This window comes from Rhodococcus sp. UFZ-B548 (genome assembly GCF_903819475.1).
Lineage (GTDB): Bacteria > Actinomycetota > Actinomycetes > Mycobacteriales > Mycobacteriaceae > Rhodococcus_F > Rhodococcus_F erythropolis.
The window spans coordinates 1-52,739 of sequence record NZ_CAIJDS010000054.1 but is presented as its reverse complement, the minus strand read 5'-3'; the positions used below and the strand labels follow the sequence as shown (position 1 = coordinate 52,739).

At 61.3% G+C, this 52,739-nt stretch carries 48 protein-coding genes and 5 pseudogenes; 25 read left to right on the top strand and 28 right to left on the bottom strand.

Features of this window, described 5'->3' with window-relative positions:
- Positions 1-210: 210 nt before the first annotated feature.
- Positions 211-612 carry a VOC family protein gene (locus H7C86_RS30790; protein ID WP_182262886.1) on the bottom strand — a complete coding sequence of 134 codons (402 nt, stop codon included), beginning with the start codon at positions 610-612 and terminating at the stop codon, positions 211-213.
- Between the two features lie 24 nt (positions 613-636).
- On the opposite strand from H7C86_RS30790, the gene H7C86_RS30785 reads away from it, so the two are divergent.
- From H7C86_RS30785 to H7C86_RS30770, 3 genes and pseudogenes are all read left to right on the top strand, one after another.
- Positions 637-1,017 carry a helix-turn-helix domain-containing protein gene (locus tag H7C86_RS30785; RefSeq protein ID WP_182262885.1) on the top strand — a complete coding sequence of 127 codons (381 nt, stop codon included), beginning with the start codon at positions 637-639 and terminating at the stop codon, positions 1,015-1,017.
- 34 nt (positions 1,018-1,051) lie between these two features.
- Positions 1,052-1,862, top strand: a pseudogene (locus H7C86_RS30780) (IS256 family transposase); the annotation flags it as partial.
- A gap of 39 nt (positions 1,863-1,901) precedes the next feature.
- Positions 1,902-2,588: pseudogene (locus tag H7C86_RS30770) on the top strand (IS6 family transposase).
- Between the two features lie 342 nt (positions 2,589-2,930).
- On the opposite strand, the gene H7C86_RS30765 reads toward H7C86_RS30770, so the two are convergent.
- A complete protein-coding gene (locus tag H7C86_RS30765; protein ID WP_182262884.1) occupies positions 2,931-3,902 on the bottom strand; it encodes an MBL fold metallo-hydrolase in 972 nt (323 codons plus the stop codon).
- Between the two features lie 543 nt (positions 3,903-4,445).
- On the opposite strand from H7C86_RS30765, the gene H7C86_RS30760 reads away from it, so the two are divergent.
- Complete coding sequence (locus H7C86_RS30760) at positions 4,446-4,967, top strand: GNAT family N-acetyltransferase (RefSeq protein ID WP_182262883.1); 522 nt, start codon at positions 4,446-4,448, stop codon at positions 4,965-4,967.
- Between the two features lie 92 nt (positions 4,968-5,059).
- A complete protein-coding gene (locus H7C86_RS30755) occupies positions 5,060-5,845 on the top strand; it encodes an IclR family transcriptional regulator (protein ID WP_182262882.1) in 786 nt (261 codons plus the stop codon).
- 4 nt (positions 5,846-5,849) lie between these two features.
- Here H7C86_RS30755 and H7C86_RS30750 read toward each other — a convergent pair whose 3' ends face one another.
- The 12 genes and pseudogenes from H7C86_RS30750 to H7C86_RS30695 all read right to left on the bottom strand — a co-directional run.
- Positions 5,850-6,632 carry an SDR family oxidoreductase gene (locus H7C86_RS30750; protein WP_182262881.1) on the bottom strand — a complete coding sequence of 261 codons (783 nt, stop codon included), beginning with the start codon at positions 6,630-6,632 and terminating at the stop codon, positions 5,850-5,852.
- Positions 6,616-8,331: an IlvD/Edd family dehydratase gene (locus H7C86_RS30745; protein ID WP_182262880.1), complete on the bottom strand. Its 1,716-nt coding sequence runs from the start codon at positions 8,329-8,331 to the stop codon at positions 6,616-6,618. The genes H7C86_RS30750 and H7C86_RS30745 overlap by 17 nt, the downstream gene beginning before the upstream one ends.
- Positions 8,324-9,244: a 3-keto-5-aminohexanoate cleavage protein gene (locus H7C86_RS30740; RefSeq protein ID WP_259349344.1), complete on the bottom strand. Its 921-nt coding sequence runs from the start codon at positions 9,242-9,244 to the stop codon at positions 8,324-8,326. The genes H7C86_RS30745 and H7C86_RS30740 overlap by 8 nt, the downstream gene beginning before the upstream one ends.
- Positions 9,241-9,873, bottom strand: coding sequence for a dihydroxyacetone kinase subunit DhaL (dhaL, locus tag H7C86_RS37530; RefSeq protein WP_259349343.1), 633 nt, complete (start codon positions 9,871-9,873; stop codon positions 9,241-9,243). Before dhaL ends, H7C86_RS30740 begins: the two co-directional genes overlap by 4 nt.
- Positions 9,874-9,902: 29 nt before the next feature.
- Positions 9,903-10,898, bottom strand: a complete 996-nt coding sequence (locus H7C86_RS37525) for a dihydroxyacetone kinase subunit DhaK (protein WP_182262879.1) — start codon at positions 10,896-10,898, stop codon at positions 9,903-9,905.
- Positions 10,895-11,329, bottom strand: coding sequence for a hypothetical protein (locus H7C86_RS30725; protein WP_182262878.1), 435 nt, complete (start codon positions 11,327-11,329; stop codon positions 10,895-10,897). Before H7C86_RS30725 ends, H7C86_RS37525 begins: the two co-directional genes overlap by 4 nt.
- Positions 11,329-11,757, bottom strand: coding sequence for a hypothetical protein (locus H7C86_RS30720; RefSeq protein ID WP_182262877.1), 429 nt, complete (start codon positions 11,755-11,757; stop codon positions 11,329-11,331). The genes H7C86_RS30725 and H7C86_RS30720 overlap by 1 nt, the downstream gene beginning before the upstream one ends.
- Positions 11,744-12,664 (bottom strand): 3-keto-5-aminohexanoate cleavage protein, encoded by a 921-nt coding sequence (locus tag H7C86_RS30715; protein WP_182262876.1) that lies wholly within the window; start codon positions 12,662-12,664, stop codon positions 11,744-11,746. The genes H7C86_RS30720 and H7C86_RS30715 overlap by 14 nt, the downstream gene beginning before the upstream one ends.
- Positions 12,654-13,418 carry an SDR family NAD(P)-dependent oxidoreductase gene (locus H7C86_RS30710; protein ID WP_182262875.1) on the bottom strand — a complete coding sequence of 255 codons (765 nt, stop codon included), beginning with the start codon at positions 13,416-13,418 and terminating at the stop codon, positions 12,654-12,656. Before H7C86_RS30710 ends, H7C86_RS30715 begins: the two co-directional genes overlap by 11 nt.
- Positions 13,419-13,420: 2 nt before the next feature.
- Entirely contained in the window at positions 13,421-13,963 is a 543-nt protein-coding gene (locus tag H7C86_RS30705) for a VOC family protein (protein ID WP_259349342.1), read from the bottom strand.
- Positions 13,964-14,105: 142 nt separating this feature from the next.
- Positions 14,106-15,485 (bottom strand): MFS transporter, encoded by a 1,380-nt coding sequence (locus H7C86_RS30700; RefSeq protein ID WP_182262873.1) that lies wholly within the window; start codon positions 15,483-15,485, stop codon positions 14,106-14,108.
- A gap of 596 nt (positions 15,486-16,081) precedes the next feature.
- Positions 16,082-16,234 (bottom strand): annotated as a pseudogene (locus H7C86_RS30695) (ATP-binding protein); the annotation flags it as partial.
- 145 nt (positions 16,235-16,379) lie between these two features.
- Between H7C86_RS30695 and H7C86_RS30690 the strand changes: the two are divergent.
- Both H7C86_RS30690 and H7C86_RS30685 read left to right on the top strand, forming a co-directional pair.
- Entirely contained in the window at positions 16,380-17,441 is a 1,062-nt protein-coding gene (locus H7C86_RS30690; protein ID WP_064445106.1) for a site-specific integrase, read from the top strand.
- Positions 17,438-17,755: a helix-turn-helix transcriptional regulator gene (locus tag H7C86_RS30685; RefSeq protein WP_064445096.1), complete on the top strand. Its 318-nt coding sequence runs from the start codon at positions 17,438-17,440 to the stop codon at positions 17,753-17,755. Before H7C86_RS30690 ends, H7C86_RS30685 begins: the two co-directional genes overlap by 4 nt.
- Positions 17,756-17,771: 16 nt before the next feature.
- On the opposite strand, the gene H7C86_RS37520 is transcribed toward H7C86_RS30685, so the two are convergent.
- Positions 17,772-18,116 (bottom strand): hypothetical protein, encoded by a 345-nt coding sequence (locus H7C86_RS37520; protein ID WP_073513720.1) that lies wholly within the window; start codon positions 18,114-18,116, stop codon positions 17,772-17,774.
- A gap of 123 nt (positions 18,117-18,239) precedes the next feature.
- On the opposite strand from H7C86_RS37520, the gene H7C86_RS30680 reads away from it, so the two are divergent.
- Entirely contained in the window at positions 18,240-19,406 is a 1,167-nt protein-coding gene (locus H7C86_RS30680) for a site-specific integrase (protein ID WP_003943392.1), read from the top strand.
- Between the two features lie 13 nt (positions 19,407-19,419).
- Here the strand turns inward: H7C86_RS30680 and istB are convergent, their stop codons facing one another.
- The 3 genes and pseudogenes from istB to H7C86_RS37900 form a co-directional block, all read right to left on the bottom strand.
- Positions 19,420-20,133 (bottom strand): IS21-like element helper ATPase IstB, encoded by a 714-nt coding sequence (gene istB / locus H7C86_RS30675; protein WP_182262871.1) that lies wholly within the window; start codon positions 20,131-20,133, stop codon positions 19,420-19,422.
- A complete protein-coding gene (gene istA / locus H7C86_RS30670) occupies positions 20,130-21,395 on the bottom strand; it encodes an IS21 family transposase (RefSeq protein WP_182262870.1) in 1,266 nt (421 codons plus the stop codon). Before istA ends, istB begins: the two co-directional genes overlap by 4 nt.
- A gap of 369 nt (positions 21,396-21,764) precedes the next feature.
- Positions 21,765-22,254, bottom strand: a pseudogene (locus H7C86_RS37900) (SDR family NAD(P)-dependent oxidoreductase); the annotation flags it as partial.
- Positions 22,255-22,810: 556 nt separating this feature from the next.
- On the opposite strand from H7C86_RS37900, the gene H7C86_RS30665 reads away from it, so the two are divergent.
- From H7C86_RS30665 to H7C86_RS30645, 5 genes are all read left to right on the top strand, one after another.
- Entirely contained in the window at positions 22,811-23,113 is a 303-nt protein-coding gene (locus H7C86_RS30665) for a hypothetical protein (protein ID WP_182262869.1), read from the top strand.
- A gap of 254 nt (positions 23,114-23,367) precedes the next feature.
- Positions 23,368-24,842, top strand: a protein-coding gene (locus tag H7C86_RS30660) for an IS3 family transposase (RefSeq protein WP_259349345.1) whose coding sequence is annotated in 2 segments (ribosomal slippage) — positions 23,368-23,746 and positions 23,746-24,842 — 1,476 coding nt in all. Because the reading frame shifts where the segments join, the coding sequence is not laid out codon by codon here.
- Between the two features lie 477 nt (positions 24,843-25,319).
- Positions 25,320-25,640, top strand: a complete 321-nt coding sequence (locus H7C86_RS30655; RefSeq protein WP_397517281.1) for a transposase — start codon at positions 25,320-25,322, stop codon at positions 25,638-25,640.
- 231 nt (positions 25,641-25,871) lie between these two features.
- Complete coding sequence (locus tag H7C86_RS30650; protein ID WP_182262868.1) at positions 25,872-26,714, top strand: helix-turn-helix domain-containing protein; 843 nt, start codon at positions 25,872-25,874, stop codon at positions 26,712-26,714.
- A 45-nt stretch (positions 26,715-26,759) separates the two neighbouring features.
- Positions 26,760-28,370 carry an amidase gene (locus H7C86_RS30645; protein WP_182262867.1) on the top strand — a complete coding sequence of 537 codons (1,611 nt, stop codon included), beginning with the start codon at positions 26,760-26,762 and terminating at the stop codon, positions 28,368-28,370.
- A 480-nt stretch (positions 28,371-28,850) separates the two neighbouring features.
- Here the strand turns inward: H7C86_RS30645 and H7C86_RS30640 are convergent, their stop codons facing one another.
- The 4 genes from H7C86_RS30640 to H7C86_RS30625 are packed head-to-tail and all read right to left on the bottom strand — an operon-like array spanning position 28,851 to position 31,710.
- Positions 28,851-29,051 carry a hypothetical protein gene (locus H7C86_RS30640; RefSeq protein ID WP_182262866.1) on the bottom strand — a complete coding sequence of 67 codons (201 nt, stop codon included), beginning with the start codon at positions 29,049-29,051 and terminating at the stop codon, positions 28,851-28,853.
- Positions 29,052-29,072: 21 nt separating this feature from the next.
- The gene (locus H7C86_RS30635) at positions 29,073-30,140 is read right to left on the bottom strand and encodes a maleylacetate reductase (protein WP_259349341.1); all 1,068 of its coding nucleotides are present in this window, start codon (positions 30,138-30,140) and stop codon (positions 29,073-29,075) included.
- On the bottom strand, positions 30,137-31,024 hold the full coding sequence (locus tag H7C86_RS30630) for a dioxygenase (RefSeq protein WP_182262865.1): 888 nt from the start codon (positions 31,022-31,024) through the stop codon (positions 30,137-30,139). Before H7C86_RS30630 ends, H7C86_RS30635 begins: the two co-directional genes overlap by 4 nt.
- 26 nt (positions 31,025-31,050) lie before the next feature.
- Positions 31,051-31,710: a nuclear transport factor 2 family protein gene (locus H7C86_RS30625; RefSeq protein WP_259349340.1), complete on the bottom strand. Its 660-nt coding sequence runs from the start codon at positions 31,708-31,710 to the stop codon at positions 31,051-31,053.
- Between the two features lie 205 nt (positions 31,711-31,915).
- Here H7C86_RS30625 and H7C86_RS30620 point away from each other — a divergent pair, with 205 nt between their 5' ends.
- The gene (locus H7C86_RS30620; RefSeq protein ID WP_182262864.1) at positions 31,916-32,689 is read left to right on the top strand and encodes an IclR family transcriptional regulator; all 774 of its coding nucleotides are present in this window, start codon (positions 31,916-31,918) and stop codon (positions 32,687-32,689) included.
- Here the strand turns inward: H7C86_RS30620 and H7C86_RS30615 are convergent.
- The 5 genes from H7C86_RS30615 to H7C86_RS30595 all read right to left on the bottom strand — a co-directional run bounded on the left by H7C86_RS30615 (position 32,668) and on the right by H7C86_RS30595 (position 38,830).
- Complete coding sequence (locus H7C86_RS30615; protein ID WP_182262863.1) at positions 32,668-33,543, bottom strand: sugar phosphate isomerase/epimerase; 876 nt, start codon at positions 33,541-33,543, stop codon at positions 32,668-32,670. The two genes, H7C86_RS30620 and H7C86_RS30615, sit on opposite strands and share 22 nt — an antisense overlap.
- Positions 33,540-34,820 (bottom strand): amidase, encoded by a 1,281-nt coding sequence (locus H7C86_RS30610; RefSeq protein ID WP_182262862.1) that lies wholly within the window; start codon positions 34,818-34,820, stop codon positions 33,540-33,542. Before H7C86_RS30610 ends, H7C86_RS30615 begins: the two co-directional genes overlap by 4 nt.
- A gap of 51 nt (positions 34,821-34,871) precedes the next feature.
- Positions 34,872-36,500 carry an FAD-dependent oxidoreductase gene (locus H7C86_RS30605; protein ID WP_182262861.1) on the bottom strand — a complete coding sequence of 543 codons (1,629 nt, stop codon included), beginning with the start codon at positions 36,498-36,500 and terminating at the stop codon, positions 34,872-34,874.
- Complete coding sequence (locus tag H7C86_RS30600) at positions 36,497-37,855, bottom strand: MFS transporter (protein ID WP_259349339.1); 1,359 nt, start codon at positions 37,853-37,855, stop codon at positions 36,497-36,499. The genes H7C86_RS30605 and H7C86_RS30600 overlap by 4 nt, the downstream gene beginning before the upstream one ends.
- A gap of 123 nt (positions 37,856-37,978) precedes the next feature.
- Positions 37,979-38,830: a shikimate dehydrogenase gene (locus H7C86_RS30595; protein WP_182262859.1), complete on the bottom strand. Its 852-nt coding sequence runs from the start codon at positions 38,828-38,830 to the stop codon at positions 37,979-37,981.
- Positions 38,831-38,981: 151 nt separating this feature from the next.
- Between H7C86_RS30595 and H7C86_RS38000 the strand changes: the two genes are divergently transcribed.
- The 9 genes from H7C86_RS38000 (at position 38,982) to H7C86_RS30550 (ending at position 48,554) form a co-directional block, all read left to right on the top strand.
- A complete protein-coding gene (locus H7C86_RS38000; RefSeq protein ID WP_397517282.1) occupies positions 38,982-39,194 on the top strand; it encodes an IS3 family transposase in 213 nt (70 codons plus the stop codon).
- 433 nt (positions 39,195-39,627) lie between these two features.
- Complete coding sequence (locus H7C86_RS30585) at positions 39,628-40,527, top strand: helix-turn-helix domain-containing protein (RefSeq protein WP_182262857.1); 900 nt, start codon at positions 39,628-39,630, stop codon at positions 40,525-40,527.
- An 18-nt stretch (positions 40,528-40,545) separates the two neighbouring features.
- Positions 40,546-42,219, top strand: a complete 1,674-nt coding sequence (locus H7C86_RS30580) for an ABC transporter substrate-binding protein (RefSeq protein ID WP_182262856.1) — start codon at positions 40,546-40,548, stop codon at positions 42,217-42,219.
- Positions 42,219-43,163 carry an ABC transporter permease gene (locus H7C86_RS30575; protein ID WP_182262855.1) on the top strand — a complete coding sequence of 315 codons (945 nt, stop codon included), beginning with the start codon at positions 42,219-42,221 and terminating at the stop codon, positions 43,161-43,163. The genes H7C86_RS30580 and H7C86_RS30575 overlap by 1 nt, the downstream gene beginning before the upstream one ends.
- Positions 43,160-43,990, top strand: coding sequence for an ABC transporter permease (locus H7C86_RS30570; RefSeq protein ID WP_182262854.1), 831 nt, complete (start codon positions 43,160-43,162; stop codon positions 43,988-43,990). The genes H7C86_RS30575 and H7C86_RS30570 overlap by 4 nt, the downstream gene beginning before the upstream one ends.
- Entirely contained in the window at positions 43,987-45,597 is a 1,611-nt protein-coding gene (locus tag H7C86_RS30565) for an ABC transporter ATP-binding protein (RefSeq protein WP_182262853.1), read from the top strand. Before H7C86_RS30570 ends, H7C86_RS30565 begins: the two co-directional genes overlap by 4 nt.
- Entirely contained in the window at positions 45,594-46,679 is a 1,086-nt protein-coding gene (locus H7C86_RS30560) for an LLM class flavin-dependent oxidoreductase (protein ID WP_182262852.1), read from the top strand. The genes H7C86_RS30565 and H7C86_RS30560 overlap by 4 nt, the downstream gene beginning before the upstream one ends.
- Positions 46,680-46,707: 28 nt before the next feature.
- Positions 46,708-47,139 carry a VOC family protein gene (locus H7C86_RS30555; RefSeq protein WP_220463485.1) on the top strand — a complete coding sequence of 144 codons (432 nt, stop codon included), beginning with the start codon at positions 46,708-46,710 and terminating at the stop codon, positions 47,137-47,139.
- A 1,229-nt stretch (positions 47,140-48,368) separates the two neighbouring features.
- The gene (locus tag H7C86_RS30550) at positions 48,369-48,554 is read left to right on the top strand and encodes a hypothetical protein (protein ID WP_182262851.1); all 186 of its coding nucleotides are present in this window, start codon (positions 48,369-48,371) and stop codon (positions 48,552-48,554) included.
- Positions 48,555-49,841: 1,287 nt separating this feature from the next.
- Here the strand turns inward: H7C86_RS30550 and H7C86_RS30545 are convergent.
- Complete coding sequence (locus H7C86_RS30545) at positions 49,842-50,759, bottom strand: NmrA/HSCARG family protein (protein ID WP_182262850.1); 918 nt, start codon at positions 50,757-50,759, stop codon at positions 49,842-49,844.
- A 106-nt stretch (positions 50,760-50,865) separates the two neighbouring features.
- Here H7C86_RS30545 and H7C86_RS30540 point away from each other — a divergent pair, with 106 nt between their 5' ends.
- Positions 50,866-51,426 carry a TetR/AcrR family transcriptional regulator gene (locus H7C86_RS30540; protein WP_182262849.1) on the top strand — a complete coding sequence of 187 codons (561 nt, stop codon included), beginning with the start codon at positions 50,866-50,868 and terminating at the stop codon, positions 51,424-51,426.
- A 279-nt stretch (positions 51,427-51,705) separates the two neighbouring features.
- Positions 51,706-52,334: pseudogene (locus H7C86_RS30535) on the top strand (hypothetical protein).
- Positions 52,335-52,739 lie beyond the last annotated feature (405 nt).

Below are 52,739 nucleotides of genomic sequence, written 5' to 3'. Positions count from 1 at the left end.
GCCAGCCCGTCTACTTCAATCCAGCGTCAGCAACGTCCATACCCACAACAACTAGCAGCGAACATTGTTCTCGAGCACGACACGAGAGGTCTCCAGCAAGCTGCGGATGTGGCACGCAACAATGCACACGACGCCGCCCATCACGCCTGGGACATCAAACGAATCCTCACCCATGGTGCGAGATCGACTGAAACCAATCAAACCGCTGCTCTAAAGCGCGGTGGTCCGACTATCGGGGACCTGCCAGACTCTCTGAGCGATCGCCGGAGCCCACTGCACGTATTCGACGGTGACACCGTCAGCATGAGTGAGGTAGAAGAATTTTCCCGTCGCACTCTCGAGTGGGCCGGCTTCGACACGAGCTCCGGATCGAACCAGCTCGGCAACCACGACATCTAGGTCGTCCACAATCACGGGCCCGACCGTCCCTCGGTACTTCGCAGTTTCCGCTGCGGGCCCTCCAATAATCAGAAAGTCACCAACAGCCGCGATGTCTGCTTTTTCGAACTGAAACCGGAGGTCTGCCGGTCGGCCGACAAGAGTTTCGTAGAGAGGTAATGCGGTCTCGGTATCGTCGACGAAGAGTCGGGCGTAGGTCTTCAAGATCGTCATAGCTCGAGCATAGGAAGGAATTCGATGGTGCAGAAGTACGCACTTACAAGTGAGAACCCCGGCCGGGAGATCGACGACCGCGAGCAGCAAGCTCGCGCTGCCGCTCGTGCGGTGTTCGAAACCCTGACAAACAAATGGACCCTTCCGGTTCTGGAAGCCTGTGGCGACGGCTGCCTCAGATTCACCGCCCTGCATCGCGCACTCGACGGAGTCAGCCACAAGATGCTCACTCAGACGTTGCGTTCGATGGAACGCGACGGATTGGTTGATCGACACGATTACCGGACTGCGAACCCTCGCGTGGAATACAGTCTCTCCACCGCCGGCCGCGATCTGCTGAGAACGGTGTACTCACTGTGCGGGTGGTCACGTCGACATCTCGACGAACTCATGGAGGGCACGTAGCCCACCTTCACGGTGCGTCTTCGCAAGGCCCCGATACACATTCGTCGCGGCCGACGCACTGGTACTGAAGGCGCGTGATGAACGTGCACGCCTTGTTGGCGGTCGGCATCAATCGCGACGGACACCGAGAAATACTGGGTCTCGACGTCTCCTCCGGGGAAGACAAGGCCGGCTGGTTGACATCTCTTTTCTTTCGCGGGCTCGTTGCCCGCGGATTGAGCGGGGTGAAACTTGTGACCTCCGATGCCCACGCTGGCTTCGTGGCGGCGATCGGAGCGATCGCTACCTGGTGTGTCGTGGCAACGCTGCCGAACGCACTACGCGGTGAACTTGATGTCGATCACTCCGAAAACGCAATGGCCTGGGGGGTGCCCCCTGGATGGAGTCCTTGAGGGAGGGTGAAGACGATGCTGCATTCGATCTACGACCAACCAGACTCGAAAGGCATTGCGGAACAATATGATCGAATGCTCGATGCGTTGTCGGACAAGCTTCCGAAGGTAGCGGCACATCTCGACGACGCCCGGGCGGAGTTGCTCGCGTTTACCGTATTTCCGAAGGAGATTTGGCGTCAGATCTGGTCCAACAATCCACAGTAACGACTGAACAAGGAGATCCGCCGTCGGACCGATGTCGTCGGCATTTTCCCCGACCGGACCTCGTTGATCCGGCTCGTCGGGGCGGTTCTCGCCGAGCAACATGACGAGTGGACTGAAGGCCGTCGATATCTCGGTCTCGATGTTCGGGCCCGCTCCCGAGTAAGTCTCGTTACCCCGGAAACCGTTGACGACAACACAATCGACGAGGAGGTGAACTCGACTATCCGAACAGCGCTGACAGCCTGAACGAGGAAATCACGCAGTGCCCGTCCTCACACACCACGCATTTGGACTTGCCCCTCGGTCGAGATCATCAGCCACTGCGTGTGGTTGCACTTTCGGTTCCAGCTCAGCTTCCGCGAGGACGAGGAACTCATGCTCGAGCACGGTGTCGTGGTCAGTTACGAGACGATCCGGCGGTGGTGCGCCAAGTTCGGGAAGGCCTACGCCAACCAGCTGCGCCGACGGCGGGCCCGGCTCGGTGACAAGTGGCACCTCGACGAAGTCTTCATCAAAATCAACGGCACCCTGCATTACCTGTGGCGGGCGGTCGACCAGGACGGCAACGTGCTCGATGTGCTGGTTCAGTTGTGCCGAAACGCGTTGGCGACCAGACGATTATTCCGCCGACTACTCAAGGAAGTGCAGTATGTTCCGCGGGTGATCGTCACCGACAAGCTGACCAGTTACAGCGTCGCTCACCGTGAGATGCTGGCCTCGGTCGAGCATCGCCAGTCGAAGTATGTGAACAATCGAGCCGAGAACTCGCATCAACCCACCAGGCAGCGATAACGGGCGATGAAACTCTTCACATCACCTGGGCACGCGCAACGATTCCTGTCCGCTTTCTCGGGTATTTCACCGCATTTCCGGCCCAACCGGCACAGACCCTCTGCGCCCGAATGGCGTACCGAGATGGCCGACTGCTTCACGGTCCGGCAGGAAGTCAGCACGACCGGGATTGCATCCTGAACCGTGAACCACCCAACGAGGGATACATCGCTTCGTGCGCCAAAGCAACTGCGCTGCTATTTCTTTCAACTAACGTGACAGTGTCGGCTGAAGCGCACAACAGCCAGCTACTCTCCAGAGCGATCAATGAGACGTCTCATCGATGCAGGCAGAACACCATGCCGACCTGGTTGTCAAGGCGAACGGTGCAACATTCGGGCAGTCGTCGGTCGCGCAATCCTGCACTGAAATTCTCAATTCTTCGCCGCTTCAGCGAGCTCGGCGCCGTTGCTGAACACCTTGCTGCAATCTACACCGGAGCCTGGAGACTAGATGGTCGAAACTCGACACCTTGACCCGGCCCTACTGAGTTGGCTGCATGCCGGGCCTTTGAGCCCTCCTGAGGTCAACGGCAGGCTCCCGGGCAGCAAGGAAGAATGCCGCCTCGGGAAAGCCGATTGCATTGAATCCGACCGGGATCGGCTCATCGACCGGAAAGTGCGCTGGTAACAGAAGCAGACCTTCACGCGCGCACCGATCAAGCAACGCTGTGCGGGTTCGCAACGAAACAGCGGGGTCAGCATCCCCGCCTTGGCAGAGGTCCGGAAACAGAAACTGGATGGGATGGTGAATGACGTCACCGGAGATGACCGCGCCGCCGTCGGGAGTCTGGATCTCCACCGTGAGATGCCCACCCGTGTGCCCAGGCGCAACACGCACCACTACAGCGGTCCCTTCGTGCTCCGCCAGGACATAACCGTCGTCGACAGCCACCCACGCCGCCTCGTCGAGTACCGGACGAACGCTGTCCTCAAAGGTTTTCACGAGATCGGAAACCACACCTTCGCCAGCACCAGCTGCGGCCAACCGCTCGAGACCTTCGAGTTCAATACGCCCGAAAATGTATGTGGCACCGGGGAATGTCGGCTTCCAAACCCCTGCGTCGAGCTTGGTGTTCCAACCGCAATGATCAGGATGCAGGTGAGTGCTGATAACGGCATCGACATTATCGATGCCGATGCCGGTGGCCGCAAAACGTGTGAGGTAATCGGTGTCGAACATGTGATGCGGCAGTAGGTTCGGGCGATTCTTGTCATTGCCGTTTCCCGTGTCCACCACGATCGTCTTACCACCGATCTCGACGACGTAAGTATGGATCGCAAGCACCAAATCGCCACTCGGTCTGTCCACGAATGGCTCTGCCAACAGACGAGATGCGGCCTCGACTTCAGCGTCGCTGATCAAGGGGAACAGATCGCGCGCAGCAAACGGCCAGTGCGCCATTTCTGTAAGTTGTGTGACGCGCGCCGATCCGATGTCGATGCCGAAACTCATCCGCCTTGAACCTCCGTTCAGCCAGGCACATCTTTGTGATGCGCAATGACACATACTGACCCCACGCTGTTCCGATCCCAACCAGCGAGTCCCGATCATCGGACCTATCCTCCACCGCAACAGTGCCACCTTCTCGTGACCCTCGCTCCACGCTTGTCGGAGACAATTTGAAATCACTCGGATCGAAACGGATCCATTCCGATCCATGTGCCGTGGTTCGACCATCATCGGGCGGTCCCTGTCATCGATCCCGCCTTCCACTACGGTGCGCGGCGACGGCCGTTCACCGAGCGCACATGAAATCGAATCCAACACTGCCACAATATATTCAATCGATATTTGCCGAATTGACGAGTCTGGTCCCGTAAGCCAGTGCCTCGCGGCGTCCGATGCGGGAGACTACTCCAACGCCCTTCATACGAAACTTGGGGCGAACTCCGAATCCTGACTTCCTGTGGTGGCACTCGAGACCCCGCGGCGCACGCTTACCGATACTATTCGTGTCGAATTGGTCTCATCGTCTGCGTCAGAAGGACACTACACATGGCACACGACATCAAGATTTCATCGCTTCATATTCGTGAGGTGTCGTGGACCCATCCTGATGCCGAGGCTTTACGCGGCGAGATGGCTGCCGAGGTGGGGCCACGCTACTCCGACCGCGTATCCACTGCCGACCGAGCGGCCGCAAATTCGGTTGACCCGCAATCGGTGCACCTGACAGTGGTGGTGTACGCCAACGACAGTGGGCGCGAGGGTGAAGAACCACACGCGGTGGGCCATGCGACGCTTCGTTGGAACGGCGCCGATCTGGAGTTGAAGCGGATGTACGTCAGCCCGTCGCATCGCGGAGGTGGCGTGTCCACACTCATCTTGGATACGGTCGAAGATGCTGCCCGGAAGGCTGGACGGCCACGGCTGATTCTCCAGACCGGGGACCGTCAACCCGACGCAGTCAGATTGTATGAAAAGAGTGGATACTCGCGAATCCCGATCTTCTCCCCCTATGAAGTTATGCCGTTTTCGAACTGTTTCGAGAAGGTGTTCACACAACCCCACGGCTGAGTTCGGGTCGAAACCACCATGCAGGCGTCAATCCTCCTGAGTGCCGCCACAACCGCTCGACAATCCTTCGCCGGGCAGACAGAATGCTTAGTGTGAGTCCCATTCATCGGACCGATGGCGAGATTTCAGCGATTGGTCGATCCACCGAGATTTTGAAGACATTCCGTGACAGCTCAGGCGTTCTCAGCGCTGCAGAGCTGGTCCGCCGAACCGGTATGGCAAAAACAACCGTGTATCGAATGGTCGACGATCTTGTCCGCGTCGGATTGCTCGAACGTCAAGGAACTAACTACCGGCTCGGCCTGCTGTTGTTCGAGATCGGCGAATCTGTTCCACGCCAGCGCAACCTCCGCGAGGCGGCGCGGCGGCACCTCTCGGCGCTTCGTGAAGCCACCGGGCACAATGTCGGTCTCGCGGTCCTGGATGGTTTCGACGTGGTGTACCTGGACGTCTTTCGCGGCGACGACGGTCCACGCCTTCCACAACAGATCGGGGGTCGATGGCCGGCACATGCAAGTTGTTCCGGCAAAGCAGTATTGGCGTTCACCGACCTAGCCGACGTCGCGATTCCCGGCGTCCTGAAAGCACACACCGAGAACACCATCACAGACCCTGAACTCTTCCACAGCGAACTGGATCGGGTCCGCAGAAGAGGCGTTGCCTTCGATCGTCAAGAAGCCCTCCCTCGGATTGTCGGCGCAGCTGCACCCATCTTCGGTCCCGACGAGGACGTTCTCGGGGCGATCTCTATCTCGGGCATGTCCGGTCGCATCAATCTGACTCGAATCGATGCCGCAGTGAGAACTACCGCAATCGCTATCTCACGTGACCTGTCGAACGCTCAGTCCGTTGTCCGGCCGGTGCTGCAGCGACGCTGAAGTCTCAGCCACGTCCGACATAGGGCATGCGGTTGGCCATGATGGTCAACGTCGGAATGTTGACATCCAATGGCAGATCTATCAGCTGCACAACGGTATCGGCCACATGACGCGGATCGAAAGTCGGTTCGGGCTTCGTTGTACCGTCAGCCTGCCGGGCCGAGTGGCTGACACCCGCAGTCATATCTGTTGCGGCGTTACCGATATCGATTTGGCTGCAACAGATATCGAACTCGCGGCCGTCGAGGGATATCGACTTCGTCAATCCGGAAACGCCGTGTTTGGTTGCCGTGTAAGCAGCGCTTGCCGGTCTCGGTGTGTGGGCGGACAGCGAACCGTTGTTGATGATGCGGCCACCTCGAGGATCTTGAGTCTTCATGATCCGAACTGCTTCCCGGGCACAGAGAAACACGCCGGTGAGGTTGGCCGCGACGGTATCGTTCCAGGCAGCCGGATCGATCTCGTCCACGCTTCCCGAGGGCCCGAAAGTCCCCGCGTTGTTGATCAGCACATCGAGTCTGCCGAATCTTGCCGACACCGCAGCGAAGAGTTCGCGAACCGAGTCGGCCGACGAGACGTCCGAGGAATGCACATTCGCACGCTCGTACCCTTCGGCTACCGCTTCGAGCTTCCCACTGTTCCGGCCAACCAACACGACATGGTGTCCGGCATCGAGTAGGCCCGTGGCCATGGCGCGGCCGAGCCCGGATCCCGCACCCGTCACCACTACTACCCGACCAGCCCGCTCAGTTACAACGCGAGCGGCCCGCTCAGTGATTGTCACCATGGACCTCCGTTCCTCGTTTCCCCACGAGGAAGTCGAAATCTACTCCCCGGTCAGCCTGCATCACATGATCGACGAACAGTCGCTGATACCCGCTCGTGAACTTCGCCGCGGGCAGCGGCAACGCCAGAAGTCGCTGCGCTAACTCCTCGTCGTCGACGAGAAGGCGCAGCACGCCACGCTGAACGTCCAGTTCGATCATGTCACCGTCTCGGACGGCGGCAAGCGGTCCACCCGCGGCCGCCTCCGGCGCAACGTGCAACACCACGGCACCGAATGCAGTTCCGCTCATTCGCGCGTCGGAGATCCTCACCATGTCTCGTACGCCCTGCTCCAGCAGTTTCCGTGGAAGCGGCAGGTTACCCACCTCGGGCATCCCGGGGAATCCCTTCGGTCCCGCACCCGTGAGAACGATGACGTCATCGGCTTCGATGTCGAGATCCGGTGAGTCGATACGTGCAGTGAAGTCGTCCATTCCGTGAAAGACGACTGCACGCCCCACATGACTCAGCAACTCGGGTGACGCGGCGGACGGCTTGATCACGGCACCGTTCGGTGCGAGATTCCCCGTCAACACTGCGATTCCCGCCTGCTCACGCAGCGGAGTTTCCGTGCTGCGGATGACGTCAGAGTCCCACACGACTTCACCGGAATTGTTCTCGCCCAGCGTTTTACCGGTGACGGTCAGTGCATCCCGGTGAAGTGCGTCGCCGAGTTCGGCGATCACTGCAGGCAGGCCGCCGGCGTAGAAGAAGTCTTCCATCAGGAATGTGCCGGAAGGCATGAGGTTGACCAGTAGCGGAACGTCTCGGCTCTGCTCACCGAAGTCAGCGAGTTCCAGTGGTACTTCCAGCCTTCCCGCGATGGCAAGTAAGTGGACCACAGCGTTGGTGGAACCGCCGATGGCCGTGTTGACTCTGATCGCGTTCTCCAGCGACCGTCGGTCCACCACCGCGGACATCGTAAGATTCTCGGCCACCATCTCCACGATCCGAACCCCGCTGTCTCGCGCCAGGACTCGCCGCCGTGAATCCACCGCGGGAATCGCCGCATTTCCCGGAAGAGTGAGACCCAGCGCCTCCACGATCGATGCCATCGTCGAGGCGGTACCCATCGTGTTGCAATGGCCCGGCGACCGTGACATCGCCGATTCTGCTGTCCTGAACTCACATTCGCTCATACAACCGGCTCGAACGGCTTCACTCATCTCGAATACCGACGTCCCCGATCCCACAGTTTTACCCTGATGACGGCCGTTGAGCATGGGCCCGCCGGAGACGACAATGGTCGGAAGGTCGCAACTCGCCGCGCCCATCACCAGCGCCGGAGTGGTCTTGTCACAGCCGCAGAGTAATACGACGCCGTCGATAGGGTTTGCCCGAATCGACTCCTCCACATCCATGCTCACGAGGTTGCGGTACAGCATCGTCGTCGGTCGAATGATTGTCTCTCCCAGCGACATCACCGGAAACTCGACGGGGAATCCTCCAGCTTCGATGATTCCCAGACGAACTTGCTCGGCCAAGTCCCGGAAATGGGCGTTGCACGGAGTGAGTTCTGAATAGGTGTTGCAGATTCCGATAACCGGACGTCCGTCGAACATTCGGTCGGGGATGCCCTGGTTCTTCATCCACGATCTGTGGATGAAGGCATTGAGATCGTTGCCACCGAACCAATCCTGTGATCGTAGTGTTCTATCCATCAGTGCGGTCCAATCCGAGTATGGCTCTGGCTTCGTCCGGGGTCGCCGGTTGCAATCCGAGACTCTCGACGATCCCGACGATGTTTTCCACCAACCGGACGTTCTCGGCCGGCTCGCCGGTCTCGAGAAATGGATAGTCCTCGATCCCTACCCGTACGTGTCCGCCGAGCACGAGCGCATGGGTGAGTCCACGTATTTGATCGCTACCACTGATGCTCACCGAGAAGACGGAATTCTCCGGCAAGTACTCCACCATCTCCTGCAAGTTCTTCGGGGAGTACGGCATCGCATTCTGAAAGGTGTGATCGAGACCGAGAACCAGGTTGACGAGGTGGGGCCCCGGATATCCCGCAGTGAGGTCCCGGATTTCCTGAAGCAGATGGGTGGGACTGAACGCTTCCCACTCCGGGGTGATTCCCAGCGCGCGCATGGCGGACGCGAGTTCGGCTGCGCGACTCGGCGGCGTATCCATCAGCACCTCACCAACCGGAGAGGTCACATACGCGGTGATCGCATCCAGCGTGCACGTGTCGGCGCCGCCGTACAGGCCCTGCAGCCTCGCGTCCCAGTCGACGACGCGACTTCCGTCGCTGCGGGTACGCACCATGTCACCGTTGACGCCACCACCGGTCGAGTTGTTCAGCACGATGTCGCAACGTTCACGGACCAGCGTGTTCATGTGGCGATAGATGGCAGCGTCGCACGTCGCTTGATCGTCCGGTCTGCGTGCGTGCAGCGCCGCCACGCTCGCGCCGGCGCTGTGACATCTCGCAACGTCCGCGGCAATCTGCTGGGGCTGTGTCGGGATATGCGGGTTGTCCGCCGCTGTGAGAAAGCCGCCTGTGGGAGCAACCGTCACAATCACCTTGTCCCTGAGATCGTTCACGATCACCTTGTCCCTGAGATCGTTCACGCCGGATCACCTTCCCGCTGCGCCGCAGAAAAGAACATCGCGATCGCAGCTGCACCCGGATCTTCGACACCACGGGCATGTTCACCCACGTACGTAGCGCGTCCACGCCGCGCGAGCATCGAGCGTGTCGACTTTGCCCCGCGCTGCGCCGCACCGGCGGCAGCGTCCAGCGCAGCAAAGACGGTCGATCCGGAGGTTGCGGCATCCGACAACGCGTCAGCGGCTGGAACCATGGCATCGACCATTGTCTTGTGACCCACCTGCGCATTGCCCAAGCGCTGAACCGCCGAGGTCGCCGCCGTCAGGGCAGACGCAAAATCTTCTGCGGTGACGGCATCTCCGGTTATCGCTCCGATCCTGCCGAACCACAGCCCGAGCAGTGGTCCGCTCGTACCGCCGGTGTCGAGAAAAGCGTCGGACACGCGAGCGAATATCCCACCGGGGTCAGACGGCGGATCCAGGTCGATCCGGCGCACCGCGCCGCGGAGACCGGAGCGCAGATTCATACCGAAGTCCCCGTCACCGACGAGCCGGTCGAGGTCAGTGAGGGCATCGAACTGGTCTTCGGCCTGGGCGGCAAATCGATTGATCCAAGCATGCGTGTCGCCGACGTTCAGCGTTGTCATCATGAAGCTCTTTTCGGTAGTGCAGATGTGAATTACCACGACAGCGCGGCGGTTCGAACCGGCGCATCCCACAGATCCAGAAACTCGTCGGTCGAACGAACCAGAGTGATCGAGAGTCCGTGCATATCCAGGGCTGTGACAAACGACCCGGCAATGACGCGGTCCAGAGCAATACCGGCCCCGTCCAGAAATGATTTCAATTCGGCAGTGGCGATAGCTAATTCGAGGTCGTGGGTGGCTCCCAGACCGTTGACTATCGCAATGACTCCGCCGCCGCGCTCGGCGCTGATCGCCTCGACGATCGGCGCTGCCAGTTGTTCCACCAGTTCCGCTGCGGTCACAGCCGGCCGAGTCTCCCGGCCACGCTCGCCGTGGATACCGACTCCGAATTCCATCTCGCCTGGTGCCAGTTCGAACGAAGGGCGGGTCTGTCCCGGAGGTGTACATGAGCGGAAGGCAGCACTGAGCGTCGCCGAGGCCGAGACCACCCGACGGCCCAGTTCGGCTACCTCGGCAAGCGCGAACCCTCGCTCCGCTGCAGCGCCGCATATCTTCTCCACGGCAATGACTGCCGCAGTGCCTCGCCTTCCAGGGCCGTCGTTGTCTGTCGACACTGTCGCGAGGTCGTCGTCGACCACCACGATCTCCAGTTGCCGTTCGGTGCCCAGGAGCTCTGCAGCGATCGAGAAATTCAGCTTGTCGCCGGTGTAGTTCTTCACGATCAGCAATGCGCCTAGGCCATTCTCGACTGCCTCGACCGCTGCGCGAATCTGGAATGCCGTGGGACTTGCAAAGACCGCTCCGGGAACGGCCGCGTCGAGCATGCCCAGCCCCACAAATCCCGAATGCAGCGGTTCGTGTCCGGCACCGCCGCCGGACACGAGGGCAACTTTGCCTCGACTGCCCTGCGCCCGCGTCACGAAAGTCGGGTCTCGGTGATACGAGATCGTGGTCGGATAAAGAATCTGAAGACCTTCCAGTGCTTCTCGCACAACATTTTCGGGCCGGTTGACAACGTGGCTGCTCATGACGGACTCTCGGATCCGATGGTGGTGCCGAGGGGAAAGCGCAGAGCAAATCCGGCCACGCTCGTACGGACGTTGTCGCCCACCCTCATCCCCGCGGAGGCAGCGGGACCGTTGACGTACGAGATTGTTCCGTTGTGCCACATATCCATTCCATTGCTGATCTCGGCGGAGTCGTGACTGACCGCGACGCCGGCAAGACCTGCCTCCCCCATGTGAATAATTCCGACGATCCCTGCCTGGTCCTTGCCAACGCCCGCGTCGTTCATGACGGCCAATGCACAACCGGTTGCAATCGCCATCCGTCCGGATTCCTGGCCGCCGTTGGAGGCCGCGACAACAATGCGGTCTCGATCCCCCTGTTCGATCTGCGACATGCTGTCCATGACAACGATCACTCTGCCGTTCTCCTCACCGACTATGCCCCGAAACATCAACCGACGCCTCTCTGGACCAGCGCCAGAATTTCTTCCGACAGGCGCGCTCCCAGACGCACTCCTGCTCGAGCAGCAGTCGGATTGACGTAAGTGACGATGCCGCTTTCCCACACGTCCTTGCCGTCGCCGATGCGCGAACTGTTGTGTCCGACTGCAATACCCGCAATGTCTTGTGCGTCGACCGCCGCCAAGCCTGCGATACCCGCTCGGTTCTTTCCGACGCCGGCGTCGTTGCACACCACTACGCGCACGCCGTACTCCACTGCGTATTCCCCGGCACTCGTTCCGCCGTGTGAACCGGTCACGATCACGTCACCACTCTGCGCACGCGACGCGAACGCTATGGAGTCCATGATCCAGACACGCTGCCCGTTCGCGGTGTGCACCAAAGTGGGTTCGGCGCCTTCTGTTTCAACGACTCGCATGAACATTCACCCCTAGAATCCGACGCGCCTGTTCCGGAGTTGCGGGTTCGCGTCCGTACCGGCGAGCGATAGCCGCGACTTCCTTCACCAAGTCAGGTGACGACGGATGTCCCAGTTCCGCGTAGTGATAGTCACCCGCACCGATCGCCACATGGCCGCCGCGCCTGATCGATTCCTCCGCTGCTGCAAGGACATTGCCGCGATAGGCGGACACGATCCACTCCATCGTCAGATCTGGTGGCAGTAGGTCCAATTGTGCACGCAACCCGGCGACAGTAGCGGGATGCGCCGCCGGGAACTCGTCGCCGCCGAGGATGAACGCAACGGCCAACGGCAATGCCAGACTCTGCGATCTGGCATGTGCAACGATGGCGCGCGTCCAACTGACGTTGAACGACGTCAGGTACGGCGCCATTCCCAGTTCGGCCGCGCGGGAGAGAAGCTCGATCTGCGTTCGGGTGTCGTTGACGAAGACAGCGGAGTCGGTGACGTAGTGACCGGTTTTCGAGTCGATCAGGTCCATCGCCGCGCAACCCATGTCGATGACCAAGAAGTCGGAACGAGTATTCGGATTCGCCTGATTCGGAGCAAGATTCGCCAGTCGCTCGTCGACTGTACGCCCGGGGACGTTTGCCATGGACGGTGCGAGCAGAAGATTCGACACCGCGCGAACTCGCTCGATGATTGCACCGTATGTCGCCGCCGAGTGATCGGCGCCGCCGTCCACCGTTCGCCCGTGAAAGTGCATCACCGATGCTCCCGCGTCCTCGCACGCTCGCGCGGTCTGCGCAATTTCGTCAGGTGTCCACGGTATGTGGGGATTTGGTTCGCGCATGGTGTTTTCGTTGACGTGAACACCGATGACCACCGGTTTGTCTGTCGTAGCGGTCCATTGATCAGTTGTCATGACGATCCTTCGGTAGATTCCAGCCGGCGCCCATCGACTGACCACCGTCAACCGTCCAGGTCTGGCCGGTCACGAAACCGGCAGCGGGACCGGCGACAAACGTCACGACTTCGGCGATCTCGTTCGGGTCGGCATAGCGTTGCAGCGGAATGGATTCCAGGATCGCGCGCTGCATGTCAGGACTCTGTGCACGCCGCGCCAATGGTGTCAGTGTGGATCCGGGGGCCACACAATTCACGCGGATGCCCTCACCTGCCAGCTCTATCGCGAGCTGAGTGGTCAGGGCGATCACTCCGCCCTTCGACGCCGAATACGACGCCCGGTCGACACTGCCGCGCAGACCCGATACCGAGGCGATCGTGACTACCGACCCGCCGCCGTCGGCAGCGAGTAGGTCCACGAACTCACGTACAACGGCGAACGTGGAGACCAGATTCAGTTCGAGTGTTCGTCTGAATCGTTCGGGTGTCGTCTGGCGAACCGGAGCGTTGTCCGCAGTTCCGGCGGAGGTCACGACGGCGTCGACGCGGCCGAACGCTCCTTCGGCGACGTCACACAGTCGGCGGAGATCACCCTCATCGGTGACGTCCGTCCGAACCTCGATCGACCGATTGTCCGCTGACGCAACACTGTCGCCAGGTGCGTGTGACAGATCTGCGGACACGACGTTCCAGTCCTGGGCGACAAAGCGCCTGCATGTTGCCAGCCCGATACCGGAAGCGCCGCCCGTCACGATTGCTACCTTTCGGCTCACGGCTACAGCACCTTCCGCATGTCGCGAATGGGGTCAGACCCATCCCATCCCTGCGATGCCGCCTCGATGGCGCGAAACAGATTCCCCTTGCGCCCACTGACCTCGGAGAGTTCGACGACGGTTCCCGGGTACGCGCTTTCCTCGAAGTAGACGAAGCGTTCGTCTGGAGCACCACTGCCGGAGCGACCGCTCTGCAGTTCGACGAGTCCGCGCTGCTTGGATTCCGTCAGATGGCGATCGAAATCCGTAGTCCAGTAGGCGACATGCTGAAGTCCTTCGAGACCGCGATCGGTGAACTCGCGGAATGCCGACGGTTCGTTGTTGTGCTGCTGAATCAGTTCGATCTGTGCGCTACCGCTGTGCGCGAGTGCAACACTGAATCGCGGTGCACTCGGTTCGCCGCGAAAGACGAAGTCGTTCAGGGGCTGGTCTTCCACGAAGAAGAACGGTCCGACGCCAACCACGTCGATCCAGTATTTCAATGCACTGTCGATGTCGCGCACGACGTAGCCCAATTGGCGCAATGGCCCAAAATATTTACTCACGAAGGTCCTCGTTTGTCGTTGGCCGCCGGCCCCGACCGTCGACGGCCGTGACCCGGATGCTCTGATGATGTCCCGCGACAGAGCGCACGGAGAATGCATAGTTCCCGTTGATCGGGACTTATTGCTGCTCGAACGTCTGCGCTCAACCCTGCTCGGGCGTGACGAGAGTGCCTGCGTCCCGTTCCGACCGGTAGTCCAGCGTCAGTTGAGCATTCACCTTGTCGGCTTTCCTCGTGAGTAGCTTGAGGATCAGCACGATCAGTGCCGCCGTTGCGAGCACCGCGGAGTACACACCGATGGCCGGCGTGAAACTGTTGGTCGCATCCTTGATCCAGCCGGTCACCTGAGGGCCGAAATAGCCACCGAGGTTACCCATTCCGTTGATCACTCCGAATCCGGCAGCAAGAGCGGCGCCGGTAAGGAAGCTGGACGGCATGGTGATGAAAATGCTCATCGAACTATAGAGACCGATACCAGCGATGCAGAATCCGAAGATCGCGACGACGGGAGTGGTGAAAAACAGTGCGGCAATGGCAAATCCGAGCGCGGCCACCGACGCCGCTATGGCAAAGTGCACGGGACGTTCACCGGCGCGGTCCGAATGCCGCGTCCACCAGATCATCGGCCCGATCGCGATCAGAGCAGGTAACGCGGCAACCCAGCCGATCTGCGTGGTGGTCATCCCGAGCTGCGCATAGATCTGCGGCATCCAGATCTGGAACCCGTTGAGACTGAATGTGAAACAGATAAAGACGGCGATCAGAACAAGGACACGTGGATGCACCAGACCCTGCAGGAAACTGTGCTTACCGACTACCGCTTCACGCTCCTGCGCCTCGGCTTCGAGAGTGTCGGTGAGCCAACCACGTTCCTCTTCGGTGAGAAACTCGGCCTCGGAAGGCTTGTCACGCAGAACCTTGTAGATCACGAAGGCCATCACGACAGCCGGGACGCCCGTGAGAATGAAGACCCACCGCCAACCCGAAAGCCCGAGAAATCCGTCGATAGCCATCAGATGCGTAGTGATCGGCGTACCCAGCCCCGAAAAACAGATGAACGTGACGATCCACGCCATCGCCTTACCTCGATCGCGATTGGGGAACCATCTGGAGACGAAGAACAGCATTCCCGGAGAGAATCCAGCCTCGGCGATACCGAGAAGGAATCGAGCTGCGACCAGGCCTGAGGCACCCTGCACGAAGGCCGTCCCGATCGTGACGATCCCCCACGTGATCATGATCCGGGTAATCCAACGGCGCGCCCCGACCTTTGTCAGAATGTAATTGCTCGGCGGTTCGCAGATCGTGTAGCTCCAGAAATAGATACCGGCAGCGAACCCGAACATCGACGCAGAAATGCCTAGTTCCTTGTTCATCGTCAATGCTGCGACACCGATGTTCAGGCGGTCCAGATACAGGACGATGTAGGCCAATCCGATGACCGGCATGAAGCGGAGCATGACTTTCCGGACTGTCCTGTCCGGAAGTGCAAGCTGCTCGGGGGTAGTTCCTTCGTGACGCATGATTCACCTCGTAGTCATTCGAACACATCATTGTGATGGCTGACACAGAGACGATGCGGCTCGACGACCGAAGTTCACATACACAATTCCCGATCATCGGTACTTCATCTAATCGCCGCCCGTCCCCTGGAAGCGACAGTCAGCCGGCGGGTATACGAATCATCCCGTCGACGATCACGATATTGGGCCCGCGCCCAACTAACAAGAAGGCATCCTCCCCGCGAGACCAGGTCTATCACATCCTAAGCACGGTCCCGCGAAACCTTGCCGCCCTCGAATCACGCTGAATAACAGTGCTTCTCCTCGTACCTATAACTGCAGCATCCACCTACAGCCAGTAGCCGAACACTGAGGCAGATCAACTCTTCATGATTTGCTAACCTGACGAATATTGTTTTCTTCAAACATAATTGATTTCCATTGCGGGCGTGGCCGAGATGCAAGGCAGCAGTCTGCAGAACCGTCCACGCGGATTCGAATCCTGCCACCCGCTCCATCATCATGGCCACCGAAATCCAAGCAGGTACCCATCGGTGTCAACGGTCTCTGAACTCTGACCCTTTACGGGTCCCGCAAAGTTGACCCACTTGCGGTCATTAGTCGTTGTTGGATCGGTTCTTGGTGAGCAGTTCTCGACTGGATCGGGTGCGGTAGGAGTCGCCGGTGAGGGTGAGTACTTCGGCGTGGTGGACGAGTCGGTCGATCATCGCTGCGGCGACGACGTCGTCGGAAAAGGTTTCGCCCCATCGATCTGGGGTTGGCACTTGTTCGTCTCCGTGGAAACCCGCAGCTCGCTGGGACTTCAGCATGTTTTCGCGTTCTAGCCTTCTTCAAGCTGTGAGCGGTCTATATTAGGTGCTACCTTAATCGTTCAGGTGTGAAGAAGGTGTGCTGATGACCGAAGGTCTGCGGCTGATCCCGGGCAACGTCGTTCCGATAGAGTCGATCGAGTCAGATCCTGTTGTGTTCCAACGCAACTGCGTGGACGCCTTCGTCGCGTCCTGGCGAGCTCGGGGCTTCAGCCCAGTCACTATCGACAACGACATCGGGCTACTCGAGCGGACGCTGACGGCACTGGGCCGGCCGGCGTGGGAAGTCACCGCCGAGGACATCGACCGAGTCGTCGGCAGCCTCGCAGTCGCGGGCCGTGCTCCGTCGACTCGGCGGGAGTATGTGCAGATCTTCAAGGGATTCCACTGGTTCCTCCAGGTTCGCAAGGCAGCCGAGATCGAGGCCGTGTTCGGGGTGAAGCTGGTCTGTCCGGTGGATGAGTTCAACGCCTCCCGCCATGTCGGCGACGATTCGCCGGCGCTGGTGCCGCCTCCGACTCCGGAGCGCGTGCGGGAGTTCTTCGAGTTCATGAAGGCGCGCATCATCACCGCCCGAAAATATGGGCCGGCAGCTCGGGACTACGCGCTGTTCCGGACGCTCTATCATGCCGGACTGCGCTCGGAAGAGGCTGCGCTGCTCGACCTTCCGGATGTGCATTTCGATCGTGGTCCGTTCGGCAAACTTCATGTCCGCTTCGGTAAGGGCGCCAGGATGTCCGGTCCTCGGCCGCGATGGGTTCCGATGCTCGACGGTCTGGACCTGGTGCTGCGCTGGTTCCTGACCGACGTGCGGCCCAAGTTCCCGGACTCGCCGGTGTTGTTCGCCGACGAGTCCGGCGGGCCGCTGCATCGTGGAACGATCCGCAACCGGCTGCGATATCTGATGGAGCTCGAAGGGCGCCCGCGTTCGGAGCGGTTCAGCCCGCATGCGCTGCGACGTGCGTGCGCGACCCACAACTATGAGCGTGGCGTGGATCTGGTTGCGATCCAACAGCTTCTGGGTCACTGGACCGTCGGATCGACGATGCGGTATGTCCGGCCATCGGCGACCTTCATCGAGGACGCGTATCGGCGCGCGGTGACCACCACCCTGGCCGAGCTCAGCGGAGAGGACGAGCGAGCGTGAGGATCAAGTGGCGACTGCGGATGGCCGCGGCCCAACGCGAAGTGTGGACCGGGACCGAGCTGCGCAGGCTGCTGGCAGACAAAGCCGGGCTGGAGATGTCGGCGGCGTCGGTGTCGGCGCTGTTCACCAAGGAACCCACCCAGATCAAGATGACGACGCTGATCGCGTTGTGCACTGCCTTGCAATGCACTCCGGACGACTTGTTCGAGATCGACGCCACTCCCGTCGAGCGTCCTGCCGATCCGCCAATTCGACCGGCGCCGACGCAGCGCCAAGCCGTCAACGCCCGCGGCCGCTCGCTTCCGCCGATGTGACGCTTCGACCTGGAAGTCATTGCAGAACATGCGTAAACGCCAGCGTGACTGTGCCGAGTGCGGCGGACCGGTGGGCATCATCGGCCGCGACCTGTGCTGCCGGTGCACCGCCCGCGCCAAGGACGCGGCCGCCAAGCAGCCGTGCCCTGACTGCAGCCGCAGTAGGGTGCTGGTCGTCGAGACAGGTCGTTGCGTGATTTGTTCCCGCCGGTGCGCGCAGTGCGGTCACAAGGTCCGCTTCGCGGAGGCCGTGTTGTGCCGGGGCTGCCAACGCAAAGCCGACCTGCAAGCTCGGCAACAGGACTGTCCGCGGTGCGGCAAACCCGGGTATCTGCGCGTGGACACCGGCTGGTGCGGTCACTGTTCGAGGCCGCGCCCTTCGAAGAAGCCCCCGCGCGTCTGCGTCGCCTGTGGCGTGTTGCGTCGCCATGCCGGCCGCGGCATGTGCTCGCGATGCTGGCAGCGCCATCCGGATCGGCCGCATGTGGCCGGCGAACATCTCCTAGCACGTCTTGCCGACCCGCCGGATTGGCTGCCCGGCCTGATCACCTGTCTCGCCGACGGCTATTCGCCAGGCCGTGCGTGTGTGGCGGTCACCGAGCTGGGGCGACTGCTCGACGACGAGCACTCCAATCATCCGCCGTCCCTGCTCGACAGGGCACGCCGCTCAGGCCGTTCCATGGGTCCGCTGGCCAGATCGATGCAAGATTTCTTCACCGAACACGGGCTGGCGATGCCGACCGACCACAACGAGCGACTCGCCGCCGGCCGCCGGCAACGGCGGATCGAAGCGGCCCCTGAACCGCTGCGACCGGCAATCGCAGGATTCGCCGAGTTCATGCTTACCGCCAAGGCCCGTGCTCGCCGGGCCGGAACACTGCCCCGCAGCGATTCGACCATAGAGGCCGCACTGGCGGCCGTTCGAGATTTCGCTTCGTTCTTGAACAGTGAACGCGGGAAACAAGATTGGGCGACCGTCGAGCTCGGCGACGTCGAGGCGTTCCTAGTTTCCCTGCCGAAGTCGCGCCAGCGAAGACTCACCGTGCTGCGCCAGTTTTTCCGATTCGCGCGCAGTCACCGTCTGGTCCTTGTCGATCCGACGAAGAGCCTGGACAGGAAAGAGGCCAAGGGTTTTCGTGGCCGGACGCTCACTCTCGAGCAACAACGCCGGTTGTTCCAGCGGTGGACCACCGACCTGCTGGTGCATCCGCATGAATCCCTGGTCGGCATCCTCGCCTTGCTGCATGGCGCTTCCAGTCGCGAAGTCCGGCTGCTGACCTGCGACGATGTCGATCCGCTTCGACAGACCGTCAGGCTTGGCGAGCGACCGCATCCGGTCCCGATGGACCCGGCGAGCTGGACGATCGTGCAGCGCTGTTTGGCCCAGCGCGCCTCCTGGCGCACCGCCAATCCGCACGTCATCGTCACCAAAGGGACCAAGGCCGGACGGTCACCCGCATCGGTCGCCTATCTGAGTCATGTGCTCGACGATTGCGGGTTCGGCCCGCGGATGATCCGCTGCACTCGCCTTATCGATCTGGTCAACACCATGGATCCGAAGCTCGTCGCCGCGGCATTCGGCATGACCGCCGAGGCCGCCATGATCTACCTGGCAGACTTCGTCGACCCGACCCGACTGCCGAACCCGTGAAACTTCGGCGCGACTACGCACAGATTCGCGCGAACATGTGCGCTTTCCCGAACGGCAGATTCGAGGTGACCATGATCGAACCCAACTCGTACCGGGATGCGATCAGCTGGAAGAACACGTTGGCTGCGTCCTGATCGAAGGGGATGTATCCGACTTCGTCGATGATGATCAGTTTGTAGCGGCGGATCTTCTTGAGTTCGGTGTCGAGTTGCCCGGCATGGTGCGCGGTGGTCAACCGGGAAATCCAGTTCGACGCGGTGTCGAACAGGACGGAGTATCCGGCGTAGGCGGCTTTGACTCCGAGTCCGATCGCGAGATGCGTTTTGCCGATTCCAGGAGGGCCGAGCAGGATGACGTTTTCCGCTTTGGCGACGAACATTCCAGTCACCAAGTGTGCCAACACATCACGTCTCAGACTTGGTAGGTGGTCGAGGTTGAAGTCTTCCAAGGTTTTCACTGCCGGGAAGTGCGCGGTGCGGATCCGCATGGTGGTGCCGGCGGATTCACGATCGGCGAGTTGGCGTTGCAGCACCGTGGCGAGGTATTCCTCGTGTGACCCGTTCTCGTCGCGGGCGTGATCGGCGAGCTCTTCCCAGACCCGTCCGATGGTCGGTGTTTTCAACACCCTCGTCAGGTATGCCATCTGCGATGGCAGTCCGTCGGCGGGCAAGGCCGCTGCTGCGGTTGCCTGGTCCTCCGCTTTCGTCTTCGCCGCTGTGGTTGTCATGATGTGGTCCTCACTGTTGTTGGGGTGGAGTCGAAGTCGACGCCGAACAAGGCGTCGTAGTCCGGTAACGCACGTAGTGCGACGGTATGGCCGTCGGTGTGCTGACGGGTGGCCGCGGCAGTGCGGCGTGCCCGCTCGGTCGCGAATCCGCAGCGCAGTTGCGCCGCGGTATCGACGTGATCGGGATCGGTGACGACCACATGTTTCTCCCACGAGCGGTCGTGGCGAGCAACGATCTGTCCGTCACAGCGAGCTGTCACCGTCGTCGGGCTGGCGCTGACGTCGACGAATCGGCCGATCACCCGCGGATCGATCGAGTAGTCGGCGGCGTCGATACGGACGTAGTAGTCCCGAGCCAACCGGATCCGGTGACTGAGTCCGACCGACGGAATGACCGGTGGCAGTTCGATCATTGCTTGAATATCGGTGGTGAGTAGATCGACAGGGCGGCCACCGATCGCCCTCACCGTGCGAGTATTCGCGCGAGTGAGCCAGTCCTGGAGCTGAATGTTGAAATCAGTCGGTGAGGTGAATCGCCGGCAGGGCAGAAACGATGTTTCCAGGTAGCCGTTGGCGCGTTCGACCACACCTTTGTATTCCTGGTCCCTCGGTGGCGCCAATTGGATCCGAGTGGCCAGCGTCCCGGCGAACGCCGCTGCTACGGTCGTGACCTTTCCAGTGCCACCGATCGCTGATTCCCGGTCCCATACCAGCGTTTTCGGTACACGTCCGAGTTGTGAGATCAGCTCCCACATCCCCGAGAGGATGTCGCCGCCTTGCCTGGATGGGATCATCAACGCGGTGATGAAGCGTGAGTACCCCAACACCATGACCAATACCGGCAGGACCCGTTCCTGGCCGCCACCGACAGGTATCGGTGTTGCGGGAAAACACAAGTCGCACTGTGCGATTGCACCTGGCCGATAGGTCGTCCGATCGACTGGATCGACTCCGACGTACTCGGGCCGGATCAGCTGCAGGCGTTTCTTCAGCGGCGACAACGAGTGCGGCCACCCGATTCGTTCCGCGATGACCGGTGCCAGCATCTTCGGCCAGTCCACCAGCAATGCTCGGATCTGCGGCTCGAACACATCGGCCACCGACCCTCGTCGCGGTCGTTCGTATCGAGGTGGTCGATCCGAGGCCAACGCCGACCGAACCGTATTCCGGGAAATCCCCAAGCGGCGGGCGATCTCCCTGATCGGCAGACGCTCACTGCGATGCAACCGGCGGATCTCCGCCCAATCCTCCAATGAAATCACCCTCCCAGCGTTGCCGCAGGTGGGTCAATTTTGCGGGACCCAAGGTGGTCCAGTGTTCAGGAACCGTCGACAATCGGGATAGGATCTGCACGATAGCAACAGAGGAACTGTCACGCTAGCCGAAAAGGCTGGTAGCGAAGCCTGTTTGGGACAGGCCGTTACGGGACACAGCCGGGCCACTCACTTTCAGGCGGCGGCATCTGTCGCGATGACTTCCTGCCAGAGCGCGAAGCGGGCGGCCATCTCGGCACGCCATTCGGGAGCGGTCAGCCGACTCCGCCGGCGCGGCTGGACCCAAACATTGAGCAAGCTCCACGGCGTGACAGCGCCGCCCGAACCGACGACCCATACCTTACCTTGATCGTCGTTCTACCTTGCTCTGAGAATGGACTTCATCCGAATGTCTCCGAGTAGACGACCGGTGACCGCTGCGCCCAGTCTACGCGTGGCGAATCGCGTGCTGATCGAGAACACCCAGTTGGGCAGGCCAGAGACGACGCACGGTGGTGCGCTGCGACGGTCCAATGCACAGAAATCCCTGTCTACCAACTGAGTTGAGGTTTGCATACGGCCGACCGCTGCTTCCTCTGATCCGACGACATCGAAGAACTCGGCCTTTGTCGGGCCGGGTCAGACAGCCAGCACGGTCAGGCAGGTTCCTCGCGCTTCGGCCCACAGCGCTTCCGCGAAATTGAGAACATACGCTTTGGACGCACCGTAGACGGTCCATGCCGGGAGTGGGCTGAAATGATGCAGTGCCCGCGATGTTGACGAGTGCGCCGCGTCGGGAAAGTAGGTCCGGAAGGAAAGCGTGTGTCAGTTCGACCAGCGTCGTGATGTTCAGCTGAACGCTCGAGGTTCTCTTCGTTTAGCCTTAGGCTAGACACGAGCCCCTGGACCCGAAAAAGTCGGCTCCCGCCACTGAAACCGTTGGGCGGCAGGAATTCAACCTCGCTCTATTTGTTGGACACTCGCAGCTGTCGACGGAGCTGCCCCTGATCACATGCCTGACCGCGGGAGGGACACCGCTGGGTGCGGGCCATGCTCCGCACCAACAGACGATTATATACGCCCAGGAGAGCCGAGCCTGCTCACTGCCGACGGGCCAACTCGTCCCGCACGATCTCCAACTTCATCTCATCACACCGGCTCATTTCGTCCAGATTCTCGAGCCGGGCGAGCTCCTGAACCAAATCGAGGTCGGTCATCCCGCGTCTGACATCCTGCATCCCGTATGCACCCTTCCGATCAGCATCTTTCCAGTCGGAGTACCCCCGACAAGCGGACCCGTAATCAGACCGCCGACGAAATCCTCATGCACGGAACGCGGCTGACACCTACGTGTGTCCCTCAAGCGAAAGTCCAAACTCCCAGGACTGAGCTTGAGGGGTGCTCCGCGGCCATTCTCGTTCGTAGTGGCAGTGAAGCAAAAGGGCTGGTCGGGATCGTCTCCGGGAGTCGACATCGCCGGCAACGGCCTACCATTGATGCCGATGAGCAATGATCAGCCCTGGGACGACGGCGTCTTTGCGGCGCCGGGTACGTCTATGCCGCCGCCGAGGTTTGCGAGTTCACTGATCACCCAGCTCGGTCTGTCGCGGGCATCACCGCAAGAACGTGAGCGAGGTGTCGCGGAGTGGCTTCGGAGCAATACGCCCAGCAAGGCGCTGCGGGGCAGCTTGATCCGATGTGGGTACGGGCATCTGCTCGAACAGTAGGTAACTTACGGATGAGCGAGCTTAGGTCCTCAGTCCTTGGCCAGCTGCGACATCACCGTCAGAGACTGATCCCTTCGTGCGCTATGCAGGTGACATGATCCCGGCCACGGGTCTCGCGAAGAATCTGATCCGATCCCTGTAGTGCAACAACACATGTGAAGTTCCGATCCAAGTTGATTCTGGGCGTTCCCTGTGTGTCAGGGTGAGTTGAGTCCACCGGTTCACAGCAACCCCGCCTGCAGGGCGAAATACGGATCAACCTCTCGACGATTTCCACCCCTGCGCCGGTCGAGGACAATGACCGCATGGCCTCTCCCCATCCCCGAGCCGACGGCCCTCGCCGACGACGAGCATTCACCCCCGCGGACAAGCTGACCCATTTGGCCGCGTACGAGCTGGCATGCGAGGACGGCGGCGGCGGTGCATATCTGCGCCGTGAAGGCCTGTACTCCTCGCTGATCTGCGAGAGGCGCAAGCAACGCGACGCCGGCGTCCTTGACGGTAAGAAGCCCGGCGCGAAGGTCGGAAAGCTCACCGCAGAGCAGGCCGAGATCGCCCGCCTGACTCGTGAGTTGGAACGCGCGAACAAACGGTTGACCACGACCGAAGCCGCCCTGAGCATCATGGGAAAAGCACACGCTCTCTTGGAATCGCTTTCCGAGAGAGCGGATCCGGGCGACAAGCCGGGCAAGCGCTGACCGCCGCGTGGACTGAACTGGCCGAAGCTGGAGTCTCGACACGGATGGCGAGTGCGCTGACCGGCGTCATCCGTTCGACCGCGCTGAGGCACCGAACTGCTGCTGCCGCGCCCACACCCGACCTTGCACCTGCGTCGGTGGTCGAACCGGCGAACAAGCTGACCAGCATCGAACGCCGCCGCATCCTCGAGATTCTCAACAGTGATCGTTTCGTCGATCAAGCACCACTTGAGGTGTTCGCGCAACTGCTCGACGAGGGAATCTACGTGTGTTCGGTGTCGACGATGTATCGGGTGCTGCGAGAGAACGCGCAGGTCGCCGAGCGTCGGAGGCTGGCCCGACACCCCTCGAAGGCTTGTCCGGAACTGGTGGCGACCGCACCCCGGCAGGTGTACTCGTGGGACATCACGAAACTCGCCGGCCCCGTAAAGGGGCAATATTTCGATGCCTACGTGATGATCGACATCTACTCTCGTTACATCGTCGGTGTTCACGTCCACACACACGAGTCAGGTTTTCTTGCAAGGGAATTGATGGAGAACATCTTCTCGGTTCACGGCATTCCGCAGGTCGTCCACGCTGACCGGGGTACTTCGATGACCAGTAAAACCGTCGCTGCACTACTCGCAGATCTCGAGATCACCCGGTCGCATTCACGGCCGCAGGTGTCGAACGACAACCCATACTCGGAAGCGGTGTTCAAGACTTTGAAGTACGGACAGTCGTTCCCTGAGCGTTTCGGATCAATCAGCGAAGCAAGAGAATTCATGGACGTCTTCACCGCTTGGTACAACCATGAGCATCGGCATACCGGTATCGGTCTGCATACTCCAGCCGATGTTCACTTCGGTTTGGCGGCGGGCAGAGCGGCAGACCGCCGGAGTGTTCTCGCTGCGGCTCGGGCGAAACACCCTCACCGCTTCGGCACGACGGCCGCACCGAAGATCCTCGATCTGCCAGACAGTGCCTGGATCAACCGGCCCGCCGACGAATCCGAGATCCCGGAGGCGGCGGAACCGACAGCCGCCTAACTCCCGCTGGACTCAACTCCCTTGACAAGTTCCGGTTCGACGAGGCCAAAGGAGATACATCCATAGTGGCGACACACTGCGTCTACCGGACTTCGATTGCCCGGCAAGCGAAGTCGTATGCAGTTTCTCCTAACCTGCCGTGAGTGAGCACGGGCCGGAGCCTTCGAGAGGAACGTCATGACAAACGAACTGTCCACTGCTCTCGAAGCTCTGGCGCACCTCCTCGACGTCCACTATATCGGTACCGTCGTCGCACGATCACAACAAACCGAAGACCGCAACCGCAGCGTCACATAATTCGACTTCACCACCAACGCCATCTACCGGACCTAGTCCATCACCAATCTCGAGACCTGGACAGCAGAAACGTGTCAACGGTCTCTACACCCACTTCAACCGCGCAGGTGAGACCGTCCACGAAGCGAAATTCCCCACCGCCGGCCTCGTGCCACCCGTCATCCGCCTGTGCTACCCAGGATGCTCACCGCGTTGTCGGACAAGCTTCCGAAGGTAGCGGCACACCTCGACGACGCCCGCGCCGAGTTGCTCGCATTCACCTCCTTCTCAAAGGAGATCTGGCGTCAGATCTGGTCCAACAATCCACGGGAACGACTGAACAAAGGAGATCCGTCGCCGGACCGAGATCGTTCGCATTTCCCTGATCGCACCTCCCTGATTCGGCTCGTCGGCGCGGTCTTGGCCGAGCAACACGACGAGTGGACCCGAGGCCGTCAATATCTCGGACTGGACATCCTGGCCCGCTCCCGAGTAAGTCTCGTTACCCCCGGAAACCGGTGACGACAACACAATTGACGAGGAGGCGACCTGTGCTACCCCAGCAGCATTGACAGCCTGAACGAAGAGATCACGCAGTGCCCGTCCTCAAACACCACGCATTGGGACTTGACCCCGTGACGATCACCCGATCACTTTTTTATTTACAGGTACGTCACGACAGGGATACACGGAAGTGAGCGGCAGTTACTAGTCTCCGGTGGTTCAAGTCGATAGGAAGACGGGTAGTGATCAATGAAGGTTCTTGGAGAATTCCTGCGCGCACATCGCGAAAACACCAGCCCGGAGTCCGTAGGTCTACGAACCATAGGGAGTCGTCGCACGCCCGGATTGAGACGTGAGGAAGTGGCGTTGTTGGCGGGAGTGGGCGTGTCCTGGTACACATGGCTCGAGCAAGGCCGCGTCACCGCGTCACGACAAGTTCTCGAAGCTATCGGCCGAGCGTTGCGTTTGCAGGAAACATCATTCGAATACATGTTGCTCGCCGGCGGCTTCGGGAAGCCACCTGCAAATGTGGCAGAGCAGGCACATGAAGTCGAGGTAGTGCGCCCCGTCATCGAGGAGTGGTCACACGGACCCGCATTCGTGATGAACAGTTGGTTCGACATTTTGGCATGGAACCAGCCGTACCTCGCAGTGTGGGGAAGCCCGTCCCCTCCGCACAACCTCATGGTCGACCTGTGCACATCGTCTCACATCGACGCCCTACTCACCGGTGGCGGCGACATGCTCGCCCGCCACCACTTACCCCGATTCCGGAGGCAAACCGCACCACACAGGGAAATTTCACGTGTGGACTACATTTATCAGATTCTCGAGGCCCGCTCACCTCATCTGCACGACTGGTGGAGATGCCAGACCATGGACAGCCCGCCAACCACTTCGTTCGCTGTCTCTCTTCCACAAGGAGTTGTGAGCATGACGCAGTTGTTCCTCGACGTGAAGGATCTCGGCGTCACGGTCGTTCTTCAACGCCCAGACGACAGACACAGTGCCGCGATCATGAAGCAATATCTGCATTGCTCGCCTGTCACCTCAGGTCACAGGATGAATTTAGGTCTGACCGAGGCGAGTTGAAACGAGGAATCTGTGAGTGCCCCGGCACTCAACCGAAGGAAACACATGTTTGGTCATGGCCCCTCGTTTCACTACCGAGCTACTGCTGCCGCGCTCTCACTGGTATTCCTCGCTGGCTGCGCCACCAGCGTTCCGGAGCTGAACCGCACCAACGCCCTTGCCAACAAGACCATCAACCTCTCCGACACCGACGCGACGACACTCCAACAGTTCCTGACCGCCGGCGAACTCACCTCAGTCCAGTTGGTTGCGGCATACCTCGATCGCATCGGCACCTACGAGTTCGCATCATCAGATCAACCCGGTATCAATGCGATTACGAACCTCAATCCACGAGCTGTTGCCGATGCCGTCTCCATGGATGAAGAGCGCGCACGCGGACACATTCGCGGCCCTCTGCACGGCATTCCCGTACTGGTCAAGGACGTGGTCGATGTTTCAGGTTTGCCGACCACCGGCGCATTGGAGTCCCTGCGCGAACTCGTGGTCGACGACGACGCCACACAAGTTCAACTCCTACGGCAAGCCGGCGCAATCATTCTCGGAAAAACAAATGTTCTCGAAGTCGATGGTCGCGGCGCCGGATCGTTCGGTGGAGATACGCGCAATCCCTACGATCAGTCACGGCACCCTGGATTCAGCAGTGGAGGAGCAGGGGCGGCTGTTGCTGCCGGATTCGCGCCCATCTCGCTCGCAGAAGACACCTTCGGATCTGTGCGAATACCAGCAGCACTGACAAATCTCGTCGGGCTACGCCCAACAGTCGGGCTCACCAGTCTCAACGGTGTCCAAAGACTCTCCTGGACATACGACACACTCGGGCCCATCACAACATCAGTGCGCGATGCTGCACTCGTTCTCGACGCCACAGTTGGTTACGACCCGACCGACCCTCGCAGCGTCGACGTCGACAAAACCGACGACGGTTACACCAGCCAACTTGATACAAAAGCCCTCGAAGGCAAGCGAATCGGGGTACTCGACGCATGGTTCTCAACTGACACCCCCGATAGAGCAGCTACCAGCGCCGTCATACGGGCTGCGGTCGACCAAATGGAAGCCTTAGGCGCATCAATCGTTCACGCCGAGATCCCAACCACTGCAATGGACGACTTCTCGTCCATTGGACGCAACATCATCGGATTCGAACTCCCAGACGCTCAAAACACGTACCTGAGCGAACACCAACTGCCCGCCGTTGCAGCACTCTCCGCACCAACCGACACACTGACCAGAGCCGACCTACAAGCATTCTCCGGTGCACTCGATCCCGCAGACCCCGCCGCAGTGGCGCAAGCCGATGCCCCCACCGTGTCCGAGAGCGACTACCGAACTGCGCTCGCAGCCAGGGAAAGATTCGCCACGGCCGTCGCTGCATATATGAAAGACAACAACTTCGACGCACTCGTCTACCCCAGCATGCAACAGCCCGCCAGTCCCCTCGGTACTTCCGATCCATTTCTCACCGAAAGGCTAGCCTCCGAAGCCGGACTTCCCGCCCTGAGCCTCCCCGCAGGACTCGTCGGACAGATGCCAGTAGGCATCGAGTTAATGGGCAGAGCGTTCGATGAAGCTACATTGCTCTCCATGGGATACGCATTCGAACAGGGAACCGACCACCGCAACCTCCCCACCACCACCCCACAACTCAAGTGAGGAGACCGTGACAATGGTCGATCTGCGATGCCCGCAACGGGTTCTACCGATGTAAAACACCGCCAGAACCTCAGACAGACTCAGTCCAAGAAAGTGCCAGTAGCCGACCCACCCGTCCATGTCGTGTCGCAGTGACGCAATCGCCCGGTCAGACACATGCCGGTGAGGCCCTCACCGAGTGGTGAATTGGCCCCCGGAAGGTTTGGACTGGCCCCCGGAAGGTTTGGACTGGCCAAATAGAAGCCTAGCCGCAAGGGCCTGGTCCGGTATTGCACCGGACCAGGCCCCAAGGCGTTCCCGACACCGACTCGAAAAAGCGTCCAAGAACTCCCAATGGTGAGCAGCGCTGGCGGATCGTGGATGGGCTCCTGCGGGGTCAGTGATAAGCAAGTCGTTGCCTCACTCAGGAAGCACAAAATCATCCGAACTCGATATGTCCATCATGCCCGCCAAGGGTTGCTGCCGGCCAGACCTTTTCGATCAGACGCTCAAACCGATCGACACAACCCGATATTCACTCTGTCCCTCCGGATGACGCAGCAGATTCCCGCCGGCATTCTCGGCATTCCGCGCCCAGGCACGCTGCGCGGCCCTCCGGACCGCACGGCTTTCGGCTTGATCGACGCCATCCGGCACGTCGACAGCGACGTTGAAGGGGCCTGCCCCGGCGGGAAACTTCACTCCGCGTCACACTGAACCGACCTAGGTCAGCAGAATCCCGTCGTAAGCGCAGGTGACTATGCCACGGATATCATCAGGTGACGCCTCGCGCGGATTGGCATACGGGCTCGAGCTCGCTTTTTCCACGACGGTCTCGATACCTGATCTAGGCATTCCAAGTTGTTCGAGTGTGGCTGCCACTCCCAACTCCCGGGCGAGATCGAGTATCGCTGCGGCCGGATCGCCCGCGCCGATCGAGGACGTCAAGATCCGCTGCGCATTCGGTGCGGCCGGCAAGTTGTACGCCAACACATAGGGAAGGACGGCGGCGTGAGTTTCTGCGTGCGGAAGGTTGAATGTTCCTCCGAGAATATGACAAAGCTTGTGGTGCAGGGACATTGTGGTTGAACCCAAACAGGCGCCGGCGAGCCACGCGCCGTAGAGGGCGTCGTGTCGCGCTTCTTCGTCCGACGGATCATGCACGATCTTCGGCAGCGACGCGCACAGTGCGCGGACAGCTTCTCCTGCCATCAAATCGGTGATGGGTGTTGAATCCGGGGCATAGAGCGCTTCGGCAGCGTGTGCCAGAGCGTTCAGCCCGCTCGTCACCGACTGACGTGAGGGCAACGTCAGCGTCAGGCTCGCGTCGTAGATGACGCTGTGGGGCAATACCTTCAGGTCTCTGCCGGTCTTCTTGTCTGCCCCTTGCGTCTTTCCCCAGATCGGTGTCATTTCCGACCCTGCGTAGGTTGTCGGGATCGCAACCGTGACCAAACCTGCTTCGAGTGCGATGATCTTGCCCAACCCGATCGCAGATCCACCGCCTATTGCGACGCAGCCGTCAATGTGGTGTTCTCTGGCATAGGCGACTGCGGCGTCAGAGATTTCAGCGGGCACATGCATGGCCGCGTGCGGGTACACCGCATACGCTCTGTGGCCGATACGTTTCGCGATGTCTTGTGCCATCGACGCCTGCTGCGGCGTAGAAATGATCATCACGCGACCGAGTGCCAGGCGGTCGAGTTCGGTATCGATCTCGTTGAGTGATCCGGTACCGAAAACGACGCGCATCGGCATAGCTGCATGTGTGAATGTGCGCTGCGAGTTCACAGGTCACTCCCCGGTTCGTCGACCGGATCGAGTACGACGTCGAATTCGATCAGGCCGAAAGGATTTTGAACCTCGTAGTGTTCGGCAAGGGCCGGGTCGTCGACCGTCCGGACTGCCCGAACGAGGCTGGCTTTGACTCCGAATACCGTGTCGTCGTCGAGATACGGACTGCTTGCGATGAACAGGTGCGTGGTCACCGGCGAATGACCTACAGCGCCCACGATGAAGTGAATGTGCGCCGGCCGATTCGGATGCCGGTTGGTGGCACGCAACAGGTTACCGACCGGGCCGTCGTCCGGGATCGGATAATGCCTGGGCTCTATCGTGCGAAACCAGAAGTCTCCGTGGTCATCTGCGGTGAACAACCCGCGCAGGTTCAGCGGGGGAACTTCATCCGGAAGCTGGATGTCGTAGTAACCGGCATCATCGGCTTGCCAAACGTCGATCACGGATCCGGGCAGAGCCTGGCCGTCGACCGATCGGATCCTGCCTTGCACTACGCATCGGGGCGCATCGCCGGTGAGGGCAATATCGGCTCCGAGTGCTCGTGGGGGTGAGTCGACGACATGGAATGGACCGAGCACGGTTGATTGTGTCGCTTCCACCGGTTTGCGGTTGTTGATGGTGTCCACCAGCATCGACACGCCGAGCACGTCGGAGAGCAGAATGAATTCTTGCCGCTGCTCGTCACACATGTGCCCCACGTCGGTGAGGAACGCGATCCCCCGCTCCCATTCCTGCTGCGTCGGTTCGGACTCCCGAATGAACGCGTGCAGGTGGGTCACTAACGAGCTGAGGACTTCCTTGAGTCGTTGGTCCGGGGTCTCCTGGAGGGAGTCGATTACCGCTGTGGTGGCGGTAGATTCGGAGAAGTCGGTGGTCATGACGGGTGGTCTCCTTGTCTATCGGGTCAGCGCGCTCGGGCGATGCGGCCCGGATCGCGGGGGTCCTCACTCTCGAGGAAATTGATGTCTTCTCCGCCCAACCATGCTCGACCTTCACGATACAAACCTTCGACCGCCGCACCGGTCAACCCTGGCAGTCCCGTTTTGACGTCGAAACCGGACTCTCGCTGGAGATACGCCAGGTGACGGTAACCAACGGGGAATTGTTCCAGGAGAATGGGATCCAGCACCACAGTTGTCGCCGGATCTACCGTATCGAGTCGATCGGTTTCATAAATCGGCTGTCTCCGAACGATTTTCCACTCGTCGTTCACTTTGAGGAAGAAGTCGTAGAATCTTCCGGTGCACACGACATCAGCCTGCACACCGTGCACGGTGGCACGCTGGTTGATGGTCATCTTGGTCTGCGCCACCGCGCGGTCGTCCGCAATCTCGACAGTGCTCCCACCGAGGAAGTGCAAGATACGCACGCCACCTTCGAAGCCCTTCTTACTGACGGCGATGAAATCGGTTGCTGGACCCTGAAACCACGTTGCCGACATGAATCCGTCGACATGCCATACAGTTGCGAATTTTTCCCACTCGCCGGCGTCTCGCCACAAGGCCCAGTTCTCGACGACCTCACGTACGGCAAGCTTTTCCAATTGTTCTGTCATTGTCGTCATTTCCGTCTTCTCTCGTTACCATCTGGTGGCGGCAATGCAATACGTTTTCCATTGAATGTCGACGGCCGGGGACGTCGACGGCCTCACAGGCACGACGCTATGGCACAGCAGCTCGTCGACATACACTTGAATGCCACTGAGTGGCAGTTGCGATGGCATCGTCGCGCGGCCTTGACGAGGATGTAATCGACCCACGAGGAGACACATGGCAGGCAACATCAGCATCCAGGGCGAAACCGTGGCCAGTCGCATCTTTCGTGTGCTCGACTGCTTCGACACCGCCCGCACCGACCTCACACTCACCGAAATCGCATCGCTGTCGTCCCTGCCGTTGAGCACCACCAAGCGAATCCTGGCCGAGCTGACCTCACTGCGAGCATTGCAGCGAAAACCGAACGGAAAGTACAGCATTGGCATCCGATTGTGGACGATAGGATCTCTCGCTCCCCAGCAGCGATCGCTGCGCGAAGCCGCCCTGCCGATGATGCACGACCTGTACGAAGCGACACACGAGAACGTTCAGTTGGCTGTCCTCGACGGTCGAGATGCGCTGTGCATTGAAAAGATCTCCACGAAGAGGTCCGTGCCCAACGAAACCCATATCGGTGGGCGACTACCGCTGCATGCCACCGCCGTCGGCAAATGTCTCCTCGCATTTTGTCCCCAAGACTTTCTGGTCGACATCATTCGACACGGGTTGTCGGACCGAACGCGATACACCATCACCGAAGCCGGCAGACTCGCGGCAAATCTGAGCGAAGTCAAACGAACCGGGATTGCGCTGAGCAAGGAAGAGATGACCCTCGGCGTCGTCTCGGTAGCTTCACCAATTATCGCTGCCGGAAAACTTCGCGGGTCGGTCGGTGTGGTGGCCCGGTCGACCACCCACCTCGATAGTCTGGCGCCGGCCGTCCGCACAGCAGCACTTGCGATCTCTCGGATGTGCGACGACGTGCCTCAGGCCGGTTCGGGCGGCTGAGTTCTCCATTCCGCCCCGGCGAGGACAGATCGGACCGCCCGAATGCTGTCGAGGGCAGCCTGATCGGCGGACTGCTCGTCGAGTGCATCGGAAAAGACCTCGACGGCAATGGGTCCCGAGTAGTTCGAGTTCTCGAGAGTATGCAGGAAGCCGTGGAGGTCACCGGCCCCCTCGCCGGGCAGTAAGCGGTGATGCCTGGACTCGTCACGCAGGTCGGCATGCGCGTTCCGGCCGACGTCGTTGAGCTGAATCGCCACGATCTTCTCGACCGGAACCGCGGCCAATTGCTCGTGCTGAGACCCCGACCGAAAGTAGTGCCAGGTGTCGAGCAGTACGCCGCCGTTGTCGCGGTCTGCATCGGCAACTACCTGCCAGGCAAACGTGAGATGCGAAATCTGGCCATAGGGAAGGAATTCCAATCCGATCAACAGATTCGAGTCCGATACGCGGTCACACAATCGACCGAATGACTTCACGATCGCGCCTAACGGATGAGCGAAGAACGATGGCAGGTTGAGTTGACGGCACCCCAAGAGGTCGGCAACGCGCAGCAGCTCTGCCTGTTCGTCGTCCACGAACGATCCGTCGTTGGCGCTCACCCAGTCCCAGGTCGTCTCCAGTTCCGTGACGACCAGACCGGATTCTTCGATCTTCCCGACAATCCGCGCATCCGACAGCCCCGACGCCCGTGCGGCGCGATAGTCGTCGAGCCGCAGGCCGATGCCGCAGAATCCCGCACCTGCGGCCGCAGCCAGTCGGCTGTCGAGGTCCGCGTAGCGTAGCGTGTTGGCGCTGATCACCAACGGGATCGACCTGATCAACAACGAATTCTCCTCATTCTTCTCGTTCGTCACAAGCGCTCCGCGAAGTCGAGCAGTCTGTCGTCGCCCCATCCGGTCACCAACGTCATTCCGACCGGCATTCCGGAGACGGGGCATGGCACAGAAAGCGCCGGTACTCCGGCAAAGCAGAAGGGGTAGGCAAATCGCACGAGTTCCAATGCGTCTCGGTCGCTGAACTCTCCGATGCGCGGCGCCACTATCGGCGACGTGGGACACGCAATGAAGTCGACATCGTCGAGTATCCATGTCAGCTCTGCCCGCCAGCGTCGCTGGTTCTGGCGAGCACGCGCGTAGTCGGGACCACTGATTCCGAATCCTGTGACCCGTCGATACTCCACGGCTTCCGCGTACGGTGTTGCGGCCTCGGGGAGTTCGTCGAAGGCGGCCGCAGCCTCCGAAAAATGTATGACACGGGCATTGGCCATGATCTCGTCGGCGGGGCTCGTCGCCACGTCGACGATCTCATGCCCCTGTTCACGTAGTCGTTGGATCGCTGCGTCAAACGCATCCGACACATAGCCGGACACGTTCACCAGCCAAGATCTGGGAATACCGATACGCACCGATCCGCCCCCGCTTCGGCCTGCGGCAGCGGCGTGATCGTGGGCCTGAACCAAGACGTCACGGACCAGGCGTACGTCATTGGGATCCTTGGCGAAGATCCCGACGGTGTCCATCGACCAACTCAGCGGAAAGACCCCGTCGGTACTGATCGAACCGTATGTCGGCCGGAGCCCGTACACACCGGTCAAGGCGGCCGGAACCACCACCGATCCACCTGTGTCCGTGCCGATTCCGACCACCGCCAGGTCAGCGGCGATCGCTGCCGCCGATCCGCCGCTGGACCCACCGGCAGTCCGGTCGAGGTCGTGCGGGTTCCTCGCCGGCCCGTTGGTCGGGTTGTACGTGATCGGTGACGACGCGAATTCTGGCAGGTTGGTCTTGGCGATGATCACAGCGCCGGCGGCGCGCAACAGAGCCACCGAAGCCGCATCGACGCGTGCCGGCGTGCCCTCCGACAGCGGGCGCCCCAATCCGGTGACAACACCGGCAACGTCGATGTTGTCTTTCACCACGATCGGGATCCCGGCAAGCGCGCCGTCGACCGAGGACGCCGGTGCGTTCGCGACGGTTTGAGTGAACGCACCCAGCTCCGGGGCAGCGGCTTCGTTGTGGCGAGAAAGGTCGTCGTACCAAGCGGAACGGTCGATCGCGTCGCTCCGCATGGCGTGGGCCAGACCCCGAGCGTTCACCCACTTCTGTCGCGCCTCGACCACTGGCGAAATCATGGCACCCAATTTCTTCTCATTTCTTCGGATAATCTCGAGAACCGCCGGCGATCACGCCGAGTCGCCAGGCGAGGGAACGTAACCGAACCGCCGAATCGGGGTTAGCGCGTCGTAAGTGGGCCAAGCCGTTTCACACCCGAGAACATCGGCGAGTGTCGACTGGAATTCGGTCAGTAACCGAGAGTCGTTGCGTACCTGAGTGGGAACATACTTCCGAAGCAGACAGAATGCGGCCAGCGCCCCTGCTGCCTCACCGGAAGCCCACTCCGATGGATGTACTCGAAAGGCGCCGTTGGTCAGATGGGTTGTGCCCATTGTTTTTCCGGCGGCAAGAAGGTTACCGATGCGCGCCGGGATCAGCGCCCCCAACGGAATCTGGAACGGCCACGTGTCGAGGTCCAGGGCGTTGCGACCCGAACTGGACGGATGCAGGTCTATTCGATAGGCACCGACACCCACACTGTCGAAGAAGGATTCAGCGCCTTCCGCGCCCGGCCGGGCAGTGACGCCGATGTGCTGCTCACACACCGTGAACTCGGCCACGATCCGCCGACCCTCACGCACGTACGGCATCATCGCGAACCCGTCGCCGGTTCCGGTGACGCCTGGATGCGTTCGCAGTTCGGGGTAGCCGGTTCCGCCGTCGTGGCGAGGCGCTTCGGTCTGCATCCAGTACAGAAACGACGTCGAGAACTCCTTCGATTCCTCAAGCGCTCGGGACGTATCCTCGGCGGTACCCCCGACCAGAGGCGTCTGCCAGTAGTCCATCATCGGCCACGCCGCGATGGTGTTGTCCGACTCCCAGCCACCACTCATGTTGCGCGCGGACAGTACTCGCCGGGCATGCCACAGGTCGTATCGGATACCCGGACCAGGACTGTTGTCGACGAACAGCGGACGTTGCCGCGGCTGATGGGTGACGTGATCAGAGACCGTCCAGCCCAGCATCGGGCCCGGCCAGAAATCCGGCTGGTAAGTGCGCCACGCGTCGTACGACGCCGGCTTATCGACGATGTTGTCGGTGCCCGGTGACCACGTCAGCGCGAGCGCCCAGGTGATCGCCTGCTGATCCGTCGGATCCGGAGCTCCATCCAACGCATGCGGTTCACCGGTCTGCGATTGTGATTCGGCACCGACCACATGTTCGGCGCCCGAAGCGGCAATCAGATCTCCGAGGTCGGTGCCGTCGAGGAAGTAGTCACCGACAAGGCATTTCTCCACGCCGTCGGCCGACACGACGGTGATCGCGGAGATCCTGTCGGCGTCAACCTCGGCTTGCGTCACCGTCCATCCGCGTAGAACTTCGATCAGACCACGGCTGCGCCACGGCGCAATCATCTGTTCCAGAACGAGTTCAGCGACGAAGGGTTCGTGTGAGAGGGGCCCGATGTTGCCGTCGCCCGGGTTGAGGTAGCGCGAATCCCGCGCCTCATGGGTCAGCGGGTAGTGCGATCGGTAGAACGATCGCACCCCGTCCCTGAAGGTCCGGTAACTGCGGGTGCATCCGGCTGTCTCGATCCAAGGATGCTCGTCCGGCGGTATCGCCTGGGCTGATACCTGCCCGCCGATCCACTCGCATTCCGACACGATCACAGTCCGTACACCCAGTCGTGCTGCGGCGATCGCCGCAGCGACGGAGGCCAAACCGCCCCCGGCTACAACGAACGTCTGCCGTGTCACTTGTCCCCTCCCGAAACCGCGGCGCGGGGTTCACTGCGAACCAGGGCGTTTCCGGTGGTGTCGATTTCGTCGTCCGAGAACGCCGTGCCCTTCGTCTCCGGCCCGATGTACACGCAGTAGATCGCCAACGCGACAAAGGCCAGGAAGAACACCGCCACTGCCCAATAGGAGCCGGCAGCAGCCAGCAGGGATGTCGCGATCAACGGGGTGAATCCGCTGAGCGGATCCGAGACGTTCCTGGCCGCCGAAATCGCGCTGGTCCGTACCCGGGTGTCGAAAAGTTCCGCGAAGTAGGCGCCCGACGCCGAGACGATTGTCTTGAGGCCTAATCCGTAAGCCAGAACGAGTGCGATCACGATCATCGGGAATGAACGCGTTTCGAGCATCCAGAAGAAGGGGAATGTGAAGAGTGCCAAGAACGCCAGGCCGCCGAGGAACACCGGTCGGCGTCCCCACCTGTCGGACAGCATTCCCGCGGAGGGAATGACCAGGAGTGCGATGAGGTTCGCGGCCATGACACCGGTCAACCCGACGTATGGCGGTAGGCCCAGGTGGGTCGTGCAGTAAACGATGGCGAACACGTTGAACAACTGACTGCCGACTGCGTCGGCCGACCGTGCGCCGGCTGCGATCAGCAGATTTCGTCGCTGTGTCGACCACATCAGTTTCAGCGGCGATCGCGAAATCTTGTTCTCACTGCGCAGCGCTTCGAATGCCGGTGTCTCATCCACCTTCAACCTGATGTAAATACCCACACCCACCAGTGAGAATCCCAGCAGGAACGGAATGCGCCAACCCCAGGACTCGAAGTCGCCTTCCGGCAGCATCGACATCAGTGCGAATATGCCTGTACCCAGCAGAATTCCGAGGGACACCCCCATCACCGGTAGGCTCGACATCAGACCTCGTCGCTTCTGTGACGAGTACTCCGACACCAGCGTCATCGCCCCGCCGTATTCGGCTCCTGCGCCGATGCTCTGGACGAGACGCAGAAGTACCAGTCCGATCGGAGCGAAGATCCCGATCTGCGCATAGGTCGGCATGAGACCGATGAGACCTGTGGCCAGCCCCATCACGACCAGGCTGTACAGCATCATGTTCTTGCGGCCGACGGTGTCACCATATCGGCTGAGGAGTACACCTCCCAACGGCTTGAACACGAAGCCGATGCCGTACGTCGCGAACGCGGCGATGGTACCGGCCACCGGACTGAGGTCGGGAAAAAACAGCTTGCCGAATACGAGTGTGGCCGCAGTTCCGTAGATGTAGAAGTCGTACCATTCGAGCACCGTGCCGACGACACTCGAGGTGACGGCATTACTCTGGCGTTTCCGGTCTGGCGTGGTTTTGTTCACGCTTTCCTCCGTAGAGTCGGGTACACGTCGTCGACCAGCGCCGGCAGTGAGCTGGATGTGACGGCTGCGCATGGCTTTTGACGTGATGTCGGAATAGTTCTTTGTTGGTGAAGGGTTGATTCTTCAGAATCCGGTGCGGGCAACTGCGTCAGTGGACCAATCCCCGCCCGTGAAGCCGAAGAACTGTGCCATCACGGAAATCTGGTGATCCATCATGTAGCTACCCGGTTGTACGAAACAGCCGCGTTCTTGTGCGACCGTCAGGAATTTTGTGGACCCGGGATACATGACAACGTCGGCAGCGATCGCGTCCGGACCGAGGTGTTCACAACGGATCGGCAGTGGATCGTCGGCCTTCATTCCCACCGGGCTGGCGTTGACTACCAGGTCGAATCCGTTTGCGTCCGGATCCGAGACTCTAGCCGAAACCCCGGTGACCGCAATCTTGTTCACCAACAACTCGGCTCTGTCCAGCGCGACGTCCGAGACGGCAACCTCGGCAACCCCGGCCTGAGCGAGCGCGACGGCGATGGCAGTTCCCACTCCGCCCGCACCGACGACAAGAGCACGACGCCCGGTGACGCGTTGCCCACGCGCCAGTAGCCCGGCCACGAACCCGGCTCCGTCGACGATGTCTCCATGCCAGTCACCAGCAGAATCGAGCCGAAGTATGTTCACCGCTCCCACCAATTCTGCTCGCTCGGTCGGATGTGAGACAGAGAGTGCGGCGGCCGGCTTGTGCGGAACCGTCACGATCAAGCCGGCGAGATTCTCCAGGCTCTTCATCGTGAGAAGAAAACCGTCGAGATTCTCGGGGCGCACGTGCATGGGTACGCAGACGATGTCGATGTTGTTGTGACGAAACAGTTCACTCCACATTTGTGGCGCGCGCACCTGTGCGATCGGATGTCCGACGATACCGAGAATTCTGCTACGTCCGGTCGCGACCGGACGTGTGGTTGTCAATCCAGTCATGGTTTGCCAAGCTCCTTTTCATCGATCGTCTGCGGTGCCGCACCGATCGAAATGAGTTGAGACGACACGAAGGTGTTCAGCTCCGAACCGCACGGGCGACGCTGAACTCAAGGTATGTGACGGCGCTCTCTCGACCTAGAAGCGACTACCACTGAGCGGCAGCCTGCTGGCGAACCGCTGGGCGAAGAGTTGCTGGCCGCTCTTCACCACCAATTACGGTCGCTACGGGGATCGGCGAGTGCATGGAGAGCTGGTCAAGGCCGGCTGGCAGGTTGCCGAAGTGACCGTGCTGACGTTAATGCGAGAGTTCGCGTTGCTCTGCCGGGTCTGCCACAGACGCCGTTACACGTCTTACCAGGGGTAGGTTGGCCGGATCGCAGACGACATTGGATCGCGACTTCACCGCCACCCGCTCGAACCAAAAGTGGGTCACCGATGTGACCGAGTTCCCGTCGGCGAGTCCAAGGTCTATCTCTCACCGATCATGGATCTGATACTCGAACAGCAAAGTGAACCGGCCTGTTCAATCGTGAGACCATCGCCTACTCCACCGGTCGGTCGCCAAGCCTGCACCTGACAAACACGAGATTTCAGTACGAGCATGCGTCGTGGCCGAGACTGACTGTGGTGTTTGAACGTGTGAGCGGACACGCAGGCATCGAGGGCATATCGAATCGTCGAGAAGGAAATGGTTGACCGGCTCGGCGCTGCCGACGATCGTGGTCAGTTTGAGACCACGACAGCACGGAGCGAAACGTGAAGCAGCACGAACGTAAACGGCACGGGAGCACGGCCCGTTGAGCGGCTCACCAGGATCTGCGTCGGAGTCGGCGCGACTGCTGGGAGTGTTCTTTCGCGCGCACCGGGAGAACGTCCGACCGGCGGATGTCGGAGTTGCGAGCACCGGACGTAGACGAACCCCCGGGCTTCGTCGTGAAGAGGTGGCACTCCTGGCCGGGGTGGGTGTCGCCTGGTATACGTGGCTCGAGCAGGGGCGGGTGAGCGCGTCGCGGCAAGTCCTCGAATCCATCGGCCGGGCATTGCAACTCTCTGACGGCTCGTTCGCGTACATGCTGACCTTGGCGGGTTTCGCTCCGGCAGTGCAGCGGCAGGAGATCGATCTGGAAAACGACCGCTCGCTTGCGTTCATGATCGACGATTGGAAGCACGGTCCCGCCTTTCTGCTCGACCAGTGGTTCGACGTCGTTGCTTGGAACGAGGCCTACGCGGCGGTGTGGGGCGACCCGGCGAGTGTGTCGGCGGAGTACCGAAACCACATGATCGCCCTGTCCACGTCCGAACGGGCGCAGCAAGTTCTCGGAGACTCGAGACTCGACGTTCTCCGAGGGCACCTCGGTCAGTTCCGAACGCAGACTGCCCCTTTCCGGTCGGAGGAGCGCGTGGATCGGATCTACCAGATCCTCGATCACGGCGCCCCCGACCTAAACGGGTGGTGGACCTGCCAGAGCATGGATCCGATGGGGCAGTCCGAGTTCTTCGCGGAACTGGATTCCGCGCCGATCAGGCTTCACCAGATGTTGCTCACACCGCACGGCCCCGGCGCGGGAACACTGTTCCTGCAACGGCCGGTGGAAGCGTCGGGCGTGCACCACCTGCGGCGATATCTGCAATCGTTGGACTCCAAGCCTGTGAGTTTTCATCACAGGACGAATTCGGGTCTGGTTGCGGCTTCCTGAGTTTTCGACAATGGACGTGTGCTGCCCTCTTCGAAACTCACCACCAAGTCCGTATCCTTCCGGCGTACCGCGCTCGCCTCACTCCTGACCGTCGGCGCGCTGGCGGCGGCCGCGTGTAGCTCGTCGACGGCGACGAACCGCGATGTCGGAGAACCTGTGTCGGGTGGTGCGATCACCGTGGGCATCGGCACGTCGCCGGACTGTTTCGATCCGCAGGTCAGCCCCGCCAGTCAGACGTCGTCGATCATGCGTAACGTCTACGACTCTCTGGTGTACGAGAATTCGGATGGAACGTTCTCGCCGTGGCTGGCCACGGCGTGGACAGTGTCCGACGACGGGCTGACTTACACGTTCACCCTGCGCGACGACGTGAAATTCCACGACGGAACCGTGTTCGACGCCGCCGCTGTCAAGACGAACTTCGATCGCATCGTTGCGCCGTCGACGGCGTCGCAGTTCGCCGGCCAACTCATCAGCCCGTACCAGAGCACCGATGTTGTCGATGGACGCACCGCGGTCGTTCATCTGTCCTCCGCGTACAGCCCGTTCCTGCGCGCTGTCAGCAGCACCAACCTCGGCTTCCACTCCCCCCGTTCCATCACCGAGCACGGCGACGACCTCTGCCAGGGCGGGCCGGCGCAGGTAGGTACCGGGCCGTTCGTGGCCAGTTCCAACTCCAGTGGGGAAGGCTTCTCGTTCACCCGCAACGACGACTATCAGTGGGCGCCGACCGGTGTCGGGCATTCGGGCCCCGCTCGCCTAAACCGCGTCGATTTCCGTATCCTGCCGGAAAGCTCGATCCGGCTGGGCGCACTGACCAGCGGAGAGGTCGACTTCATCGACCAGGTTGCCGCTACTGATCTTGCTGCGCTGCAACAGAACTCCGCTGTCGACGTCAATACGAAGAACCCCACCGGAATCCCGTACACATACTTCTTCAACACCTCTCACGCACCGTTCGACGACGAGCGCGCACGCCTGGCCGTGCAGAAGGGCATAGACCTGCCAACTCTGACGCAGGGCATCTTCCAGGGGAAGTACGCTCCGGCCGGATCTCCGCTGAACCCGGCAGTGTTCTCCTACGACGACGCACTGGCGAAGTCGTGGGGCTATGACGCGGTCGGTGCTTCAGTACTTCTCGACGAACTCGGATACACCCAGCGTGACGCCGACGGATACCGAACGTCCGGCGGCAAGCGGTTCACCATCGGACTGATCTACGACCCCACGTACCAGAAGCCCGAACGAATCACCTTCGACACCGCCGTGCAGGCCGCACTGAAGGACCTCGGCATCGAGTTGACCATCGAGCCGATCGGAAACGGCACGTACATCGACGTCCGTAACTCGGGCGCGTACGACATCATCGCGTTCGCCTGGAGCGGAACCGACCCCGACGTTCTGCGCACCGTCTACGGATCGGATCAGCAGTTCGTCGACGGCGGAGCCAACGCGTCGCAGATCCACGACGCCGAACTCGACCGACTTCTCCAGCTCGGCCTGACCACCTCCGATACCGCTGCGCGCAGCGAATACTATCGCGATGCACAGGAATTGATCATCGCCAAGGGATACGGGCTGCCCGCTTACGTCGCTCCCATCGTGACTGCATCGTCCGCTCGTGTACACGATCTGGGATTCGCCACTGAAATCCTCCCGAACTTCTATACCGCGTGGACGTCGGGTAGCTGATGAACGCCCGGTGGCCGTTGATCGCGTTGCGCCGTATCGCCGAGGTGTTCGCTGTGCTGTGGGGCGCTGCGACGCTGTCGTTTCTCGCGCTGGCATTGATACCCGGCGATCCGGTGGACGCGCTTCTGGGGCCGAATGTCGGCGCTTCACCGGCGCTTCGGGAAACTGTGAGTACGGATCTCGGGCTGGGAGAACCTATTCTGGTGCGTTACGTGATGTTTCTCGGCCGGATCGCGACATTGAACTTCGGGCGATCGTATCGACTCGGCCGCGACGTCACCGACCTGATCGGTGAAAGAATCTCTTCGACAGCACAATTGGCTCTCGGGGCATTCGCGATTGCCATCGCCTTGGCGCTCACCTTGGCCGTGGTGTCGTCGATCGGTGGCCGCATGACGCGATCTGTCATCGGCACCGTGGAATTGATCGGAAGTTCGGCACCGAGTTTCTGGATCGGAATTCTGGCCATCACCGTGTTCTCCTTCGGATTCGGGTGGTTCCCGTCGACCGGCAGCGCCGGATTCTCCGCGCTGGTTCTGCCGAGTATCACGCTGGCCATTCCGATCGGGTGCATCCTCAGTCGTGTTCTTCGGGAAGGGATCGATCACGCGCGTGCCCAACCTTTCGACGCCACAATCCGTGCCAGGGGCGTTTCGCGGTCGGGCGTCGTGATCAAGCATGGCCTTCGCCATGCCACGATCCCGACACTGACGTTGAGCGGGTGGGCGCTGGCTGGTTTCCTCGGCGGCGCGGTGTTGATCGAAACGGTCTTCGCCCGTTCCGGTCTCGGACGATTGCTCGTCGACGCGATCACCACCCGCGACATCCCCGTGGTCACCGCCGTGGTGATGCTCTCCGCCTTGGCGTTCGTTCTCGTGAACATGCTCGTCGACCTGCTGAGCCTCGCGGTGGATCCGCGACTGCGTACGGGAAGCAGATCATGATCACGAAACAAAAGGCGAGGTGGATCACCGTGCTCCCACTCGCTGTGGCGAGCACGGTGCTGGGCCTGGTTGTCCTGGCCGCCCTGTGGCCCGCAGTGTTCGCGCCGATGGATCCCGACAAGACCGACTACGCGGCCACATTGCAGGCTCCGAGCGCCGAGCATCTGATCGGGACGGATCAGCTGGGCCGAGATCTCCTGTCCCGGTTGGTGTACGGAACCCGCTCGTCGATATCCATCGGCTTCGGATCCACAGCGATCGGAGTTGCACTCGGCTGCCTGATCGGGCTCGTCGCCGTCGCCGGCCCCCGCATCCTCGACACCGCCGTCATGCGAGTCAACGATATCGGTCTCGCCTTTCCCGAAATCCTGCTCGCCCTCCTCGTCCTGGCCATCCTCGGCCCCGGCACCGTGAACGTCATGCTGGCAATCGGTATCGGATCCGCCCCCAGTTACGCCCGGCTGATTCGTTCACGCGCACAGCTGATCCAGACGTCCCTGTACGTACGGAGCGCCGTCGGCTTCGGAGTCTCTCGACGCCGGATCCTGTTTCGGCACGTGCTTCCGAACGCATTCGGCCCGGTTCTGATCCTCGCCACCATCAGCGCGGGCACCAACATCATCGTCGCTGCCGGACTCAGCTTCCTGGGATTCGGTGCCGGACCGCCCGATCCGGAATGGGGCCTCACCCTCGCCGAAGGTCGCAACTTCCTCGCTCAGGCATGGTGGATCGCATTGTGCCCTGGCATCGCCATCACCACGGTCGTCATTGCAGTGACCGTTCTGGGCCGCGCCCTCGAATCCCGCTCGGAAAGTGAAACACCGTGAGCCGAAATACTGACAGCGCACCACTTCTGGAACTGGGTGGACTGAGCGTCACCTACGCGGGATCGTCCTCCCCAGCAGTTCACGACGCCGCCCTCACCGTTCACGCCGGCGAATGCGTCGCGCTGGTGGGGGCGTCGGGTTCCGGCAAGAGCACCCTGGCCCGGGCCGCACTCGGCCTGACAGGAAAGAACAGTGTCGTCCGTGCACAGACTCTCACCGTGGCCGGTGAGGACGTCAGCCGCTTCTCCGAACGGGACTGGAACCGCTTCCGCGGCCGAAAGGTCGGCCTGGTCCTGCAGGACGCATTGGCTTCACTCGACCCGCTGCGAACAGTCGGACAAGAGATCGCCGAACCGCTGGCGGCGCACCGAATCCGGCCCAGATCCGGCCGAACCGAGAAAGTGCAGCGCCTGCTCGAGCAGGTCCATCTGACCGACATCGGCGACAGACTGCGCGACCACCCCCACCAGTTCTCAGGTGGTCAACGACAGCGCATCCTGATCGCCTCCGCATTGGCGGCGAGACCGACACTGCTGATCGCCGACGAGCCGACCACCGCCCTCGACGTGCGCGCGCAGGCTCGCATTCTCGAACTCTTCGGAGAACTCCGGGAGAGCGGCCTGGCCGTCGTTCTCGTCAGCCACGATCTTTCCGTGGTCGCAGCCGTCGCCGACCGCGTACTGGTGATGTCCGAAGGCAAGATCGTCGAGCAAGGTCCGGTTGACGAGGTCCTCCAGCATCCTCGCCACCAGGTGACCCGGGCGTTGACCGCAGCGATACCGGGACGGGCTGCCGCCGAGCCCGGCAATCGGATCGAGATCGGCGAACCGATTCTCGACATGAAGTCGGTGAAAAAGCGTTTCGGATCCGAGAAGTCATTCCGAGGGATTCGAAGTCTCGAACTGACGGTGCGCCGCGGGGAATCGGTGGCCGTCGTCGGCGAATCCGGCTCCGGGAAGTCGACCGTCGCGCTACTGGCCCTCGGCCATTTGCAACCCGATTCCGGCACAGTTCTCTTCGGCGGTCAGCCGTGGAGTTCGGAACCGGAAAAGCGACGCCGCTCCAGGCGCGGACAAATCCAACTGATTCACCAGGACACCTACAGCGCCTTCGACCCCCGCTACACCGTCACCGCAATTCTCGACGAAGCCCTGGCTGCGGCCGGAACTCACTCAGCCCACCTCGAGCAACGGCGCTCCGAACTCCTCGAGTCCGTCGGCCTCGGCGACGAGTTCCTGGACCGGAAGGCGCGCACCCTCAGCGGTGGCCAGCGGCAACGCCTCGCCATCGCACGAGCCTTGGCGAGTGACCCAGAACTTCTGGTCTGCGACGAACCGGTATCGGCACTCGATCTGGTGAGCCAGGCCGCGATTCTGGCCCTCGTCAAACATCTTCGGGAATCGAGGGGCCTGACCGTTCTCTTCATCTCACACGATCTCGCCGTCGTTCGAGAACTCTGCGAACGAGTGATCGTCATGCGCGACGGCGAGATCGTCGAACAGGGCCAGACCGAAGCGATCTGGAACACCCCGAATCATCCCTACACCCGGGCACTACTCGCCGACCGACTCGGCAGCACCACCCACGAAGGAGCACACACGTCATGACGATCGACTTGGTCGGCGCTGTTCTCTCCGCACCGGAAGCCGGTGCCACACCCGACGACCGGCGAGCAGTACATTTCCTTCCCGCCATCCGGGCCCGTGAGGTCGACACCGACTACATCGGTTGGCAGGCAAAGCAAGACGAGACCGACGGCTACCACCGATCCCTCATCCACATCTACAGCTCATGGGCCGATCCGTGGCTGATCGCCGGAGCTGCCGCCGCTGCGACCACAACCGCAGGAGTCGCCGTGGCTCACCGTCCCGGCGTCACCACCCCCACCGCCGCGGCCCGCTCCTTTGCCACTCTCGACCGGCTTTCCCACGGCCGAGCCAGTACGCACCTGGTGATCGGTTCCAGCGACGTCGACGTCCGCCGCGACGGCGACTTCCTTCCGAAATCCGAACGGTACCGTCGGGCCGCCGAATACCTGGAGGTATTCACGCGCACCCTCACCTCGGACGAACCGTTCGACTTCCACGGCGAGTACTACCAAGTCACCGACGCCTGGTCCGGATTCCGTCCGGTACAGATACCCCGTCCCCCAATCTCGATCGGCGGCTCCTCCATTGCTGCAATGGAACTCGCAGCCCGATACGCCGACACCTACGCGGGAAGCTACTCCACTCTCACCGAACTGGAAGCCGTGACAGCCCAGATACGCACGCTCGCATCCCCGCTCGGCCGGGAACTGCGATTCTGGAAACAGTTCCGAGTGGTACTCGGCGACACCGACGCCAACGCCCGGGAGACCGTGTCGTTCCTGCGTGCCCGCGCCCACGACATCCTGACCGCCCTACCCGACGAAGCAGTCCGGTCGTCGGCACAATTCGCGCGCGATCGTGAACGCGGTCTGGGTACCGGCGTCGACATACGGGAAGCGGCAGCGAAGCAACTGTCCGCCACCTTCGACGGGTTGATAGTAGGATCCGTCGACCGGGTGTACGAGCACATAGCCGCCTACCGCCGAGCCGGCATCACCGTCATCAACGTCGACGCACTGACCGAAACCGACCACGACCGCAGCCTGCGCCGGCAACTGATCACCGAGATCACACGCAACGAAACCAACTCCCAGCCGTAACCACCCCACCCGAACGAAAGACGACCTGTTGTCGAAAAACCATGATCTGACACAACTCTGGCGCACCCGTGCAGACACGACCGGACAGCCGCCCCGCGTACTGATTCGGGTGTTCCTCGAACCGGGAACTCTGGCCGACTCCATCGAGTTCTACGAGGATCTTCAGAACGTCGAGGCCGATGCCGTCTTCCCCTATCCCGAAACAGACCTGAACCTGGCAGTGGTGGGCGGTTTCCTCCTCATCGAAGGCACCGAAGAATCGGTGGCACCATTCCGTACCACCACCGGAACACTCCTCGTCGACGACGTGCAGCCATACTACGACAAGCTCCTCGCGGCAGGATCCGAGATCATCTTCCCGCTCCAAACCGTGCCGACCGGAATGGGTTTCAACGCAGTTCACCCGGACGGAACCACCGTCGAATACGTACATCATCGGCCGACCCCCCAGGGGCGGTGATCGACGCGGCGCATCTGAATTCGAGAAGTGGACCGCCGCCGACAGGATCGACGACAGCGGTCCACTTCGAGCCCGGTCCGGCCCCGGGGGGGTGATCGCCTTTGTGTTGCATTACGCCACAAGGCCTTCCGGACCAATCTCACATCCGATTCCACTGCCCTTCGCCCCGCCGAACGGGCACCGAAGTCGAAGGTGAAAACCGTTCATGATCGAACGAGCCAGTCTCGATGCGAGAGGAAACCTCAAACAAGCCCATGATCGGTGCCGGACACCCACACCGTACCGCCGTGACCGAACACTGAATCATTGACGACGACAATAGTTTCCTCTTCGCTGGCGGAGGGGATCACCGCCGGTACCTGCGGAAACCGGAACCCCTTTGTACATCGATGGATCGTCCGGGCACTCGCACCGAGGCCACACCGAAATCTGCTGCGGCGACGACTGCTCATGGAGCTTCCCAAGCCGAATACGCAGGTTCGATTCCCGTCATCAACTCCGGCGGCAGATCCATCTCGGTCTCGATACCTGCTCAATACATCCAGTGGCGCAACCCCATTCAGACAGGTGCCCGCATCCCGATCCTCCGACGGAAAATCTCGTCCACATGTCGTCGGTGCCTCAGGCAGCCCTCGACGGCCACACAAGGGAGGGGACCGACGGGGCTGGCAAAACTCGGATGCCAGGCACCAAATATTTGCATCTCGACACTACCGCACCAGGGTTGCTGATCGATAACGAAATTCGTCCTATTTGCCTAGTGCGGTACGTCCCGCACTGCTCAATTCGGGCGTTGAACATGGATTTTTCGCAGACGCGCCGTACGTTGCGCGGAGTCACAGCTACTTGAGGTTTGAACTACCTCGACCGGTCAGGATTTCCAGCAAGTCGGGCATTGTTGCCGTTTGCGGAGAGTCCGATCTCGGACCTGGTGTGACCGGACCCTCCGCCGAACGTCACCTGTGTCGAGCACACGGCACAGGTGACCCACTTTCCGCGCCCGGCGCATTCCATGTCGCGCCCAACACTTCGACCGTAAACAGTCCAATCAGTTTGGTCTAGGGTTTGCGATGATCGAAAAGTTAGACGGGACCAAAGGCCCCCAATCATCGACTACACACCCGACCCCTGTAAGCAGGTACTCATTCGGGCACTGTCGCCCATGCGCACAGCCCTCGCCAATGAGAAATTGGGGACGCAACCTACATCGAAGATCGGAGATGGTGGCGATGACGACCCTCAGAGAGCAACTCGACAACTGCAACTACCTGCTCGCGCGGGCCCGAACTGCGGTCGGTGCGATCGACCGGATCTGGCTCGCAGGGAACGGCGACGCAGTCCGGCGGTTCTCGGAGCATCGGGACAAGATGGTAAAGCAGATAGCAAGCACCAGAACTCACCTCCGCGCTGTCTAAATGCAGCACCTGGGCTGCATACTGCGGTCCGGCGTGCCCGTTGCATCGGGAAGGGCCCGCCCTCCCGGTGACGAACAGAGGACGGATCAGGCGCGGCGGAAGCGACCCACGCAGATTCGCCGCAGAAACATTCAGTTGCCTGTCCGCGGGCCTGCGAAAACCTTATATACGAAGTATCCCCGACCTCATCGCGTCCGGCACTCGAGCCTGGTTGTCGTCTTCGGCGGTGCGCCAGACTGGAGGAAATGGGCCAGCCCGGCACACCTGGCATGCCGATTAACTCCCCAGTCACGGCATGCGATCCTGGTAGCCCGCCGCTCCGGATGCGTCAGGGCGGCGGGCCGTGCGCGCCGAAGCCGCCACCTCGCGGTATTCGACACGCAGTCCACAGGTGGCCCACCGAGTCCCGTGCGGGCAGTTCTCGGTGGGCCGTGCACGTCGATGAGCCCTTGATTTCCCATCGGCGCGCAGTTCGTGGTGCCTCGCCGGATCTTCAGAGTGACTTGCGTCCCGGCGAGGCAGTGCGTCGCCGCCACTCGAGTCCGGCGGTCGCAGTGGCAGAATATGTGCACCGAGTGCCAGATACCAGTCTTCGTGAAGTCACAGATACTTGAGCGTTGAACTATCCCCAATTCATCCCCAACACTTGGGGATGACGCCAGACGTCGACTGGACAAGAGGTGGCCCGCCGGACATTGTGATGCCAGCCCCCGACGGGCCGTGCATGCCGCCAACCGCCACGGATAGCGACATGCAGTTCAGGTGGCCCGCCTGATGCTCGTCAGTAACACCGAGGCGGGCCTTACGCGCCGAGCCGGCGAGGCAAACGCGCACCGGTGATACTACTTCGCGCGATCGGTGCGCCAACCACGACTCGGACGTTTCCCATTTCGTGCTCGAGGACGCCCGAGGCCGAGACAGACCAGACCGGGTGTACGGCCGCGTGCATCGCATCCATCTCGTCGAGCAAGGAGTGCGATGCCTCGACAACGGCTGGGAACAGATCCCCCGTGCGGACCGATTATAGGAAGCAGCCACAGTCCCCAACGACGTCAGCCGGTGGCCGACCGAAACGACACGAGACGGCGACTTCGTGACAACGGGCGTCCCGGTCGAACTCGATCTGAACGCCCGATCGGAGCGCGAACCAGCATTCCAGGCCGGCACTGTCGCCGTGCACAACAACATCGTGTGGGTCATGCACGCGTGCGATCCGATACTGCCTCGGGTGGACACATCACGTAGCGGTCCGCCGAACATCGCTCGTTGCCACGCGAGGAGGATCGATCAGGCACTCTCGGGGAGGTGCCGGCGCGCCCAGTCCGCAAAACTGGTGACCGAGATACCAAGGGCTCGGGCGTACTGCGGGCGGGCAGGTTGGACAGCGACGTTCATCCAGTCGAGGCCGATACCTGCTGGTGGCATCCCCGCAGCCATGGCCTCCTCGGCAGTCATGTCGGGTGCGGCAAGCTCCGAACCTAGGTTTCGAGAAAGGATTTCGGCAATCTCGGTCATCGTCAGGAAATCGCTGGCCAGTTCCAATTCGACTCGGTGGAACCGTTCGGGTTCGCCGACGGCAGCGGCGGCGGCCTTGCCGATGTCGTCGACGGCGACGAGCGCGACCGGCGTGCCGGGCTTGAGTAGACTCACCAAGCCGCCCGCGACCCCGCGGGGCAACAGATACGCTTCGGAGGGCAAAAAATTCTCCATGAAGGTACTCGGTCTGATGATGGTCCAGTGCGTGAATCCAGCTTCGCGGACTCGCTTTTGGATCGCGTCCTTGGTACTCAACGAGGCTTCGAGGATATCCCACCGGCCTTCGGCCCACCCCGGCGATTCGGTGTAGTTCGCGACGCCGGATACGGCCGTGTAGATGAACTGCGGGACGCCGGCGGCCTTCGCGGCTTCGATCAGGTTGACGCCCTGCGTCAACTCACCTTCGAAACCGCGGGCGGTGAAGTCCGGCATCTGTACGGAGAAGACGGCGCGAGCACCTCGTGCGGCTCGCGTCACCGAGTCGCGATCGTCCAGGTCGCCGGTGACGAGCTCGGCGCCCAGCGTAGCAACGGTTTCCGCTCGTGCAGTGTTGGGGTCGCGGACCAATGCTCGTACCGGGACGCCGGATGCGAGTAGTGCTCGGACAGTGGCGCCGCCTTGCTTGCCGGTGGCACCGGAAACGAGTACGGGTGCAGATTCTGAAGGCATGACTTCCTCACAAGATGTCCGATTGCGATAAATGACGGGGGCCGCCACTTGTATTTCGGTAGAGTAATGGCGGACCCCACCACTTAGCAAACTCGGAGATGACGACATGGCTACCCAACGCGCCGACGCCCGGCGTAACTATGCGTGGATTCTTTCTGTGGCAGAGGGGGAAGTCGCTGCACATGGGGCCGATGCCTCTCTGGAGCAGATCGCACGTACGGCGGGTGTCGGCTCCGCCACCGTGCGCCGCCATTTCCCCGGGAAGCGGGCATTGTTGGAGGCGGTGTTCCAAGGGCGAGCCGATGCCCTGTGCGCCCGCGCAGCCGAGTTGTCCACGTCGGCAGACGCGCGAGCGGCACTGTTGGACTGGTTGGGAGATTTCGTCGACTATGCGGCCTCCGCGCGGGGCATGGCCGACGCGCTCGTGCAATACGGAATCAACGACCCGGGCCAGGTGGACGGTTGTGCGAGGAAGCTCGCCGATGCGGTCGATCCGCTGCTGAAGCGCGCAGATCAGGCCCGCGCGGTGACGTCGGGGGTGACTGCGGCCGACCTGGTCACACTGGTCACCGGGATCGCACTAGCCACCGAACACCTTCCGAATCCGGCCGCCGAGGCGCACCGACTGCTCGGCCTTACGGTGTCGGGAATATGTCAGATACCTTGAGCGAGTTGACTATACAAACTTCTCGGAGTGAAACAATTTTCAACTGCCGGCGGCCGCGTCCTCAATGAAACGGGCTTCGATGTCGGCGCGGCTGCTCAACGTCTGACGTCCGCTCATGATTCGGTCATGTTCATCTCCGAGAGAGCCGGGTCGGCGGTGCTATCTCTCGCTGAAACTGTTACCGTGCCCCGCCCGAATCCCGATCAGACAAATTTCTGTCGGTACACGTTCTTACAGTCAGTGCGGGTAACAGTCCGGATCGAGCGTCAGGAGCAGGCGATGACGTTCGTCAACGATGCTCCGTTGCCGCTGCCCGGCATACCCGACAACACTCCCGCGCCACCGGCGCTCCAAATGACGTTGATCGGACAGCCCCAACCGGTACGCATTCCCGAACATCTGTGGCGTTCCTGGCTCGACGATCCCGCCGTCGTCTCCCGGTTCGAGCCCAAACGCTACCGACGCCGGCGAGAGCAGTGCTGGCCCTGGATCGGCGGGGTGTCCTCGACCGGCCATGGCTCCTTCCGAGCGGCGAGCCCGCCAGAGCCGTCTCGCCGCGGGACCATGCCGGGCGCATTTGTTCGCCTACCAGCTCGAATACGGTGTCGTCTCGAGGTTGGGCTGGTCCAACACCGACGACGCGGCGCTGTGCCATCAACGCGACTTCGCCGGCTGCACCAACCCGGCACACATGCAGTTGGGAACCAATCGCAGCAACCACCAGTGAATACGAACTTCGGCGATGCAACATCGCCAGCCCACTCGCCGACGTTCGAGGACCCACGGGTCGCACTCGCGCCATCGCCGCCGCGATCCGTACCGGGATCGAACAGAACGTGGGAGTCGACATCATCGAAGAGCTCATCGCTACGTCTGAGGCTGCGGGACGTCCGCCCTCGCTCCGGTAGCGACACAACACTCGATGCAGGTGAAGATGCACTTTCAAGTGAACATATTCCGTTGCAGTACAATGCATTTCATAGACACGATAGCATAATAGCTGTTATCGGCAAGATTTCAGATCCTCGAAAGAACCCGACAAATTCCGCATTGAATCCCAGACCCTTCGCCATCGCGGCCACCACGGCAAAGGTTGCCCTCCAGTCGAGCCAGCCCTGTCGATCTAGATTCGGCGTCAAAGAACTCGGATGGCCCCCACACCCGTCTAGAGGTGGTCACGGTTTCCATTTTTCTCGTTGCGCCAGAGAAATCTGGACGTTCTCCTTGGGCCTCACGCGATGGGAGCATCGACACCCACAGGTCAAGTCCCTGGGAGTGGTGTAGCCCTGCGTGACCCTGTCGGGTTCAGGCGG

What these genes read in the sequence shown, in the direction of transcription:
- H7C86_RS30745 (WP_182262880.1), bottom strand. Translation starts at nt 8,331, where the DNA reads ATGGATAGAACACTACGATCACAGGATTGGTTCGGTGGCAACGATCTC.
- H7C86_RS30720 (WP_182262877.1), bottom strand. Translation starts at nt 11,757, where the DNA reads ATGCGAGTCGTTGAAACAGAAGGCGCCGAACCCACTTTGGTGCACACC.
- H7C86_RS30595 (WP_182262859.1), bottom strand. Translation starts at nt 38,830, where the DNA reads ATGACTGGATTGACAACCACACGTCCGGTCGCGACCGGACGTAGCAGA.
- H7C86_RS30645 (WP_182262867.1), top strand. Translation starts at nt 26,760, where the DNA reads ATGTTTGGTCATGGCCCCTCGTTTCACTACCGAGCTACTGCTGCCGCG.
- H7C86_RS30630 (WP_182262865.1), bottom strand. Translation starts at nt 31,024, where the DNA reads ATGACCACCGACTTCTCCGAATCTACCGCCACCACAGCGGTAATCGAC.
- dhaL (WP_259349343.1), bottom strand. Translation starts at nt 9,873, where the DNA reads ATGATGACAACGCTGAACGTCGGCGACACGCATGCTTGGATCAATCGA.
- H7C86_RS30570 (WP_182262854.1), top strand. Translation starts at nt 43,160, where the DNA reads ATGATCACGAAACAAAAGGCGAGGTGGATCACCGTGCTCCCACTCGCT.
- H7C86_RS30550 (WP_182262851.1), top strand. Translation starts at nt 48,369, where the DNA reads ATGACGACCCTCAGAGAGCAACTCGACAACTGCAACTACCTGCTCGCG.
- H7C86_RS30540 (WP_182262849.1), top strand. Translation starts at nt 50,866, where the DNA reads ATGGCTACCCAACGCGCCGACGCCCGGCGTAACTATGCGTGGATTCTT.
- H7C86_RS30725 (WP_182262878.1), bottom strand. Translation starts at nt 11,329, where the DNA reads ATGTTTCGGGGCATAGTCGGTGAGGAGAACGGCAGAGTGATCGTTGTC.
- H7C86_RS30575 (WP_182262855.1), top strand. Translation starts at nt 42,219, where the DNA reads ATGAACGCCCGGTGGCCGTTGATCGCGTTGCGCCGTATCGCCGAGGTG.
- H7C86_RS30625 (WP_259349340.1), bottom strand. Translation starts at nt 31,710, where the DNA reads ATGACGACAATGACAGAACAATTGGAAAAGCTTGCCGTACGTGAGGTC.
- H7C86_RS30785 (WP_182262885.1), top strand. Translation starts at nt 637, where the DNA reads ATGGTGCAGAAGTACGCACTTACAAGTGAGAACCCCGGCCGGGAGATC.
- H7C86_RS30750 (WP_182262881.1), bottom strand. Translation starts at nt 6,632, where the DNA reads ATGGTGACAATCACTGAGCGGGCCGCTCGCGTTGTAACTGAGCGGGCT.
- H7C86_RS30765 (WP_182262884.1), bottom strand. Translation starts at nt 3,902, where the DNA reads ATGAGTTTCGGCATCGACATCGGATCGGCGCGCGTCACACAACTTACA.
- H7C86_RS37525 (WP_182262879.1), bottom strand. Translation starts at nt 10,898, where the DNA reads ATGAGCAGCCACGTTGTCAACCGGCCCGAAAATGTTGTGCGAGAAGCA.
- H7C86_RS30700 (WP_182262873.1), bottom strand. Translation starts at nt 15,485, where the DNA reads ATGCGTCACGAAGGAACTACCCCCGAGCAGCTTGCACTTCCGGACAGG.
- H7C86_RS30690 (WP_064445106.1), top strand. Translation starts at nt 16,380, where the DNA reads ATGACCGAAGGTCTGCGGCTGATCCCGGGCAACGTCGTTCCGATAGAG.
- H7C86_RS30620 (WP_182262864.1), top strand. Translation starts at nt 31,916, where the DNA reads ATGGCAGGCAACATCAGCATCCAGGGCGAAACCGTGGCCAGTCGCATC.
- H7C86_RS30650 (WP_182262868.1), top strand. Translation starts at nt 25,872, where the DNA reads ATGAAGGTTCTTGGAGAATTCCTGCGCGCACATCGCGAAAACACCAGC.
- H7C86_RS30715 (WP_182262876.1), bottom strand. Translation starts at nt 12,664, where the DNA reads ATGACAACTGATCAATGGACCGCTACGACAGACAAACCGGTGGTCATC.
- H7C86_RS30790 (WP_182262886.1), bottom strand. Translation starts at nt 612, where the DNA reads ATGACGATCTTGAAGACCTACGCCCGACTCTTCGTCGACGATACCGAG.
- H7C86_RS30560 (WP_182262852.1), top strand. Translation starts at nt 45,594, where the DNA reads ATGACGATCGACTTGGTCGGCGCTGTTCTCTCCGCACCGGAAGCCGGT.
- H7C86_RS30655 (WP_397517281.1), top strand. Translation starts at nt 25,320, where the DNA reads ATGCTCACCGCGTTGTCGGACAAGCTTCCGAAGGTAGCGGCACACCTC.
- istB (WP_182262871.1), bottom strand. Translation starts at nt 20,133, where the DNA reads ATGACAACCACAGCGGCGAAGACGAAAGCGGAGGACCAGGCAACCGCA.
- H7C86_RS30545 (WP_182262850.1), bottom strand. Translation starts at nt 50,759, where the DNA reads ATGCCTTCAGAATCTGCACCCGTACTCGTTTCCGGTGCCACCGGCAAG.
- H7C86_RS30760 (WP_182262883.1), top strand. Translation starts at nt 4,446, where the DNA reads ATGGCACACGACATCAAGATTTCATCGCTTCATATTCGTGAGGTGTCG.
- H7C86_RS30610 (WP_182262862.1), bottom strand. Translation starts at nt 34,820, where the DNA reads ATGATTTCGCCAGTGGTCGAGGCGCGACAGAAGTGGGTGAACGCTCGG.